We start from the raw sequence: 57,671 nt of genomic DNA, 5'->3' as shown, positions 1-57,671 counted from the left end.
ACCCGTGGATGCACGGCGCGGTCCTGGCCGCCGCGCTGCTGCTGTGCGACGACCCCGGCGACCACGGGCGCCGCGTCCGGCTGGTCTCCCTGGTCGTCGAGGGCCTGGACCACTATGTCCGTGTGCTGCCCGACGACGGCGGCATCGACGAGGGCATCTCCTACTGGTGGGCGGGCGCGTGCCGGCTCCTGGAGATCCTCGATCTGCTCGCCGAGGCCGGCGGCCCGGCGCTCGATGCCCGTGAACTACCGCTGCTGGCGGCACTGTTGAAGTACCCGCGGCGGATGCACCTCGGTTCCGACCGGTACGTGAACGTGGGGGACGCGCCCGCCCGGCTCGACACCCGTCAGCCCTGGCAGGTGCCGTTCCGCTGGGGCGGGCGGCTCGGGCAGCCGGACACCGTGGCGCACGCGCTGGCGGGAGCGCGGCAGCAGGGGTGCGCCGCTCCCCCGCGGGCGGGCCTGGGCCGGGCGCTGGCCGCGCTGGCCGACCGGGACTGGTGCCGGGCGGTGACCGGGCCCGCCCCGGAGGAGACCTGGCAGGAGCGGGAGACATGGCTGCCGCGCCTGCAGATCCTGGTGGCCCGCGAGGCGGCCGGGAGCGCCGACGGGCTCACGCTCGCCGTGAAGGCCGGCCACAACGGCGAGCACCACAACCACCTGGACGTCGGCTCGTACTGGCTGGCGGTGGACGGCCGGCCGCTGGTGGTCGACGTCGGCCGGCCCACGTACACGGCGCAGACCTTCGGCCCGGACCGCTATGCGGCCTGGCCGTTCACCAGCGCCTGGCACAACGTGCCGGAGCCGGGCGCCGGGCAGTGTCCGGGCGCCGCGTACCGGGCGCGCGAGGTCGATGTCGAACTCCGCGCGGAAGCAACCGCGTTGACGGCGGAGCTGAGCGGCGCCTATCCGGCGGGCGCGGTCGCCCGCTGGGACCGCACGGTGCGCCTGACCCGGGCCGCGCCCGAGGCCGCGGCGGCGTACGTGAGCGTCGAGGACCGCTGGCGCGACGGGCCGCCCGAGGTCGCGCTGCGGCACGTCCTGGCCGGGCACGTCGAGCACGGGGACGGCTGGGCCAGGGTCACCCCGCCGGACGGCGGCCGCGGGCTGGAGATGCGCTGGGAGCCCGGGGCGGCCACCGTCGCCGTCGAGCCCAGAGAGCTCGACGATCCGCTGCTGACCAGGAGTTGGGGCGAGGTTCTGACCCGGCTGACGCTCACCGTGCGCGGCCCGGAACCCCAAGGTGGTCTCTGCGTACGGTGGTTGGTTGCTGCAGCACCCTTGAACTACCGAAGTGGCCGTCCTAGCATCAGCAATCGATAGACGATAGTCGCTGAGACGCGGGCACCGACACCGCCCCTGTCTCCCCCCACCCTCGGGCCACCTCCCCTTCACTGCTCCACCGGGAAGCCTGCGACTGAACACCACCTATCGATTATTCACGACTACGCAACGGAGCGTGTCCCGATGAGAACAATGTGGCGCCGTGCCTGCGGTCTGACCGTGGCTCCCCTGGTGATGGCCTCCGCCGTCGCCTGCGGCGGCGGATCCGACCAGGCCGCGGGGGGCACGACCCTCCGCGTCATCGTGAACATCACGCCGAACCTGACGGAGAAGTACTGGAACGACCTCTTCGCCGGGTACGAGAAGGCCCATCCCGGGGTGACGGTCAAGCTGGAGCTGACCGGCACCATCTCGGCCGACGCGAAGCTGCGGCAGGACCTCGCGGCGGGCGACCCGCCGGACATCGCCCAGCAGATCGTGCCGACCGCCGAGACCGCCTCGCTCTTCGCCGATCTGAGCGACGAGGCCTGGACGGCCAAGACGCCGCTCGCCGACCAGTACGCCGTGGACGGCAAGCGGTACGTGGTCGGCGTCGGCGAGCAGATCCAGTCGCTCGTCTTCTACGACAAGGCCGCCTTCGAGAAGGCCGGCCTCGACGCGACGAAGATCCGCACCATGGACGAGTTCACGGCGGCCATGGGCAAGCTGAAGGGCTCGGGCTACAAGCCGCTCCAGACCGCCGGCCAGTGGGTGACCGGCTCGCAGTTCTCGATGATGGCCGACGCGGGCGTCCTCACCGAGAACCCCAAGTGGACCGCCCAGCGCACCGCGGGCAAGGCCTCCTTCGCGGACAGCGGCTATGTGGACTACCTCAAGCAGTACAAGGGCTGGATCGACAAGGGCTACCTGGAGAAGAGCGCCCTCGGTGTCACCTACGCGGACGGCCAGACGGCGTTCCTGAACGGCAAGTCGGCGATGTACATCATGGGTTCGTACTTCGTGCCCGCCGCCGACGCCGCGAAGAAGAGCGACAACATCGGGGTGTTCTCCATGCCGACCGACGGGGCGTACCCGTCCGGCCAGTTCGGCAACATCTCCAACCCGTACGTCGTGGTGAACAAGTCGCCGCACAAGGCCGAGGCCATCGACTTCGTGAAGTGGGCGACGACGAACCCGAAGGCCATCAAGAGCCAGCTGGCATCGGACGGCAATCTGCGCTCCGGCTTCTCGTACCCCATGTCGAGCCTCGGCACCTCCGTGCAGAAGATCCTCGACAAGACGCCGTCGGTGATCGTGAAGTCGGGGGCCAACCAGCCGATCGCCGGGTACAGCGACGAGCTGAACAAGCAGATCCAGTCCCTGTACACGGGCGCGTCCCCCAAGGACGTCGCCGACGGATTGGACAAGTGGTGGAACTCGCAGGGCTGACCGACACGCAGCGGCGCGTCCGCCGCCGGGCCCGGCTGCGCGAGTCGGCGCTCTCCTTCGGGATGATGGGCCCGGCGGTCCTGCTCTACACGGTGATGACGGTCGTACCGGTCGGCGTGGCGGTGTATCTGAGCCTCACCGACTGGGACGGCTTCTCGACCGCCGCGTTCATCGGGCTCGACAACTACAAGCACCTCTTCGACGACCCGAGTTCGTCGGACGCCTGGTACGTGACCGGCCTGATCGCCGTGGCCGGCACCGTGCTGATGGTGGGCCTCGGGCTTGTCTACGCGCTCGCGCTCAAGGGGCGTTCACGCGCCAACTCCTTCTTCCGGGCCGTCGCCTACTTCCCGCACGTAATCAGCGCGCTGATCCTCGGCTATCTGTGGGCGGCGATCCTCGGGACGAACGGGGCGATCAACAACACCCTCGCCAAGTTCGGCATCGAGCCGGTCGGCTTCCTCTTCGACGAGAAGTTCGCGGTGATCTCCCTGATCGGGGTCATCGTGTGGGCGGGCTTCGGCTTCAACGTGGTGCTGTTCGTGGCGGCCCTGCAGACCGTCCCGGCCGAACTGCTCGAGGCCGCCGCGATCGACGGCGCCGGCAAGCGGCAGATCAACACGCGGATCGTGATCCCCATGATCGCGCCCGTGGTGACGGTGGCGACGGTGCTGAATCTGGTGGGACTGATCCGGGCCTACGACATCGTCGTCAGCCTCACCGGCGGCGGTCCCGCGGGATCGACGCAGACGTTCACGTATCTCATTCTCGCCCGGTCCTTCGAGGGCACCAAGGTCGGTTACGCGACCGCACAGGCCGTGTTCCTGATGGTGGTGTCCGCCGTGCTCGCCCTCTTCGTGACGGCGCTGCGCAACCGCCAGGACCAGGCAGCGACAGGTCGGTGAGGAGCCGGTGGTGGTGGTACTAGAGGCAGAACCCGAGACGGCGGCCCGCAAGCGGCCGAAGGCGGCCCGGTCCGCCGGCCGGGACGACGGCGGGAGCGCCGCCGAGCGCGAGGAGTCCCGGTCGCCGGTGCGCTGGGCGCTGCTCGGCGTGCTGTTCGTCGTGATGGTCGTGCCGATCTACCTGCTCGTCGTCAACGCGTTCAAGTCGCAAGCGGAGATCCTCGACAACCCGTTCTCGATCCCGCTCGGCGGGCTCACCTTCGAGCACATGGGCGCGGCGATCAGCAGCCCGCAGTTCAACGTGATCGGCGGCTACGGCTTCACGCTGTTCCTCGTCGTCATGGTGGACGTGCTGTGCATCCTGCTGGCGGGACCGGCCGCGTACGCGATCGCGCGCAGCCTCAAGAAGCGCACGCAGCTGGTGCTGCTGTACTTCCTCGCGGGCACGTTCATCCCCGGCGCGGCCGTGATCATCCCGGTGATCTACGTGCTGCGGGAGATCGGCCTCGCCAACACGGTGACGGGTCTGGTGGCGCACGACGTGGCGTCGACGCTGCCGGTGAGCATCTTCCTGTTCGTCGGGTTCATCCGCACGATCCCGGTGGACATCGACCACGCGGCGACGATCGACGGCGCGGGCCGCTACCGCACCTTCTGGACCATCATCTTCCCGCTGATGCGTCCGGCGGTGGTCACGGTGCTGATCCTCAACTCCATCGGGATCTGGAACGACTTCATCTCCCCGCAGATCCTGCTCAGCCCGTCCTCCGGGCACTACACGGTGACGACGGCGATCTACGCCGGCATCAGCCAGTACTCGACGGACCTGACGAAGGTGTTCCCGAACCTGCTGCTCGCCGTCGCGCCGGTCGTCATCTTCTTCATCTACATGCAGCGCCACATCATCAGCGGGCTCACGGTCGGTGCCGTGAAGGGCTGACCTCCCCGCCGACCCCCACGAGAAAGGATCACGCTGTGCCCAGGAGATGGCGACATCTGCCCGCAGCCGCCCTGCTCACCGCGGTGACGGTGATCGCGGCCGGCCATCCGGCCGCGGCCGCCCCGGCCGGAGCGCAGGCGGCCACGACCTACTACGTCGGCCCCTACGGCGACGACGGCAACGCCGGTACGAACGCCACGTCCCCCTTCCGGCACATCCAGAAGTGCGCGGACGTGATGGTGCCGGGCGACACCTGCGAGATCGTGTCGGGCAACTACGAGGAGACGGTGGTCCCGGCCCGCTCCGGCACCGCCGCGCAGCCGATCACCTACAAGGCGGCGGCGGGCGCGGACGTGACGGTGAACGGCGCCTCGAAGGTCTCCGGTTTCGACCCGGTCACCGCCGCCGACGTCACGGCGATCGCCCAGAAGGACCCGTACGCGGCGGACTCGCAGTTCAGCGACGCGGTGGCGGCGGGCCACATCTACAGCACCGATGTCGACCTGGGCTCCGACGTGTCCACGGTGCAGGTGTTCACCGACAAGAAGATGGACGTCGAGGCCCAATGGCCTTATCCCGGACCGGACTTGCTCGACCCCTCGCTCCAGTACGCCGGTGAGGGCAGCGCGGACGCCACGATCGCCGACGCGGACCTGACCCGCCCGGCGGGGTACTGGGACGGCGCGCGGGCCCTCACCGGCTACTGGTACGTCTCCGCGACCGGCACGGTGAAGAGTTCGGCGGTCGGCTCGGTGACCCTCGACGTGGCGCCGCCGTGCGTGCACAAGGTCGTCCCCAAGGAGACCCGGTACGCGTTGTCCGGGAAGATCGGCGAACTCGCCCACCCCGGCGAGTGGTTCTACGACCCGACGGCCAAGCGCCTGTACGTGTACGGGGACGACGACCCCGACACCCACACGGTGCAGGTCAAGCGGCGCACCCTGGGCTTCGACCTGACGGGCGCGAGCCACGTGAACGTCAAGGGCGTGAAGCTGTTCGCCACGACGATCAGGACCGGCGCCTCCAGCACGGGCGTGACCCTCGACGGCATCACCGGCACCTACCTCTCGCACTACACCGACATCACGCAGGGCGCGACGGACTGCGGCTCGACGGTGACACGGGGCGTCGGTGATACGGGGATCGTCCTCGACGGCACGTACAACAAGATCGTGAACAGCGATCTGTCGCTGAGCGCGGGGAACGGGGTGGCGCTGCGCGGCCAGAACAACACGGCCACCGACAACGTCATCCACGACGTCGACTACATGGGCACCTACGCGGCCGGCGTCGCCGTGCAGGGCAACAGCCAGACGGTCACCCACAACACGATCTCCCGGGTCGGCCGCAGCGGCATCAACCTGCAGTGGAACACCGTGGACGGCCTGGACCCGGGCAAGGACACGATCGCGTACAACGACATCTCCGGGTACGCGCGGCTCAGCCTGGACGTCGCCGCGATCTACACCTGCTGCAGCGCGTACATGATGGGCTCGTCCATCGACCACAACGTGCTGCACGATCCGTCGCCGACCACGACGTCCACGACGTTCGGCATCTCCGGGGTGTACGCCGACAACGGGCAGAGCGATCTCGTCATCGCGAACAACGTCGGCTGGGGCAACCGCGAGGGCACGGTGATGCTGAACGGTCTGGGCACCGGCTCGCACGACAACGGCGTGTACAACAACACCGGCGGGATGACGCTCTTCTACGTCAAGGAGGCGGGCCAGTCCACGGGCACGCACATCGCCAACAACATCGGCCCGATCAAGGGACTGGACGGTGCCTCGGCCGGCGGGCTCGTGGCCGATCACAACATGCTGGAGGACGTCGACCCGCGCTTCGTGGACGCCGCCGGGCACGACTACCGGCTGGCGGCCGACTCGCCGGCCCGCAATGTGGGCCTCGCGGTGCCGGGCGTCAACGACGGGTCCACGGACCCGGCGCCGAGCCTGGGCGCGTACCAGTACGGTGCGCCCAAGTGGACGGCGGGCGCCCGCCGTTGACCTAGGGGTGACACACGGAGGGCCCGAGCCGGATGTCCGGCTCGGGCCCTCTGGGCGTTCGGCTCAGCCGCGCTTGGCCGCGGCCGCCTTCTTGCGGGGCTTCTTCGTCTCCCGCGCGTCCGGCACCGGTCCGCGGCCCGCGGCGTGGTCGGCGAACGCCGCGGCCGCCTTGTCGGCCTCCCCGTCCCGCAACAGGTCGACCAGGCGCCCGTGTTCGTGCGCCATGGCCTGCCAGTCGCCGTCGAAGAGCGGGTCGGAGATGGCCCGCAGGGTGCGCAGGCTCGGCTCGATGACCTCCCACATGCGGGCCAGGAACGGATTGCCCGCGCACTGACTGACCACGGTGTGGAACTCGATGTCGGCGGTGCGGAAGCTGCTGACGTCGCTCGCGGCGACCGCCTCGTGCATCCGCTCCACCAGGGCGTCGAGCTCGGCGAGCTGCTCGTCGGTGATGTGCTCGGCGGCGAGCTGCGCGGCCAGCCGCTCCAGCGGCTCGCGCACCTGGCGGGCGTACTCGGCGTCCTCCGAGGAGATCTCGACGACGAAGTGACCGCGCCGCGGGACATGCATGAGCAGCCCCTCGCGGGCGAGCCGCTTGACCGCCTCGCGCACCGGGGCCTGGCTCACGCCGAGCCGGCGGGCGATCTCCGACTCCACGACCCGGTCGCCCGGTCCGAGGTCACCGTCCACGACCGCCTGGCGGAGCAGTTCGTACACCTGGTCGGAGATCAGGGTCTTGCGGAACCGGTCCTTGTTGGTGGCCAGCGTGGAGACGAAGCCACCCGACGCGTTAGATGCCATGAATTCCCAATCCTGCGCTGGGGCACGTCAGTTGGTCCATATGCGGCTGTGCGGGTATCCGGGTATGGGGACCATCGTACGCGCCCATCGTCTATCGATGGAGTCACATCGAGCTTTCCAACTGCTTGGCCAGCCAGGCCAGTTTGACGACCTCGTGGTCGGGGCCGCCGCCCTCGTGGTCGTTGAAGGGGTAGACCTCGATCCGCTTGTCGGCCTGGTCCACGCCCCGCTCGGCACCGTAGTGGTTGAACGCCGCGTACACGGTGGAGGGCGGGCATATGTGGTCCATCAGGCCGACCGAGAACAGTGTCGGCGCACTCGCCCGGCGGGCCAGTGAGGCGCCGTCGAAGTAGGACAGGGTACGGGCGACGGTGGCGGCGTGCTCGCGGTGCAGTTTCACGAACTTGGCGACCTCGACGTACGGGACCGCGTCGGTGATCGTCGTGGCCCGCGGGAAGTGGCACAGGAACGGCACGTCCGGCATCACCGCCACCAGATCGGGGACGAGGCCGGCCGCGGCGAGCGCGATGCCGCCGCCCTGGCTGGTGCCGGTGACCACGGTGCGGGCCGGGTCGACGGCCGGGTGCGAGCGGGCGGCGGCGACGGCGCGCACGGCGTCCGTGTACAGCCGCCGGTAGAAGTAGCGCCGCGGGTCGAGGACGCCGCGGGTGAGGAAGCCGGGCGCGGCGGTGTCGCCGGTGGCCGGGTCGGGGTCGGGGGTGTCGGCGCCCTGGCCGCGGGTGTCCATGACGAAGTGCGCGTACCCGGCGTCGGCCCACAGCCGCTTCTCGTGCGGGGCGCCCCGGCCGCTGCCGTAGCCCAGGTACTCGACGACGACCGGGAGCGGCCCCGTGCGGGTGACCGGCAGCTGGAACCAGCCGCGCACGGGGTGCCCGCCGTAGCCTGCGAAGGTCACGTCGAAGGTGTCGATCGTCGCGAGCCCGTTGTGGACCGGCGTGAACGTCGCGTCGATGCCGAACGGCTCCTGCTCGGCGAGCGTCTCCCGCCAGAAGGCGTCGAGGTCGGCCGGCTCGGGCAGCTCGGGGCGGTATCTCTCCAACTCGTCCAGGGGCAGGTCGAACTGGGCCATGGGGCATCTCCGCTGAGGTCGGGGCCGGATCGTGGATCGGTCATCGCCTATCGATCATCGAGAGAATCGAATCAGGGGCGTTCGAGCACTGTCAACAGCTCAGCCGGTACGCCCGGACGGCGTTGCCGTGCAGCACGCGCTCGCGCTCTTCGGCCGTCAGGCGGTCAAGTCCCGCGCGGGACAGGGCCAGTGATCCGGCGCGGGAGCCGCGTGGCAGGCAGATCGGCCAGTCGGAGCCGACGAGACAGCGGTCGGGGCCCAGCGCGTCGACCACCCGCCGCACGAGGTCGGCGACGCGCTCGGGGGCGACGCCGTGCTGCTGGGTCAGCAGGCCGGAGATCTTCACCAGCACGTTCGGCACGGCCGCCGCCCGCTCCAGGTCGCGGCGCCACTCCCCCGGGTCGCCGTCGACCAGGTTCGGCGGGTTGCCGAGGTGGTCGACGACGAGGGTGAGCCCGGGGTGCCGCTCCGCGATCCCGGCGGCGGAGGCCAGTGCCCCGTGGTGCAGATTCACTTCGAGGACCAGGCCGGACGCGTCCAGGACGGGGATCAGCGCCCGGGCGGTCTCGGGGACGTCCGACAGTGAACCGCCGCCCAGCCGCATGCCGTTGGGCGCCGTGCCGCCCCACTCCGTCAGCAGCTCCCGGAAGCGGTCCGGGCCCTCCTCGCCGTGCGCGTGGAGATTGCCCACGTATCCCGCGACCAGGTCCGGGCGGCGCAGCCGCAGCGCGCGCAGGGCGCCCGTCTCGCCCGTGTCGCCGCGCGCGGCCTCGACGAGGACCGTGCCGGTCAGCCCGTCGGCCCCGGTGCCGGAGCGGGCCAAGTCCGCCTCGTCGTAGGCCCGGTGGTGCGGGCTGTCGGGCCGGATCCAGCCGAACCCCCGGTCCGGGTCCCACAGATGGGCATGGCAGTCGATCACGGTCCGCTCCCGAGTATTGACACGTCGGCTCCCCGCCGGTGACTCTAACCATCGGCTATCGATGGGCGATTGTTCAATACGGCAATCCGCATGCGACGAAGGAGCGGGTGTTCCCCATGCTCAGGTCTGAGCCGACCGGCGGCACACGGGCAGGCGGCGAGGCCCACGGGCCTTCGCTGAACGCCCGCCTGCCCCTCACCGAGACGCCCCGATGGGCGCTGCTGGAGAGGGAGTTGTTCGCGACACAGGAGAAGGCGTGGCGGCTCTTCGCCGACCGCTACACCGAAGCAGACGGACGACTCGTCTTCCGCGGCAGGCTCGGCGAGGGCATGGACGGCCGGGACGGCGTCGACGACTTCTACGAGCCGTTCTTCAACTGGCCGACGCTGTACGTGCTGGGCGGCAGCGCCGAACTGCTGACCGCGGCGCGCCGGCACTGGCAGGGGGTGAGCGCGCAGCTCACCGAGATGGGCATGCTCGTCGACGGCCTGGAGCGCGGTTACGACTGGTTCCACCAGGGCGAGGGCCTGCTGCTCTTCTACGGTCTGTGCCTGGCGGACCCGGACGACGCCGAACTGCGCTCGCTGGCACGGCGGTTCGCCGACGTCTACCTTCCGGGAGGCCCGAACTACGACCCGGAGCACCGGGTGCTGCGCGCCCCGCACAACGGCGCGGCAGGACCCCGGTTCGGGTTCAGCGACGAGGAGCCGTACTTCCCGTGGAGCCTGGCCCTGCACCCGTACGGGCTGCCGCTGGACGGGTTCGACGGCGTCTCCTCCTTCGAGCAGCTGGCCGGGTCCCCGGAGCTGGCCCGCGCCTACGGCCGGGCGATGTGGGACCGGATGGGGCGCGGCGACACCCTGGTGAACCTGGGGGCGACGGGTCTCGCGACGAACGCGTATCTGCTCAGCGGTGAGCAGGCCTACGCGGACTGGGTCGCCGAGTACGTCGGCGTCTGGCAGGAGCGCCTCGCGGGACGCGAGGTCGTCCCCGACAACGCGGGGCTCGACGGCGAGGTGGGCGCTTATCTGGACGGCCGCTGGTACGGCGGGCACTACGGCTGGTCGTGGCCGCACGGCCTGTCCCCCGTGGGCAGTTCGTCCATCATCGGCGCCGCCAACGCCACGCTGCTGACCGGCGACCGCGGCTATCTGGAGCTCGCCCGCAACCCCCTCGACGCGGTGCTGCGGCACGCGGAACGGCGTGGCGCGGACGGGATGGGCACCCTCGGGGAGCGCTGGGAACCGCATCTGCGGGCGATGGACGCCGAGCGGACGCTGATGGTGCCGCAGCGGCACAACGACTCCGGCTGGTTCGACTTCACCGTCATGCCGGGCCAACTCCCGCTCACGCTCTGGCACTTCAGCCGCGAGCAGGCCGATCAGGACCGGATCGAGGAGCTGCGCGCCGGGGCCGCGTGGGACTGGACGGCCGTGCACACCCAGCGGATCAAGGACGAGGCCGGGCACGAGGAGCCCTGGTACGAGTTCCTGCACGGGCGCAATCCGGACTTCCCCGAGCGGATGCTCAACAGCGCGCTCGCGAGCTGCGCGGAGCGGGTCTCCGCGATCGAGGGCGACACCGTGGACCCGGCGGTCGGCCCGGACGTCCTGGACATCCACCACTGGCAGCACCTCAACCCGGTGGTCACGGAGGCCCTGCTGCAGCTGACGACCGGCTCCCCGCAGGTCCTCTACAACGGCGGCCTCGCCCAGCTGCACGTCCGCTACCACGACGCCGAGGCCCGGCGCCCCGGCCTCCCGCGCGACGTGGCGGCCCTCGTGTCCGACATCCGTCCGGAGCACACGGTGGTGGAGCTGGTGAACCTCGGCGACGCGGCGCGCTCGCTCCTGGTGCAGGCGGGCTCGTTCGCCGAGCACCGGATCACCGCCGTCCGCGCGGACGACGGCCCCGAGCAGCCGGCCGACGGACCGTACGTCCGCGTCGCCCTGCACGGCCGCACCCGGCTGCGGCTGACCCTGACCATGACGCTGCGCGCCCGGCGCGCGGCGATCGCCTCGCCCTGGGGGACCGCATGACAGACCGACTGCCGTTCGCGCTGCCCCGCCTCGGGATCGGCACCGCGCCCCTCGGCGGGCTCTTCGAGGAGGTCTCCGCGGAGGCCACCGTCGAGGCCGCGGCCGAGGCCGGGATCAGGTACTTCGACACGGCGCCCCGCTACGGCCACGGCCAGGCCGAGCGCCGCCTCGGCCGGCTGCTCGGTCCGGCCGGGATCGACGACCCGGTGATCTCGACGAAGACCGGCTGGCTGCTGCGCCCGAAGCCGGACGGCTCGCCGGGCGAGGTGGTCACGGACTGGACGGAGCGCGGCATCCGGGAGTCCCTGGAGTCGAGCCTGACCCGACTGGGCCGGGACAGCGTCGACATCCTCTATCTCCACGACCCCGACCACTATCCGGACGAGATCCGGCGCACCGCCTATCCCGCGGTGCGCCGGCTGCGGGACGAGGGACTGATCCGCGCGATCGGCTTCGGCATGAACCACAGCAAGCAACTCGCCGCTTATGTCGACGAGTTCGAGGTCGACGTCGTGCTGATCGCGGGCCGCTTCTCGCTCCTGGACCACGAGGCGCTGGACACGCTGCTGCCGCTGTGCGCCAGGACCGGTACGGCGGTGGTGGTCGGCGGCGTCTTCAACACCGGCCTGCTGGCCGACCCGTCACCCGACGCCATGTTCAACTACCGTCCGGTGCCTGCGGAAACGCTGGACAGGGCCCGGCGGTGCCGGGCCCTGTGCGCGGAGTTCGGCGTGCCGCTGCCCGCGGCCGCGATCCAGTTCCCGTATCTGCATCCGGCCGTCGGCTCCGTCGTCGTCGGCTGCCGTTCGGCGGCCGAGGTGACGGCGAACGCCGCGGCGGCCCGCTTCCCGGTCCCCGACGCGCTGTGGCGGCGGCTCGCGGACGAGGGCTTCGTACCGCGGCAGTTGCTCAGCCGGTGACGGTCTGCCGGGCACGGTCGGGCAGGGCGCGGACGGCGTCGGCCGCGTCCCGCACCGTGTGCGTGGTCTCGCGCCGGGCCTTCGCCGCCTGCTTGCGGCCGGTGGTCGCGGCGCCGCGGGCGCGGTAGGCCATGGACGGTTTGCCGTGGGTGTCGGCCGCCGTGATCAGCAGCCCGCCGATGAGCGACACGTTCTTCACGAAGTGGGTGCGCTGCTGCCGCCGCCGCTCGGGGTCCTTCTCCTTCCACCAGGCGTGCCCGGCCAGGGTCGTCGGGACGAGCGAGCCCGCGAGGGCGAGCGCGGCGACACGCGGCGCGATCCCGGTGGCGAGCAGCAGTCCCGCGCCGATGTGCACCGCACCGTTCAGCCGGACGAGCTGCTCCGGGTCGTCCGGCAGTCGCGGCACCCGGGAGGCCACGGGTGTGGCGACCGGTTCGGCGGCCGGGGCCACGCGCCCGGGGTCGCGGACGGTGGAGAGCCCTCCGGTGATGAAGACGGAGGCGAGCATCGGACGGGCGAATTTCCTGAGTACAGCCATGGAGTCCGCGTTCCCGGGTGCGGGCAGGACACGCATGACGATCGCCGGGCGGGGCACTCGGCGGCCATGAGAACCGTGACGGCAGTGGCGTCCGGAGCCGCCGGGCTCGCGCTGGCCTCCGTGCTCGTGGGGTGCGGCGGCGACTCCCCCTCGTCCGACTCCTCCCCCGCGGCGGGTGCCGCGGCGCTCGCGTCGTCCGGTGACCGCCTCGTGGTCACCACGGAGAACGGGCTGCGGCTGCGTCCCACAGACGGCGACCGGGTCACGGTCGACGACGGTGTCGACCACCGCTGGTCGCACCGCGACCACACCTGGGTCCTGGACCTGACCTGCAAGGGCACGGGGCAGTGCCCCCGGATGCCGCGGGTCGCCGTACCGGACGACACGGCGGTCACCGTCGTCGCCCGCAACGCCGGCATCGACGCCGCGGGCGTCCCCGGCGCCCTGGACCTGACGACCGTCAACGGCGATGTGACCGTGGCCGACGCGGGCGCCGACGGCGCGGCGGTACGCCTCACCACCCGCAACGGCTCCGTCCGCGCGACCGGCGTACGGGCCCGCTCCCTGGCCGCCGAGACGGTGAACGGCGACGTCGTCCTCGGCTGCGCCGACGCGCCCCGGCGTCTGTCGGCCACCACGGTCAACGGCACGGCGTCCGCGGTCCTGCCGCACGACGCCCCCGCCTACCGGACCACCGCCACGACGGACAACGGGCGTCCCTTCGTCTCCGTGCCCGCCGAAGGCGCCGCCGCCGACCGGACGTTGACCCTGTCCACCGTGAACGGGGACGTGCGGGCCCGGCGCGACTGACGTCTCGCACCCCGGCTGTCCGTGCCCTGTGCAATCATGCGCCGACAACGAGCGGGGCCACCCTGGGGAGGGGCAGGTCCCGCGCCGCGACGGTCAGGAGCACGGAACGTGATCACGGGTGGGGAACAGGGCGGTTCGTCCGTCTCGGACGAGGAATGGGAGCGATTCCAGCGGGAGTCGGCGGAGGGGGTGCCGGACGCGCCCAAGGAACCGTCGGCGCGGGCCCGCATGGTGACGCGTCGGCTGCGGGAGGAGCCGGGCCCGCCCGCGGGCTGGCGGGAGCACCGGCCGCCGCGGCGGCGCAAGCACTGGTACGTGATCGGGCTGCTGGCCGCGCTCGCGCTGGTCGTCGTCGCGGTGGTCCGCCCGGGTCCGGTCAGCGGCTGGTTCGGCGGCGAAGACGATCCGACCGCCCCCACCCGCGCCACCCCGGCGGAGCCGTTCCGGGGGTCGCCCGCCGCCACCTGGGCGGACGGCGCGGCCGGGCTCGACCTGCCCGAGGCGGCCGCCACCGGCGGGATGAGCAGGACCCAGGTGGCGCGGGCGCTGGAGCGGACGCGGGACTTCTTCGTCGCGGCCAACCTCGCCCCGGACGTGCTGCGCGGTGCGCACCCCGCGAAGGCGATCGCGTACATCGATCCGCGCCAGGACGACATGCGGACGTTTCTGGCGAAGGCGTTCACGGACCCCGGGGCGAAGAACGACCCGACGCTGCTGTTCAGCCGCTTCGACCCGGACAAGGCGCGGCTCGTCGGCGACGTCGTCAAGGTCCGGGGCACGATGACGTACGAGGCGGCCGAGGGCGGCGGCCTGGAGGTGCACACCGACGTCACGTTCGTGTACCCGGTGACCAGTGCGGACGGGAACGGCCAGGACGTGACGCGCACCATCGTGCGCCGCGACGTCACGGTCGCCTGGGAGCGCCCGGCGCGCGGCTCGGGCCCGGAGACCTTCTCGCTGCGCAGCTTCTTCGAGTACGCGACCAACGCCGGCTGCGACACGAACACGGGCTATCTCGACCCCGACTTCGAAGCCCACTCGGCCGGTGGCGGCGAGTCCGTCGACCCCTACGACCGCAGCGAGCCGCTGGACGGTTCCGAGGGCGGGGACGGGACCTGCGACACCGCGACCCGGTCCTGAACCCGCTCAGCCGCTGAAGGCCCCGAAGTCGTCGCGGTCCTCGTCGTCGACGAGGTCGTCGGAGTCCTCGGGGTCCTCGGCCTCGGCGGCGTCGTCCTCGAAGTCGTCGCCGTCGTCCGCGTAGTCGGAATCGTCGGGGTCCTCGGAGTCGTCGGGGTCCCGCGCCCAGAGGGGCACGGTCGGGGCTGCCATCAGGGCCACCACGGCCACCTCGTCCCTGTACGTGTCGGTACGGCGGGCCCGTGTCCGTGTCCTGAGGGCGGCCGCCTCCAGCAGTAGACCCGGGGCGGCGCCGACCGGCAGGGCCACGGCGGCCGCTCGGGTGAATGGAGCGCTCGGGGCCGCCCGCTCAGTTCCAGATCGCCTGGGCCAGGGTCGCGCCGACGAGCGCGGAGCCGAGGCCGCCCAGGACGCTGCCGACCACGTTGGCCAGCGCGTAGAAGCGCATGCCCGTCTCCGCGAGCCGCAAAGTCTCGTAGGAGAACGTGGAGTACGTCGTCAGCGCGCCGCAGAAGCCCGTGCCGATGAGGAGCTGGAGGTGCGCGGAGGCCGCGCCGGCCATGACCGCGCCGGTGAGCAGGCCGAGGACGAGCGAGCCGACGACGTTCACGGCGAACGTGCCCCAGGGGAACACCGTGTCGTGCCGGGCCTGCACCGTGCGGTCGGTGAGATAGCGCAGCGGGGCGCCGACCACGGCGCCCGCGATCACCAGGAGCCAGTTCACGCCGCTCCCCCGTCCTCGCGCCCGCCGGTCCGCCGGACGCCGGCGACGACGCGGCGGGTCAGGTGCGTCGTCGTCCAGACCGCCGCGAGGGCGATGCACAGGGTCAGGGCCAGATAGCCGAGCGCGGTGCGCGCCTCGTCGCCGTCGGTCAGGGTCCTGATGTCCACGGCGTACGTCGAGAAGGTGGTGAAGCCGCCGAGGACGCCGGTGCCGAAGAACGGGCGGACCAGGCGGTGCACGGGCCGCACCTCCGTGACGAGGACCATGAGGATCCCCATCACGGCGCAGCCGATCACGTTCACCCACAGGGTCGTCCACGGGAAGGCGCCGCTCGCCGTGGGCCACAGGAGCGCGGCGCCGTACCGGGCGCAGGCGCCGATGGCGCCGCCGGCCGCCACCACCCCGATCACCGGTGCCTGTTCCCGCCAGGGCGCGGCGGGCCGGACGGCGGGTCCGGCGGGGGCGGCCTGGGCCGTCTCTACGGGCTCGTTCGGCATGGAGGTGCGGGCCTTCTTCACGGGCTGGGGACGTCCGAGCCTATCCCGGCGATCTCCCCGGTGCTCCTCCGGCCCGGCGTACCGCCCGCCGTCACAGACCTTGGCCCAGCCCCCCGCCGCCCACCACGTAACTGCACTGGGTGTAGGTGTATCCGGGTGCGATGGTGCCGCCCGCGGCGCGGCTGTTCGCCGTGCGGGAGGCGCCGCCGGGCTTGTGCAGGAAGTGGTACGAGCCCGCGGGCAGCCGGAGCGTGGTGTGCGGGTAGGACTTGCCGCTCGCGTGGCACGCCTTGCTGCGCCCGGCCGTCTCGGTGGCGTACGTCCGGCAGGAGCCGCAGCCGGCGATGGTGACGCGCCCGGTGACCGGGCCGGTGTACAGGACCTCGACGGGGTCCGGGCCGTCGTTGCTGATCACCAGCTCCATGCGGGAGCCGCCCGGGGAGTGCGCGGGCGGCAGCCGGAGCCCCGCCGAGGGCCGCTCCTCCGCGATCTCGGCGGCGATCGCGACCTGCTGGGCCCGACCGCGCCGCTTGTCGCTCTTGTAGGTGCCCGCGAAGTCGCTCAGCGTCGTGCGCGCCGAACCGAACTTCTTGTCCGCGAACTGGTCGATGCCGCAGGCGTACTCACCGTCGCGCACCGCCCTGTCGACGTCGCCGCGCAGATGGGCGGGGGCGGGCGCGGGCAGTTCCTTCGCGGTGTCGCCGATCCGGCGCAGCGCGTCGGTGGCGCGACAGGGTTCGGCGCCGTCGAGTTGCCCGGCGCGCCGCTCGACGGCGTCGTGCAGAGCGGGTTCGACCCCGGCGGCCTGCTTCGACTCCGGGAACGTGCGCAGGAGTTGGCCGAGTTCGCCGCCCTGCCCGTCGCTCTCGCCCGAGCCCAGCTTGCCGGTGCCGCAGGCGAGCAGCGAGGCGGCCAGCCGCGTGTCGGGCCAGCCGGCCAGGTCGCCGAGGACGGAGCGGTCGATGGACCGGGGCACGTCCCGCAGATAGGCGAGCGGCGCGACGGCCGCGCAGTGGTCGTGGTCGGCGTAGGGCGCGGCGACCGTGCGGTAGTACACGACGAGGCTGTCGTGGACCTGCTTCGCGGCCCGGGAGCCGGGGTGGTTCTCGGCGAGGTCGTGGTAGCGGCCGAGGGCGGTGCGGTAGTCGGGGCGGGCCTGCGCGAAGTCCTCGCCGGCGGTCCGCTCGACGAGGGCGTCGGTCCGCTCCAGCCGGTCGAGCAGCATGGCCTCCACGGCGTCGTCGCGCAGCGCCCCGTACCCGACCGCGCCGCCCGCGGGCACGGCGAGCAGCAGCACACCGAGCACGAGAGCCGCGACGGGTCTGACCCGTACGGCGGTCGACGGCGCGCGCAGGCCTCTTCGGGCACCGTCCGCCGCCGCTGCCAGCAGCAGGACGAGGTATCCGGCGACCGCCCAGGCGGGCACGCCGTCGGGGTCCGCGGGCAGCGCGACGACCAGCAGCGCGGCGGTCGCCGCGAGGCAGAGCGCGGTGAGCGCCCAGTGCCGCAGCAGCGCGTAACCGAGGCCGAGCCCCGAGAGGTTGAGCAGCCCGGCGGCGACGGCGCGGACGGGATCGGCGGGCCCCGGCGGCGCCTCGGGCGGAGGCGGCGGCCCGAACCGCAGCACCTGCGTGGGCCCGAAGTCCGGCGGCACCGGCTGACCCGGCAGCCCAGGCGGACCCGGCGGACCCGGCGGACCCGGCGGCATGGGCGGCACCGATGCGGGCGCGGGCGCACCCGGTGGCGGCATCTGCGGCGGCGGCCCGAACCCGCCGCCTCCCCCGCTCCCGCCGCCGCCCGTTCCGCTCTCGCGCTCCGCATTCCCGGACATGTCCCCCGGCCACCTCATCGCGGTCCCCCAACCGTCAGGTGTCACAGCCCCGCTGCAACGATCCGGGGCGATGCCGGGCCTGTCAATCGGGTTCGGGGGGCCGATCGTTCCCAACTGCCTTTACTTTCCGACGGCTTGACGCCCTCACGCCGCCCCCATTAACTCAACTCTTGAATTAAGACGCTCGGGCACACAGCGACGCACCAGGCACGCCAGACGCACCAGACGCACCACCAGCACCCGTATCGGGACCATTGGGAGGGAATCTTGCGTCACGTCACACCCCTGCACCGGAACAGCAGAAGAAGACAGGCGGTTCTGCTGGCCGTCTCCGCGCTCGCCGCGGGACTGCTGCCCCTGACCACCGCGGGACCGGCCGCGTCCGCGGACGATCCGGCCCCCGTGCCGGTCGACCGCTTCGAGGGCGAGGTGCCCTTCGCCGGCCAGCCCGCCGAGGGCATCTTCACCTGGGGCGGCGATTCGGACGATCCGCCGAAGCTGGAGCTGAAGGAGCGCGCGGACGCACCCGAGGGCGCCAAGGTGCTCGAGGGGTCGTACGACATCAGCGGCTACGGCGGGTTCAGCCATGACTTCGCCGCCGATCAGCCCGCCCACGACTGGTCGGCGCACCGCGGCATCCGCTTCTGGTGGTACGGGGACGACTCCGGCCGCAAACTCACCTTCGAGATCAAGGACGGCGGCGCGCACGGCGAGGCGTCCGAACTGTGGAACACGCAGTTCACCGACGACTTCTCCGGGTGGAAGCAGGTCGAGCTGCCGTTCACGCAGTTCGCGTACCGCACCGACTACCAGCCGGTCGGCGGCATCGACCAGGTCCTGGGCCTCGACAAGATGTGGGGCTACTCGGTCACGCTGCCCACCGGCTCGAAGTCGCAGTTCGCCATGGACGACGTGGAGTTGTACGGCGCGGCCGATCCGGCGCTGCGGGCGGCGGTGACCACGGACGCCGCCGTGTACCCGGTGAAGGAGGGCGGCTCGGCGAAGGTGAAGCTGTCCGTGACGACCACGGGCAACGTCCCGGTCGCGGACGAGGTCACCGTCGCGTACGCCACCGACGGCGGCACCGCGACGGCGGGCAAGGACTACACCCCGGTCAGCGGCAAGGTCACCTTCCCCGCGGGCACCGCCTCCGGCGCGACGCGCACCGTCACGGTCGCCACGGCGAAGGACCGGGACAAGGCGGAGAACGCCGAGACGATCCCGCTGAAGCTCACCGTGACCGGCGCCAAGGCGCCCGCCGAGACACCGCAGGTGGTCGTCGACGCGCACGGTCTGCCCTACCTCGACGCCAAGCTGCCGATCAAGAAGCGGGTCGCCGACCTCGTCTCCCGGATGTCCCTCGCGGAGAAGGCCGGCCAGATGACGCAGGCCGAGCGCGGCGGTGTGGGCAGCGGCGGCGACGTGTCCGCGTACGACCTGGGTTCGCTGCTCTCCGGCGGCGGTTCGACGCCGACGCCGAACACGGCGGCCGCCTGGGCGAAGATGATCGACGGCTTCCAGCTGCGGGCGCAGGCGACCCGGTTCCAGATCCCGCTGATCTACGGCGTGGACGCGGTGCACGGGCACAACAACCTGACCGGCGCCACGGTCATGCCGCACAACATCGGCATCGGCGCGTCGCGCGACGCCGCGCTCGCCGAGAGGACCGGCGCGGTGACCGCGTCCGAGGTGCGCGCGACCGGTGTCCCGTGGGACTTCGCGCCCTGCCTGTGCGTCACGCGCGACGAGCGCTGGGGCCGCTCCTACGAGTCGTTCGGCGAGGACCCTGCGCTCGTGAAGAAGATGGAGACGATGATCCAGGGCTTCCAGGGCCGCGCCGACGGCGGCGACCTGGACCGCGACGACAAGGTCCTGGCCACCGCCAAGCACTTCGTCGGCGACGGCGGCACCGCGTACGGCTCGTCGACCACGGGCTCGTACACGATCGACCAGGGCGTCACGACCGTGACCCGGCAGGAGCTGGAGGCGGTGCATCTCGCGCCGTTCGGCGACGCCGTGAAGCGCGGTGTCGGCACGGTGATGCCGTCGTACTCGTCGCTCGACGTCATCGGCGACGGCGAGGGCCCGGTCAAGATGCACGCCGACGCCAAGATGATCAATGGCGAGCTGAAGGACAAGCTGGGCTTCGAGGGCTTCGTCATCAGCGACTACAACGGCATCGACCAGATCCCGGGCGACTACAAGAGCGACGTGCGGACGTCGGTCAACGCGGGCGTCGACATGGTCATGGCGCCGTACTCCTACAAGGAGTTCCGTGACGACCTGGTCGGCGAGGTCGAGGCGGGCAACGTCACCGGGAAGCGGATCGACGACGCGGTCTCGCGCATCCTGACCCAGAAGTTCAAGCTCGGCCTGTTCGAGCACCCGTACGCCGACACGTCGAACGCCGACCGGATCGGCAGCGCCGCGCACCGCGCCGTCGCCCGGCAGGCGGCGGCCGAGTCGCAGGTGCTCCTGAAGAACGACGGGAACGTGCTGCCGCTGAAGAAGTCGCAGAAGGTGTACGTCGCCGGGTCCAACGCCGACGACATCGGCAACCAGACCGGCGGCTGGACCATCACCTGGCAGGGCTCGTCCGGGAAGATCACCGACGGGACGACCGTTCTCCAGGCGATGCGGAAGGCCGCTCCGGGCGCGACCGTCTCGTACTCGAAGGACGCCTCGGCGCCGACGGACGGCTACGACGTGGGCGTGGTCGTGGTCGGCGAGACCCCGTACGCGGAGGGCATGGGCGATGTCGGCAACGGCAACGACCTGGAGCTGACCGCCGCCGACAAGGCAGCCGTCGACACGGTGTGCGGCGCGATGAAGTGCGTGGTGCTCGTGGTCTCCGGACGGCCGCAGCTCATCGGCGACCGGCTCGGCGAGATCGACGGGCTCGTGGCGTCCTGGCTGCCCGGCACGGAGGGCGACGGCGTCGCCGACGTGCTCTACGGCAGGAAGCCCTTCACCGGTCAGCTCCCGGTCACCTGGCCGAAGTCGGAGTCCCAGCTGCCGATCAACGTGGGCGACGCCTCGTACGATCCGCAGTTCCCCTACGGCTACGGGCTGACCACGCACGCCACGGCGCGGGCCGGGGGCGAGCGCACCCTCAAGGCGCTCGCGGGCACGGCGCGGCACGTGCGCGACGCGAAGGCCGGACGGACGCTCGTGACCGCGGCGCGGCTGATCGTCCAGGAGAAGGCGGGCGGCTCGGTGCGGGAGGCGTGGGCCAAGCCGTTCGCGGACGCCGACCATCTGTCGCTGAGCGGTGACTACGCGGGCGCGCTGGCCAAGCTGATCACCGCCTACAAGGCGACATGAGGCAGGTCACCTGACGATAAAACAGCAGCTCAAACAGCTATACACCGAGTGTACAACCTGTGTGTATAGTGCACGCCATGCCTGCTGCACATGAAAAGATGATGAAAATACGGAAAGGGTTCCGTGCGGCGGCGGCCATCGCCGCCGCCGGAGCCCTTTCCCTCGGCCTGAGCGGCTGCACGAAGTACGACACGTCCAAGCCGAGCGCCGCCCGTGCCCAGGACGCGAAGCCGGCGTCGGCGTTCGGCACGGTCGACTGCCGCCGGGCCAAGTGCGTCGCGCTCACCTTCGACGCGGGCCCGAGCGAGAACAGCCCCCGGCTGCTGGACATCCTCAAGGAGAAGCGGGTCCCGGCCACCTTCTTCCTGCTCGGCAAGAACCACATCGCCAAGCACCCCGAGCTGGTCGAGCGGATGGCGCGCGAGGGACACGAACTCGCCAGCCACACCTGGGACCACAAGATCCTCACGGACCTCGACGACGCCGCGATCCGCGCCGAGTTCAAGCGCACCGACGACGCGGTGGAGAAGATCACCGGCAAGCGCCCCACGCTGATGCGCCCGCCGCAGGGCCGCACCAACGACCATGTGAGCGAGCTGGCCAAGGAGGAGGGGCTGGCGCAGGTCCTGTGGGACGTGACCACGAAGGACTACACGCTGCCGCCGTCGAAGACGATCACCGAGCGGGCCGTGACGCAGACGCACCGGGACTCGATCATCCTGCTGCACGACATCTACAAGAACACCGTGCCCGCGGTGCCCGCCATCATCGACCGGCTCAAGGCGAAGGGCTACGTCTTCGTGACGGTCCCCCAGCTGCTGGCACCGGGCAAGGCCGAACCGGGCAAGATCTACAAGCCCTGACGCCCCGCACGCCCTAGCATCGCGGCATGACCGCCCAGATCAGGATCGTCCGCGAGACCCCGCTCAGCCCCGCCGAGGCCTGGCTCCGGCTGACCGACTGGGAGCGGCACGGCGACGTCGTGCCCCTGACCCGGGTCACCGTGAGCACCCCGCCGCCGACGGGCGCGGGCACCGTGTTCACCGCCCGCACCGGCGCCGCCCGCCGGCTCGGCTTCGACGACCCGATGGAGGTCGTCGACTGGCAGCCCCCGCACCGCTGCCGCCTGGAGAAACGCGGCCGCGTCGTCACCGGCTGGGCCGAGTTCGAGGTCCGGGCGCTCGACGGGGGCGGGTCCCGGGTGGAGTGGCGCGAGGAACTGGCGGTGTGGGGGCTCCCGAGCCTGGCGGATCCGGTGCTGAGGACCGCGGGGCGGTGGATGTTCGGGCGGGCAGTGGACGGGCTGCTGCGGCACGGCGGCTGACCGCGCGGGCCGCAGCCCCGCCGTCCCTCACAGCAGCGGCGGCCGGGCGTTCCGTACGAGTTCCAGGGCCTGCTGCGGGAACCAGTCCCCCGCGTCCGGGTCGACCGTGCCGCGCTCGGGGTCCTCGGGGCCGTCCGTGCCGCGCAGGCACAGCCCGTCGGACTCGCCCGGCGTCTTGATCCACAGACGGGCGTCCTGAAGCGGATCACCGGTCCGCAGGGTCGGCCGGGCGCCCAGGCCGCGGCCGGGCGGGTTGCACCACTCCTGCGCGTCGGCGTACTTGCCCGCCGGTGCGGTCCACGGCCCCTGCCCGTTGCGGCTGGAGTCGGTCACGAAGTGCGCCATCCGCGACGCCGGGACGTGCACGTGGGCGTCGAGCCAGCTCTGCGCGTCGGCCCGCGGCCACCACTGGTCCGGACACTCGGCGGCGTCCCCGCCCCCGTCGACGTAGGCGAGGCACGACGAGATCAGCTTCCCGTACCAGGAGTTGGCGTCGTCCGTGTGGTAGTTCGAGACGTTGGTGAAGAAGCCGGAGGCGCGGGTGACTCCGCCCTTGACGAGCCTCGGCACGATGGAGCCGACGGAGTGCCAGCCCGGGTGCCCGGTGTCGAGATAGACGCGGGTCCCGCGCAGCGGCTCCAACGTGTCGACGGCGTAGCCGACTTCGGCGTACCGTGCGGCGGTCAGGGTGCCCTCGGCGTCGTCCTGGCCGCAGTCGGCGGGCAGCAGGGCGAGCGAGTCGGGTTCTAGGACCACCATGGCGTCCCGGGAGCCGATGCCGCGCGCGACGGCGTCGATCCAGGCCCGGTACTCGGCGGTGTTCGCCGCGCCGCCCGCCGAGTAGTTGGCGCAGTCCCGGCCCGGGACGTCGTACAGCGCGAGGACCGGGACGGCCCCGGCGCGGGCGGCGTCCTTCGTCACGTCCCGGACGAGCCGTTCCACCTCGGCCGGGCTGCGGCCGTCCAGCCAGACCGCCTGCGGGGTGGCGAGCATGGCCGCGAGGCCGGCGGCGTCCTTGTACTGCCCGGCCCTGACCAGGTCGCGGGCCTGGCGCACGGCGTCGGGGTTGGGTTCGGGGGTGTAGAGACGGGCGCCGGGCCGCGCCGTGTCGGCGGCGACGGCGGGGCCGCCGGCCAGCAGCCCGGACAGCACGACGGAGAGGGCCGCCACGGCCGTCGCGCCACGGTGGAGGGCGCGTCTGAAGGGTTCTCGCACGGGTTGACTCCTGGGTCCTCAGCGGTCACGGAAAGACGTTCGGGGGGACGTGCGGGAGCGCTCCCACACGAGGGTCCTGGGCGTGCCGGGCGGCGTCAAGTACGCTGCACGAGGCTCTTGTTGTCACATGCCGCTCCTCTTTCACGGCAGGCTCCGGATACGATCACCCGGGAGGGCCGGAGCGGTCGCCCGGACCAGATCCGCCAGGTCTCAAGGAGGAGCCGTGGACGAACTCCGGTTGCGCGTCGACGTCGAGGGCGGGCTGCCCGCGGCTCAGCTGGACCGGCACGTACGGTCCCTCTTCCAGGATCTGCGGGGCCTCGGTGTGCTGCGCGTCGAGCGCGCGTCGGCCGCGGCTCCGGCTGGCTCGATGGCGGGCGTGGGACACGATCTCGCGGTCCTGGTGCTCAGCGGGGCCTTCTCGGCGGCGGCCCTCAAGGCCGTCAGCACCGTCGTGGTGGCGTATGTGAACCGCGGCAAGGCCCGTGCCGTGGAATGGGAGTTCGGCGGCGACAAGGGCACCTTCACCGCCCTGTCCGCGAAGGATCAGCACGCCCTGGTGGAGGCGGTCACGGCGCGGATCGCGGCCGGGGCGGCGGGCGGCGCACCGAGCGGTACGGACCCCGCCGGGTCCGGCGCGCCGGACAGCACGGACTAGGCGACGGACCGGGCGGGGGACTTCGATGGCGGGGCGCCGCATCGCGCTGCTGATCGCGACGGACGGGTACGACGACCCCGGACTCAGCCGGCTGCGGGCCCCGGCGCGGGGTGCCACCGATCTGCAGGCGCTGCTCCAGGACCCGGCGATCGGCCGCTACGACCACGTACGCACGCTCCTGAACCGGCCGAAGGCGGAGATCGAGGCCGCCGTCGAGGAGTTGCTCGCGGACCGGTCGCCGGACGATCTGGTCCTGCTCTATCTGTCCTGCCACGGTGTCCGCACCGAGATGGACCGCCTGTACTTCGCGACGCTCGGCACCCGCCTCGCCCGCCCGGGCACCACCGCGATCCCGGCCCGCTTCCTGCACGAACACCTCGACGACTGCCAGGCCGGGACCAAGGTCGTCCTGCTCGACTGCTGCTACAGCGGCCTCTTCCACCGGGGCGCGCCGATGTCGCACGCGCCGGTCGACGTGGGCGCGGCGCTCGGCGGCCGAGGCACCTTCGTGATCACGGCGTCGACGGCCCTGGAGTACGCGTACGACGGTGACCAGCAGCTGACCCTCGACAACTCCACGTCGGCGACGCGCTTCACGGCCGCCGTGATCGAGGCGCTGAGCACGGGACTGGCCGACCAGGACCACGACGGGATCATCACGCCCGACGAGCTGTACCAGTACGTCCACGACACGGTGGTCAACCAGGCGGGCCCAGAGCAGACCCCGACCAAGTCGGGTCAGTACGAGGGCACGGTCCCCCTCGCCTACGCACCGGACAAGGACATCTCGGCCGGCCCCGCGGGCCGGGCCGCCGCCGCTCACGAACTGCTGCTGGGCGAGCTGCTCCCCCCGCCGGTCGAGACCACGGACCGGGGTTTCGTCTGCGACGCCTGGGAGGGCTCGTCCCGGCTGATGGTGCCCGTGGGCCGGCTGGAGCACGCGGCGGGCGGGGAGGCGATGTGCCTCGACCTGGCGGGCCGCGAGGGCAATCTGGCCGCGGTCGGCAAGCTGGGCAGCGGCAAGACGACCCTGTTGCGCTCGCTCGTGCTGTCCCTCGCGCTGACGCACAGTCCGGACGAAGTGGAGTTCGTGCTGTTCGAGGGGGCCGTCAATCGGTTGGGGGTGCTGCGGGGGCTGCCGCATGTGCGAACAGTCGTCTCACCGGACGAACGGGATGGCCTGGAGAAGGCGTTGGGCGGAGTGCTCGACGTCATCACCACACGGCGCAGGCTGTTCCTCGACCATGACATCGACTCGGTGGAGGCGTTCCGCACGCTGCGGGCCGAGGGTGAGCTGGCGGGTGACGGTCACGGTGATCTGTTCGTGGTGGTCGACGGCTGGATGGACTTCTGCTGGGAGTTGAGCTGGTTCAACGACCGGTTGCACCGGCTCGCCAACACCGGCCTGAACTACGGCATCCACCTGGTCGCCGCCACCCGCCGCTGGAGCGACTTCTCGCCCGATCTGCTCGGCCTGCTCGGCACCCGGGTGGAACTGGCCCTCGACGACCCGCTGGAGTCGTCCGTCGACCCCACGCTCGCGGCGAGCGTGGGCACCGGCTGGGCGCTGGCGCGGCGCCGCCGCTTCCGGGTGGCGGTGCCGCGGCTCGACGAGGTCACCGGTGACGTGGCGGCTCGTCGTTCCCTCGCCGACACCACGCAGCGGGTGCGCACCGCGTGGCAGACACTGCCGACCGGTTCCCCGCGCAGCCGTCGGCGCCCTTGGGTGTCGTTCGCGCAGGTGCTCGGCCTGGACGAGGATCTGCGCGGCCTGGACCTGGACACCCTGCGCGCCGGCGTCCAGGGACTCGACGCGCCGCTGGGCCGCTTCTACGACACTGACAAGCCGCTCACGCTGTCCGTGGGCGACCCGGGTGCCGGCGGCATGGGGCAGCACGGTCTGATCGTCGGCGGGGCGGGCTCCGGCAAGTCCGAGCTGCTGCGGACGCTCGTCCTGTCGTTCGCGCTGCACCACACGCCCGGGGAGCTCAACTTCCTCCTGGTGGCGGCCGGTGGTAGCCACACGTTCGACGGACTGACCACGTTGCCGCACGTCTCCGCCACGGTCGACGTCGACCCGGGGCCGGCGGGCCCCGGACAGCTGGACCGCCTCATCCAGGCCGTGACCGGGGAGATCCGGCGGCGTCAAGATCTGTTGCGCTCGGGCCGCCACACGTTCGCGTACGCGCACCACGAAGCTGACGCGGCCGATCCCTGGGTCGCGCCGGTGCCGAACCTGTTCGTCGTCGTCGAGGACTTCGTCACGCTCCTGGAGGCGAAGCCGGACCTCATGGAGGTGTTCGTCCAGATCGGCCGCCTGGGGCGCGCCCTCGGAGTGCATCTGCTGCTCGGCGCGCGCCGTCTGCCGGACGGAGTGCTACGCGGCCTCACCACGCACCTGGCGTTCAGGATCGCACTGCGCACCGCCACGCCCGAGGAGTCGCGGATCGCGATCGGCGTGACCGACGCGCACCGGCTGCCCCGCGACCCGGGTGTCGGCTATCTCCAGTGGGGCACCGACTTCCTACGGCGCTTCCAGGCGGCCTACGCCTCGGCTCCGCACGAGCCGGGACCCGACTCGGTTCTCGACGTGGTGGCCCACCGCCTCGCCGACGAACGTCCGTCCGCGTATCAGGTGATTCTTCCGCCGCTGCACGAACCCCCCACGCTCGAAAGCCTGTTGACGGCTCAGGGCCACTCGTTCGCCGACACCCTGAAGGTCCCGGTCGGGCTGGCCGACAAGCCGTTGGAGCACCGCCGCGATGTGTGGACTCTCGACTTCTCGGGGGAGGGCGGGCACCTTCTGGTCGCCGGACGTCCCGGATCGGGGAAGACCACCCTGTTGACGACACTCGTCTGTGGTTTCGCCCTCCTACACCCGCCGAGCACCGTCCAGTTCTACCTCCTCGATCTGGACGGCGGGCTGGCGGACCTGGACCGACTGCCGCACGTCGGCGGCGTCGCGGCGCGCACCGACGGGGACCGGGTGCAGCGCACTGTCGCCGAGGTCAGCGGGATCATGCGGCGGCGCGAGGAATGGGCCCGCAGGCACGCGACGGACCCGGATCCGGACGACAGGTGGGGGGACGTCTTCCTCGTCGTCGACGGGATCAGCACCCTGCGCGCCGAGTACGAGTCGCTGGAGCCGACTCTGGAGAGCATCGCACGTCACGGCCGTCGCTCCGGCGTGCATCTCGTCGTGACCACGAGCCGCCACACCAACGTACGGCTGGGCCTGCACGAACAGTTCGACCAGGTCGTCGAATTGCGCCTGACCGATCCCGTCGACTCGTATCTGGACCGCAGGCGCGCCTCGCTCGTCCCCGAGCAGGCCCCGGGACACGGGCTGTCGTCGGACCGGTACCACGTGCTCACCGCGCTGCCGCGTCTCGACAGGGTCGGCCGGACGGCCGGTTCGGGCGAGGCCCTGGACGACCTGACGGCCGAGGTGATCCGCCGGTGGGGAGACGTACCTCCCGCTCCCCCGGTCCGCATGCTCCCCTCGCTGCTCTCCCCTGCCGAACTGCCGCCGCTCGGCGAGGCGCCCGGCGAAGTGCTGCGGATCGGTCTCGACGAGTCCAGCCTCGACCCGGTGGACGTCGACTTCGAGAAGAGCCCGCTGTTCCTCGCCTTCGGCGAACCGGGTTCCGGGAAGACTTCGTTGCTGCGGATGATCGGACGGCAGGTCACAGGGCGGTTCACACCCAAGGAAGCGCAGTTGGTGGTCGTCGACTACCGACGTACTCTGCTCGACGCGTTCCCCGACGAGAGTGTGCTGGGCTACGGGCTGTCGATGCCCCACATGGCCAAATTGGCCAAGGATCTGACCGTCAATCTCACCATGCGTGTGCCGGGACCTGACGTGCCGACAGCGGAGATGCGCAAGCGCAACTGGTACAAGGGGCCGCTCGTGTACCTGCTGGTGGACAACTACGACCTGGTCGCCACCGCGTCGGGCAACCCGCTGACGCCCCTGCTCGAACTCCTCCCCTACGCACGGGAGGTGGGCCTGCGAGTGATCCTGACCCGGCGTACCGGGGGCGCCGCACAGGCCCTCTACGAGCCCTTCCTGCGACAGGTGAGGGACCTGGACGCACAGGGCGTCGTCCTCTCCGGGGACCGGGCGGAGGGCGATGTGCTCGGCTCGATCAAACCCCGCCAGGAACCCCCCGGCCGTGGCACCCTGTTCTCCTCCCGGCACACCCACCGCCGCGTCCAACTGGCCTACGACCCGCCCGAACCCCCTCAGGCCACCGACCCGATCCGCACCGTCGCCCCCGCCTCGTGATGGATCGGCGTGTGCGCCCCGGTCAGGGAGACGCCGCTGCCGCCGCGTCGGCCGGCCACGATCTCCGAGGCGATGGAGACCGCCACCTCCTCCGGGGTGCGGGCGCCGAGGTCGAGGCCGATGGGTGAGCGCAGGCGGGCCAGTTCGAGTTCGCCGACGCCGACGTCGCGCAGGCGCTCGTTGCGGGCCAGGTGGGTGCGGCGGGAGCCCATCGCCCCGACGTAGGCGACGGGGAGCCGCAGCGCGAGTTGCAGCAGCGGGACGTCGAACTTGGCGTCGTGGGTGAGGACGCACAGCACGGTGCGGCCGTCGACCTCGGTCCGTGCCAGGTATTTGTGCGGCCACTCGACGACGATCTCGTCGGCGTCGGGGAACCGCGCGGCCGTCGCGAAGACGGGCCGGGCGTCGCACACGGTGACGCGGTAGCCGAGGAACTTGCCCATCCGTACCAGCGCCGACGCGAAGTCGATCGCGCCGAACACGATCATGCGGGGTGCGGGGACGGACGACTCGATGAGCAGGGTGAGCGGTGCTCCGCAGCGCGAGCCCTGCTCACCGATCTCCAGGGTGGCGGTGCGCCCGGCGTCGAGCTGCGCGGCCGCCTCCGCCGCCACGGTGCGGTCGAGCTCGGGGTGGGCCCCGAACCCGCCCTCGTACGAGCCGTCGGGCCGCACGAGCAGCGCCCGGCCCATCAGCTCGGCGGGGCCCGACACGATCCGGGCGAGCGCCGCCGCCGTCCCCCGTGCGGCGGCGGCGAGCGCGGACCCGAGCACCTCGCGCAGGGCCCGGTCACAGGCGCGTACCGGGGTGACGAGGATGTCGATCACGCCGCCGCAGGTGAGCCCCACGGCGAACGCGTCGTCGTCGCTGTAGCCGAAGCGTTCGAGGACGGGTTCGCCGTCCTCCAGCGCCTGTCGGCACAGTTCGTAGACCGCTCCTTCCACGCAGCCGCCGGAGACCGAGCCGATCGCGGTGCCCTCGCTGTCGACGGCGAGCGCCGCTCCCGGTTGCCGGGGCGCGCTGCCGCCGACGGCCACCACGGTGGCCACGGCGAAGTCGCGTCCCTGCTCGACCCACCGGTCGAGCTCTTCGGCGATGTCCAGCATGTCTCGGTCTCCTCACGGATACGCAATGGGTGGAGGGCGGGCGCTACTTGACGCCCAGCCAGCTCTCGATGGGGTGCAGGCCGAAGTAGACGAGGAAGACGAGGGTCAGCACCCACATGAAGGCGCCGATCTCGCGGAACTTCCCCTGCGCGGCCTTGATCGCGGTGTACGAGATGACGCCCGCGCCGACGCCCGCCGTGATCGAGTAGGTGAACGGCATCAGGGCGACGGTGAGGAACACCGGCACCGCCACGGCCCGGTCGGACCAGTCCACGTGCCGGGCGTTCTGCATCATCATCGCGCCGATGACGACGAGCGCGGCGGCGGCCACCTGGCCGGGCACGATCTGCGCGAGCGGCGTGAAGAACAGGCCGAGGGCGAAGAACAGGCCGGTGACCACCGAGGACAGGCCCGTGCGGGCGCCCTCGCCGACGCCGGTCGCGGACTCGATGAAGACGGTCTGGCCGGAGGCGCCGGCGACACCGCCGATCGCGCCGCCCGCGCCGTCGATGAACAGCGCCTTGGACAGGCCCGGCATCCGGCCCTTGTCGTCGGCCAGCCCCGCCTCGGTGCCGACGCCGATGATGGTGGCCATCGCGTCGAAGAAGCCGGCGAGCACGAGGGTGAAGACGATCATGCCGACGGTCATGCCGCCGATGGAGCCCCAGCCGCCGAACTCGACGTGGCCGAAGAGCCCGAAGTCGGGCATGGAGACGGCGCTGCCGGACAGGGCGGGCGGGCTGCCGCCCCAGACCTTGGGGCTGAGGTCGAAGACCGCGTTGACGATGACGGCGAGGATGGTGCCGACGACGATGCCGATCAGGATCGCGCCGGGGATGTTGCGCGCCTGGAGCATGAAGATGAGCAGCAGGGTGACGCTGAAGAGCAGCACGGGCCAGCCGGAGAGCTGACCGCCGGTGCCCAGGGTGACGGGGTTGCCCTTGCCGACGAACCCGGCGTTGACCAGGCCGATCAGGGCGATGAACATGCCGATGCCGATGGTGATGCCGTGCTTGAGCGCCAGCGGTATCGCGTTCATGATGATCTCGCGGAGCCCGGTGACGACGAGCAGCACGATCACGACGCCGTACAGCACGCACATGCCCATGGCCTGCGGCCACGTCATGTTGGGTGCCACCTGCGTGGCGAGGACGCCGGAGACGGACAGGCCCGCGGCGAGGGCGAGCGGGACCTTGCCGACGAAGCCCATCAGGAGGGTGCAGACGGCGGCGGCGAGCGCGGTGGCCGTGATCAGTCCGGCGTGGCTGAGCTTGTTGCCGTCCACGTCGGGGCCGCCGAGCAGCAGCGGGTTGAGCAGCAGGATGTAACACATCGCCATGAAGGTGGTGATGCCGCCGCGCACTTCGCGCGCGAACGTCGATCCTCGCTCGGAGATGTGGAAGTAACGGTCGAGCCAAGACCGGCCGGCGGGCGGACGCGAACCCGCGCCCGCGTCCTCCGCGGCGGTCTTCGGCTCCACGGACTGCTGGGTCATGGTGCCTCGTTTCCCAAGGTTCAAAGGGGCACCCGCGAACATCACGACGGAGCGCGGGTTTTGGGATGGCTGCACGACCCGGGGGACGGCCCGAGGCGCAAGGTGGGGGGGGGACGGGGTGCCGGTGCCTGGACCGGCACCCCGTGAGGGACGGGGCTAGGCCGTGGCCGTGCCCGTCAGGTGCTCGGGCCGGACCGGAGTCCGGTCGAGTTGCAGGCCCGTCGCGTTCCGGATCGCCGCGAGGACGGCCGGGGTGGACGACAGGGTCGGTGCCTCGCCGATGCCGCGCAGCCCGTACGGGGCGTGCTCGTCGGCGAGTTCGAGCACGTCGACCGGGATGGTCGGCGTGTCGAGGATCGTGGGGAGCAGGTAGTCCGTGAAGGACGGGTTGCGCACCTTCGCGGTCTTGGGGTCGACGACGATCTCCTCCATCACCGCGATGCCCATGCCCTGGAGGGTGCCGCCCTGGATCTGGCCGACGACGGACAGCGGGTTGAGCGCCTTGCCGACGTCCTGGGCGCAGGCCAGTTCGATGACCTTGACCAGGCCGAGCTCGGTGTCGACCTCGACGACGGCGCGGTGCGCGGCGAACGAGTACTGCACGTGCCCGTTGCCCTGGCCGGTGCGCAGGTCGAAGGCCTCGGTGGGCCGGTGGCGCCACTCCTCCTCGACCTCGACGGCCTCGCCCTCCAGTACGTCGGTCAGGTCGGCCAGGACCTCGCCGCCGTCGGTGACGACCTTGCCGCCCTCCAGGAGGAGTTCGGCCGTCGCCCACGCCGGGTGGTAGGTGCCCAGCTTGCGGCGGCCGATCTCCAGGACCTTCTCGCGCACCAGCTCGCAGGCGTTCTTGACGGCGCCGCCGGTGACGTACGTCTGCCGGGAGGCGGACGTCGAGCCGGCCGAGCCGACCTGGGTGTCGGCGGGGTGGATGGTGACCTGGGCGACGCCCAGCTCGGTGCGGGCGATCTGCGCGTGGACGGTGATGCCGCCCTGGCCGACCTCCGCCATGGCGGTGTGGACGGTGGCGACGGCCTCGCCGCCGACCACCTCCATGCGCACCTTGGCGGTGGAGTAGTCGTCGAAGCCCTCGGAGAAGCCGACGTTCTTGATGCCGACCGCGTAGCCGATGCCGCGGACGACGCCCTCGCCGTGCGTGGTGTTGGACAGGCCGCCCGGCAGCTGACGCACGTCGGCGCCCTCGCTGGACTCCCACTGGCGCTCCATGGGCAGCGGCATCGCCTTGACGCGGCGCAGCAGTTCGGCGACCGGCGCGGGCGAGTCGACCGGCTGCCCGGTCGGCATGATGGTGCCCTGCTCCATGGCGTTGAGCTGGCGGAACGCGACCCGGTCCATGCCGATGACGTCGGCGAGCTTGTCCATCTGCGCCTCGTACGCGAAGCACGCCTGGACCGCGCCGAAGCCGCGCATGGCGCCGCAGGGCGGGTTGTTGGAGTAGAGCGCGATCGCCTCGATGTCGACGTCGTCGATGACGTACGGGCCGACGCTCAGCGACGACGCGTTGCCGACGACCGCCGGGGAGGCCGAGGCGTAGGCGCCGCCGTCGAGCACGATCCGGCACTTCATGTGCGTGATCCTGCCGTCCTTCGTCACACCGTGCTCGTAGTGGAGCTTGGCGGGGTGGCGGTGGACGTGCCCGAAGAAGGACTCGAACCGGTTGTAGACGATCTTGACGGGCTTGTTGGTGCGCAGGGCGAGCAGGCAGGCGTGGATCTGCATCGACAGGTCCTCGCGGCCGCCGAACGCGCCGCCGACGCCGGCCAGCGTCATGCGCACCTTGTCCTCGGGCAGGCCGAGCACGGGCGCGATCTGCCCGAGGTCGGAGTGCAGCCACTGGGTGGCCACGTACAGGTCGACGCCGCCGTCCTCGGACGGCACGGCGAGGCCCGACTCGGGGCCGAGGAACGCCTGGTCCTGCATGCCGAAGTAGTAGTCGCCCGTGACGATGTGGTCGGCGCGGAGCGCGGCCTTGTCGGCGTCTCCGCGGACGATCGGCTGGCGGTGCACGATGTTCTGGTGCGGGACGTGCCCGGCGTGGTGGTCGTCGCGGCCCTCGTGGACGAGGATCGCGTCCGGCGCGGTCGCGGACGCCTCGTCGGTGATGACGGGCAGTTCGCGGTAGTCGACCTTGATCTTGGCGGCGGCCCGGCGGGCCGTCTCCGGGTGGTCGGCGGCGACGAGGGCGACGGGCTCGCCGTGGTGGCGGACCTTGCCGTGCGCGAGGACGGGGGTGTCCTTGAACTCCAGGCCGTACGTCTTCACGTCGGTCGGCAGGTCGTCGTAGGTGAGGACCGCGTAGACGCCGGGGGTCGCGAGCGCCTCGCCGGTGTCGATGGAGACGATCTCGGCGTGCGCGACCGGGGAGCGCAGGATCTGGCCCCACAGCATGTCCTCGTGCCACATGTCGGACGAGTACGCGAACTCGCCGGTGACCTTGAGGGTGCCGTCGGGGCGGAGCGTGGACTCGCCGATGCCGCCCTTGGTGGGGGCGCCCTGCGTGACGTCGAAGGGGATACCGGTGGTGCGGGTGTCAGCCATGTCCTCAGACCTCCTCGGACTGGCGCGCGGCGGCGAGCCGTACCGCGTCCATGATCTTCTCGTAGCCGGTGCAGCGGCACAGGTTGCCCGACAGCGCCTCGCGGATGTCCGCGTCCGACGGGTTCGGGGTGCGCTCCAGCATCTCGTCGGCGGCGACCAGCAGGCCCGGCGTGCAGAAGCCGCACTGGACGGCACCCGCGTCGATGAACGCCTGCTGGATCGGGGCGAGTTCCGCGCCCTCGCCGGTCTGCGAGTCGGTGCCCTTGGCGGACCAGCCCTGGGCCTCCTGGAGCGAGGTGCCGCAGGAACCGCCCGCGCACGAGCGCTGGTTGGCGAAGTCGGCGAGCCCCTCGACGGTGACGACCTCGCGGCCCTCGACCTGTCCGGCGGCGACCAGACACGAACAGACCGGCACCCCGTCGAGCCGGACGGTGCAGGAACCGCACTCGCCCTGCTCGCAGGCGTTCTTGGAACCAGGCAGGCCCATCCGCTCGCGCAGCACGTACAGCAGGGACTCGCCCTCCCACACGTCGTCGGCTTCCTGCCGGCGGCCGTTGACCGTGAAATTGACGCGCATTACGCGACTCCCTCCGTGCTGGCCGCGGTACCGCGGTAGGACTCCCAGGCCCAGGTGAGCGTGCGCCGGGCCATGACGCCGACGGCGTGCCGGCGGTACGAGGCGGTGCCGCGTACGTCGTCGATCGGGTTGCAGGCCGCGGCGCACAGGTCCGCGAACTGCTTGGCGACCGACGGGGTGATGATCTTGCCGTTGTCCCAGAAGCCGCCCTCGTCGAGCGCGGCGTTCAGGAACTGCTCGGCCTCCTTGGCGCGGACCGGGGTGGGGGCGGCGGAGCCGATGCCGGTGCGCACGGTCCGCGTCTCGGGGTGCACGGCGAGCCCGAAGGCGCACACGGCGATGACCATGGCGTTGCGGGTGCCGACCTTGGAGTACTGCTGCGGGCCCTGCGCCTTGGGCAGGTGCACGGCGCGGATCAGCTCGTCGGGCGCCAGGGCGTTGCGCTTCACGCCCGTGTAGAACTCGTCGATGGGGATCATGCGGGTGCCGCGAACCGATTCGGCCTCGACCTCGCAGCCGCCGGCGAGCAGCGCGGGGTGGGCGTCACCGGCCGGGGAGGCGGTGCCGAGGTTGCCGCCGACGCCGCCGCGGTTGCGGATCTGCGGCGAGGCGACGGTGTGCGAGGCGAGCGCCAGACCGGGCAGCTCGGTCCGCAGCTCTTCCATGATCTTGGTGTACGGGACGGAGGCGCCGAGCCGGACGGTGCCGTCGGCTCCCTCTCCCACCTCCCACTGGCTCAGCTCGCTGATGCGGTTGAGGTCGAGCAGGTACTCGGGCCGCCGGTGGTCGAAGTTGATCTCGACCATCACATCGGTGCCACCCGCAATCGGCACAGCCGTGGGGTGCTCGGCCTTGGCGGCGAGCGCCTCCTCCCAGCTGGCGGGGCGAAGGAAGTCCATGAGCGGCTCTCTTCTTCGTAATCGTTCGGCGTCGTGCGTGGATCGTTCGGTGATCGTCTGGCGATGCGATCGAGCCACGGATGTGCGGATCGCAGAGGCTCGTTCATGTGCTGTTCACGCGGAGTGGGCCCAGTACACAGGGGTGTACCGCACGGGGGTCAGTCACGGAAACCATGAAGGAGTTGGCTGACCAAGACGGGTGTCTTGTAGATTCGTATGAACGGAGGGCATCAGTAACCTCTCCGTTTCCCATGGGAAACGGACGACGCACTCCCCCACGCACACTTCGAGACAGATCGGCGGCGACGAAGACATGCGGCTGCGCGCATTGCTGGACACGGACGCGCTGGGCCTCAGGCTCCTCGGCGGCGAAGAAGAGCTCGACCGTACCGTCCGTGGCGTGATGACCACGGACCTGCGGGACCCGAGCCGCTACCTGTCCGGCGGCGAGCTGGTCCTCACGGGCCTGGCCTGGCGCCGGGACGCGGAGGACTCGGAACCCTTCGTACGGATCCTCAACGCGGCCGGGGTCACCGCCCTCGCCGCCGGTGAGGCCGAGCTGGGCGCGATCCCCGACGATCTCGTCCAGGCCTGCGTCCGGCACCGCCTGCCGCTCTTCGCAGTGAACGAGTCGGTGGCGTTCGCGACCATCACGGAGCACGTCGTGCGCCAGGTCTCCGGGGAGCGCGCGGGGGACCTCGCGGCGGTCGTGGACCGGCACCGGCGACTGATGACGTCCGGGCCCACGGGCGGCGGCCCCGACGTCGTCCTCGACCTGCTCGGCAGCGACCTGGACCTGCGGGCCTGGGTGCTCTCCCCGGCGGGCCGGGCGATAGCGGGCTCCGGCGTCAGCGGGCCCGAGCTGCCCGCCGAGGTCTGCGCCCGGCTGGCCGCCGAGCACCTGTCGGCGACCCGCACGGGCCGCCGCGCCCCGCACCGGGTCACCGTCGACGGCAGCACCTACTCGCTCTTCCCGATCCGCTCCGGCGCCCGCGGCGCGGCCCTCGCGGGCTCGCGCGACGTGCGCGAGACGGTCCTCTCGGACTGGCTGCTCGCGGTCGAGGCGGACGCCGGCGACTGGCCCGAGGAGCGGCTCGACCTGCTCCAGGGCGTCACCCAGCTGATCTCGGTCGAGCGCGACCGGCGCGACGCGGCCCGTACGGTACGCCGCCGGCTCGCCCAGGAAGTCCTCGAACTGGTCCAGTCGGGCGCCGCCCCGGCCGAGATCGCCGCCCGCCTGCGGGTCGCCGCCCCGGTGCTGCTGCCCGGCCTGGGCGCGGCCCCGCACTGGCAGGTCGTCGTGGCGAAGGTCGAGTGGGAGGGCGGTGACATCGAGGGCGGCCCCGTCGCCCAGTCCCTCCTGGAGGAGATCCTGGTCGACCCGCTGTCGTCCGGCCCGGAGCCGTCGGACCGGATCGCCGTGGCGCACACCGGCGACGAGGCGATCGCGCTGGTCCCGCTGCCCGCGGTGCCCACCGAGGAGAACGGGGCGGAGCAGGGCCTGATCGCCGACGCGCTGCTGACCTCCGTACGGGATCCGCTGTCGGCGGGGCTCGCCGACGACGGACGGCTGACCATCGGCGTGAGCGCCGCCGTGCACTCGGCGGAGGGGCTGCGCGGCGCCCTGGAGGAGGCCCGGCACGCCCGCCGGGTCGCCGGGGCCCGCACCGGCCTGGTCTGCGCGGCGGGCCACCAGGAACTGGCCTCGCACGTACTCCTGCTGCCCTTCGTCCCGGACGACGTGCGCCGCGCGTTCACCGCCCGGCTCCTGGACCCCCTGCGCGACTACGACCGCAAGCACCGCGCGGAGCTGATCCCGACCCTGGAGGCGTTCCTCGACTGCGACGGCTCGTGGACCCGCTGCGCCTCGCGGCTCCACCTGCACGTCAACACGCTGCGCTACCGCGTCGGCCGGATCGAGCAGCTGACGAACCGTGATCTCTCGCGCCTGGAGGACAAGTTGGACTTCTTCCTGGCCCTGCGGATGAGCTGACGCGCATCCCCGCACGTTTGTGAATTCTTTCACCCATCCCCTTGGCCGGGTGCCGTGATCCGTGCTGAGATGCCCCTCATCAACTCGGCTCGATGGCGTGCTCGGGGAGGGCAACGTGGCGCATTCCGCCATGTCCGGTACCGGAACGAACGCAGGGGACGATCCACTCCAGACAGCGGTGTGGCGGCTGCGCTCGCGCGGCTGCTGGGCCGACGCGGCGGCGCTTCTCGACCGGCACGCGGTCGCCGATCCGGCCGCCGCGCTCCAGCGGGCGGCGCTGCTCGGGGAGCGCTGCCTGTACACGGAGCAGGGCTGGGCCGAGGCCGAGGACGCCCTGCGGGCCGCCGAGGCGCTGGCCCACACCGATGAGGAGCGGGGGGCCGCGGCCTGCGAGCGGGGGCAGCTCGCCTATGCCGCTACGTTGCTGAAGGTCCGGGACCGGGTCGACGAGGCCCGCTCCGCGTTCGGGCGGGCGGCGGCGCTGATCGCGCCCGGTGCGGCGGGGCGGGCGCTGCTCGATTTCCGGCGGGGGCTGATGGCGGAGAACCTCTCCGACGCGCCGCAGGCCGCGCGCGCCGCGTACCGTCGCGCCCACGCCGGGGCCACCGCCCACGGCGACCCCCTCCTCCTCTCCTTCACCTGGCGGCATCTGGCCGGGCTCGCGCTGCGGGAGGGGGAGCTGGCCGAGGCCCGCCGGGGGTTCTCGGAGTCGCTGCGGCTGCGCGAGGAACTGGGCTATCTGGTGGGTACCGCTCCCGCCCTGGTCTCCCTGGCCGAGGCCGAGCCCGAGCCGGAGACCAAGGCCCGCCTCACCGCCGAGGCCACCCGCCTCTTCCGCCTCCTGGGCGGCGTCCCGACCTGGCTGGCGGGGGTCCTGCCGACGGCGGCCTAGCCGACAGCGCCCTGCAATCACGGGCCGCTGTCGGCCCCGCCAGGGGCGCCCTGTGATCGCAGGTCACTAACCGCCCCGCCAGGGGCACCCTGTGATCACAGGTCACCACCCGCCCCGCCAGGGGCGCGGGGAACTGCGCGACCAGCCCCCACCGGAGCCGCACCCGCGAACGGCGCTGCACTCACCACCCCCTGAAGCGCTCACCCGCGACGGGGTGCCGCCTTGCCCACCCTGCCGCCCAAGGCGGGGTGGGGCGCGAGCCGGAGGCGGGGGCTAGGTGTCGTAGTGGGAGTCCAGGACGTGGTGGAGGGATGCCGCGTCCTGGGACTCCAGGGCGTCGAGCAGCGACACATGCTCCCCGGCATCGACCGCGAGGTCACACGCGGACCACACAATGCGCCGCCGCAGATCATCGGCGACCCGCACCAGCTCCTCGTTCCCCCCGAGCCCCAGCAAGGCCCGATGAAACGCCCGGTCCACCTCGGCGTACCGCGCGACGTCCCCACAGGCGGCCGCCGCCACGGTCTCCTCGGCGGCACCCCGCAGCGAGGCCCAGCGCCCGACCGGCACCGCACGGGCGAGCCGCAGCACCACGGGCACCTCGATGAGCGCCCGCACCTCGGCCAGCTCGGCCAGCTCACGGGCCGACCGCTCGGCGACCCGGAACCCCCGGTTCGGCACGACCTCGACGGCGCCCTCGCGGGCCAGCAGCTGCATGGCCTCGCGCACGGGCGTGGCCGAGACCCCGAACCGCTCACCGAGCACCGGCGCCGAGTACACCTCGCCGGGCGCCAGCTCACCGGAGAGCAGCGCGGCCCGCAGGGCCTCCAGGACCTGCCCGCGCACCGACGTCCGCGCGACGGGAACCCGCGGCGCGGGCGGCTCGCTGTGCGTGTGCTCACCACGGCTGCGCTCGGGGCGGCCGGGAGACGCGGCACCGCGCTGCTCCGGCACCGCGAAGGGCGCCACGCGCGGTCTGGCCTGCTCCACCCCGGTCATCCGCATCGCCGCCGTTCCTAGCCGTTCGTCGGTCTTTGTCCCCATCCCAACCCAGAACCATAGGGGGCCCGGCCCGCAGTTCAAACCCCGAAAACGTCGGGTAAGGTAAGGCTTACCTGCAAACGATCGCGATTCGGTGGTCCCTGCATGACTCTCCTCACCCCGGCGCTCGCCGCGACGGACAGCGCGGTGTCGCCCGCGTACGCCCGCCTCACCGAGGTGTTCCCGAGCCTGCGCATCATCGAGCTGGGCCCGGACGAGCCCCTGCCGCACGGCGCCGGCTGGGTCCGCACCGAGGACCTGGCGCAGCAGGGCCCGGCCCTCGACGCCTTCCTGGCCTGGGACAACGCACAGGTCCTGAAGGACTACGGACAGCAGGCCCGCCCCGACGTCATCGCCAGCTTCGGCCTGCACCGCTACGCCTGGCCCGCCTGCCTGCTGATCACGGCCCCCTGGTTCCTGCACCGCCGGGTCCCGCGCTTCCCCGCCGCCCACGTCTCCTTCCAGCGGGCGCTCGGCCGGATGGCCGTACGGGTCACCGATTTCGCCTGCCTGCCCGACGACCCGGCGGCCGCTCTGCCCGGCGCCCATGTCGTCCCCGACGAGGAGGCGCTGCGCGCGGAGGTCCGCGCGGCCGTCGCCGACCACCTCCAGCCCGTCCTGAGCGGCTTCGGACCGCGGATGCGGCGCGGCCCGCGCGCCCTGTGGGGCATGGCGACGGACGAGATCGTCGAGAGCCTCTGGTACGTCGGCCATCTGCTCGGCGAGGAGCGGCGCGCGATGGCCGAGCTGGAGGAGCTGCTGCCCGGCACCACGAAGCCGTACGTCGGCCGCGCCGCCTTCCGGGAGCTGACCGGACCCGGGGGCGAGGCCCTGCCCACGCGGGACCGCGCGAGCTGCTGCCTCTTCTACACCCTGCGCCCCGAGGACACCTGCGTGACCTGCCCGCGCACCTGCGACGCGGACCGCATCGCACGCCTCACGGCTACCACAGCAGCCTGAACCACTCGTACGAGTGACGTAAATCGAACTCAACTGCCCTTTCTACGGCGGGAGTTCGAGCGTACGACCGCTTTACGCGCCCCCTTGCACTCCAATGGCGTTCTCTTGTCCCGAAACCCCCTGCGGGCCCGGACGGCTGGGCCACTATGGCGCCCGAAAGCCCTACCGCAACGCAAGGGACCCCAGATGAGACTGACCGACATATCGCTGGACTGGCTGCTTCCGGGCGCCGTGCTGCTCCTGGGCGGACTGGCGGCGGTTGCGGTCCTCGCGCGCGGCAGGCGCTCGGGGGACGGCAAGAAGGGCGGGTCGTCGCTGGACGAGTCGTGGGAACGCAGCGAGGAGCGCCGCAGGCGCAAGGAGGCCGTCTACGGCACCGCCTCGTACGTGCTGCTGTTCTGCTGCGCCGCCGTCGCCGCCGCGCTCTCCTTCCACGGTCTGGTCGGCTTCGGCCGGCAGAACCTGAGCCTGTCCGGGGGCTGGGAGTACCTGGTCCCCTTCGGCCTCGACGGCGCCGCGATGTTCTGCTCGGTGCTCGCGGTGCGCGAGGCCAGCCACGGCGACGCCGCGCTCGGCTCGCGGATACTCGTATGGACCTTCGCCGGTGCCGCCGCCTGGTTCAACTGGGTGCACGCGCCGCGCGGGCTCGACCACGCGGGCGCCCCGCACTTCTTCGCGGGGATGTCCCTGTCGGCGGCGGTCCTCTTCGACCGCGCCCTGAAGCAGACGCGCCGCGCGGCGCTGCGCGAACAGGGTCTGGTGCCGAGGCCGTTGCCGCAGATCCGGATCGTCCGGTGGTTGCGCGCGCCCCGGGAGACGTACAGCGCCTGGTCGCTGATGCTCCTGGAGAACGTACGGACGCTGGACGAGGCCGTCGACGAGGTCCGCGAGGACAAGCGGCAGAAGGTGCAGAACCGAATGCGGCAGCGCGAGCACCAGAAGCTGGAGCGGGCACAGCTGCGGGCCCTCAGCCGGGGGCACCGCGGCCTGACCGGGCGCGGCGGCCGCCAGGTCGAGGTGCCGGCCGTCGCCGCGTCGGCAGGCTCCGCCCAAGGTGGCTCGGAGCCTGCCATATCCGCGGGAACCCAGCCCTCGCAGGACCAGCTGCCGCTGCGCGCCCGGCCCTCGCTCCAGGCCGTCAAGAACGGCACTGAGCAGACGCCGGTGACCGTCGATCTGACGGCCGAGGACGACACTCAGGCACTGCCCCGGCTCGACACCCTGGAGCGCAAGCTCAAGGATCTGGAGCAGCAGTTCGGCTGACGCGCCGTCATCCGGTGGGCGGGCGGTGTCACAGGACGCCGCCCGCCCCCGTGTGCAGTTCGAACCACACCACCTTCCCCGATCCTCCGGCGCCGAGCGCCGCGACGCCCCAGGCGTCCGCGAGCGACTGGACCAGGAGCAGGCCCCGGCCGTGCGTGCTGTGCGTACCGTCGTCGGCGTTCGGTACCCGTAGCTTCGGCCGGTGTGCCGCTCTGTCCCTCACCTCCACCCGCAGGCCCCCGGGACCCACGGTCGCGACGAGTTCCGCGTCCCGGTCCGTGTGCACCAGCGCGTTGGTGACCAGCTCGCTGGTGAGCAGCTCGGCTATCTCCGTTCTTCCCGGCCTGCCCCAGTGGCGGAGCAGCTCGCGCAGTGCGCGCCTGGTCTCCGGTACCGCTCGCAGGTCCGCGCGGCCCAGCTTCCGCTTGAGCTGTCGCGGCACCCCCTCCGCGGTCGGGGCCACCCTGTCCTTGGTGTCGTGCACCTGCCGTTTCATTACCCCCGCCCACACGCCGATCGTTGCCTCTCTCGTTCTGGACTCGTCTCTCCTCGGCCTGTCTGTCGAACGCGTACACGGGCATGCATTCCCCGCTGCTCTGTCCGCACTCCTGTTGATTCGTCCATCACCGGCGGGGTGTCCACCGGCGGTGCGGGGAAGGGAAGCGGGGGATCCACCCGATCCCCCGATCCACCCGATCACCCCCCGATCCAACGGAGGAGGAGCCGCCGTGCACGACGACCGACAGCTCGTGGAGGGCCGACTTGAGCGGGCGATGCGTCAGTTCGTCCGGCCCGCGCAGTACGCGCAGCGCACACCGCTCGCCCTGAGCGTGTGGCACGCGCCGGGCGAGCCGGTGCCCGTGGCCGAGGCGCTGACCGGCGACTACGAGCCCTTCGAGATCGGCACCCGCTGGGGAAAGCCCTGGTCGACGAGTTGGTTCCGGCTGGAGGGGACGGTGCCCGAGGAGTGGGCCGGGCTCCGTGTCGAGGCCGTCGTCGACCCCGGGTTCACCGGCCAGGGCCCCGGCTTCCAGGCCGAGGGGCTGCTCCACGACGCCTCGGGCGTCCCCCTCAAGGGCATCCACCCGCGCAACCGGCATCTCACCGTGGCGGAGCGCGCGGCGGGCGGCGAACCGGTGCGGCTCCTGCTGGAGGCGGCGGCCAACCCGACGGTCATCCGGGACTTCACCCCGACCCCGCTCGGCGACGTGCTGACGGCCGGGGACCGGCCCGTCTACCGCTTCCGCGCCGCCGACCTCGCCGTACTGGACGAGACCGTCTGGCACCTCGTGCTCGATGTCGAGGTGCTCTCCGAGCTGATGCACGAGCTGGACGCGGACCGGGGCCGACGCCACGACATCCTGCGCGCCCTGGAGCGGATGCTCGACGCCCTCGACCTGCACGACGTGTCCGGCACGGCGGCCGCGGCCCGCGCCGAGCTGGCCGAGGTACTGGCGCGTCCCGCGCACGCCAGCGCCCACCGGATCTCGGCGGCCGGGCACGCACACATCGACTCGGCGTGGCTGTGGCCGCTGCGCGAGACGGTCCGCAAGGCCTCCCGGACGTTCGCGAACGTCACGGCGCTGGCCCGCGACTACCCCGAGCTGGTCTTCGCGTGCTCTCAGGCGCAGCAGTACGCGTGGGTGAAGGAGCACCAGCCGCACATCTGGGAGCGCATCAAGAAGGCCGTCGCGGACGGCAATTGGGCGCCGGTCGGCTCGATGTGGGTGGAGTCGGACGCCAACATGCCGGGCGGCGAGGCGCTGGCCCGGCAACTGGTCCACGGCAAGCGGTTCTTCCGGGACGAGCTGGGCGTGGAGACGGAGGAGGTCTGGCTGCCCGACTCCTTCGGCTACACCGCGGCCTTCCCGCAGCTGGCGAAGCTGGCGGGCGCCAAGTGGTTCCTGACGCAGAAGCTGAGCTGGAACCAGACCAACAAGATGCCGCACCACACGTTCTGGTGGGAGGGCATCGACGGCACCCGCGTCTTCACCCACTTTCCGCCCGTGGACACGTACAACGCCCAGTTCCACGCCCGTGAACTGGCGCACGCGGAGCGGAACTTCGCGGAGAAGGGCGGCGCCTCGCGCTCCCTCGTGCCGTTCGGCTGGGGCGACGGCGGCGGCGGTCCGACCAGGGAGATGCTGGAGAAGGCGCGCCGGCTGCGCTCCCTGGAGGGCTCGCCGACGGTGGAGATCGAGAAGCCCTCGGCGTTCTTCGAGGCCGCGCATCAGGAGTACGGGGAGCGGGCGCCGGTCTGGTCCGGCGAGCTGTACCTGGAGATGCACCGGGCCACCTACACCACACAGGCCAAGACGAAGCAGGGCAACCGGCGCAGTGAACACGCGCTGCGGGAGGCGGAGTTGTGGTGCACGGCCGCCGCGCTGCGCGACCCTTCGTACGCGTATCCGTACGACGATCTGGACCGGATCTGGAAGACGGTGCTCCTGCACCAGTTCCACGACATCCTGCCGGGTTCGTCGATCGCCTGGGTCCATCGGGAGGCCCGGGAGACCTACGCCGCCGTTCTCGCCGAGCTGGACGCGCTCACGGCCGGGGCGGTGGGCCGGCTCGGCGGCGGGGAGGCGTCGGCGCTCAACGCCTCGCCCTATCCGCGCAGTGAAGTCGTCGCACACGAGGGGCAGTTGGTGCACGTGCACGTCGACGGGCTGGGCGGCACCCCGCTGGCCGAGGCCGCCGCGCGGACCCGTGGACCCGGCGCGCACGCGGCGGCGACCCGCGAGGCGGACGAGAAGATCGTCCTGGCGAACGAGTACCTGACCGTGTCCGTCGACGCCGACGGCCTCCTGGCCTCGGTGCGGGACCTGGAGCACGGCGGCCGCGAGGTCCTCGCCCCGGGCGCCCGGGGGAACCTGCTCCAGCTGCACCCCGACCACCCGACCCAGTACGACGCCTGGGACCTGGACGCCCACTACCGGCACACCCGCACCGACCTGACCGACGCCGAGTCGGTGGAGCTGGTGGAGGAGGGGCCGCTGCGGGTCTCGGTCCGCGTCACCCGCTCGTTCGGCAGCTCGCGGATCACCCAGGAGTACCGGCTCGCGGCGGGGAGCCGGCGCCTCGACATCGTCACGGACGTCGAATGGCAGGAGTCGGAGAAGGTCCTGAAGGCGGCGTTCCCGCTGGACGTGCACGCCGAACGGTCCACGTCCGAGATCCAGTTCGGGCACGTGCACCGGCCCACGCACGCCAACACCGGCTGGGACGCGGCCCGTTACGAGATCTGCGCGCACCGCTGGCTGCGGGTGGCCGAGGAGGCGTACGGGGTCGCGCTGCTCAACGACTCGACGTACGGGCACGACGTGACCCGCACGCGGCACGGTGATGTCCTGGGCACCACGGTCCGGCTGACGCTGCTGCGGGCCCCGCACTCTCCCGACCCGGAGACCGATCTGGGCACGCACCGGTTCACGTACGCGCTGCGGCCGGGCGCCACGACGGGCGACGCGGTGGCCGACGGGCTCGCGCTGAACCTGCCGCTGCGGATCGCCGCGGCCCCGGCGACGGCGCCGCTGGTCACGGTCGACGATCCGGCGGTGACGGTGGAGTCGGTGAAGCTCGCCGAGGACCGCAGCGGCGATGTCGTGGTCCGGCTCTACGAGTCGCGGGGCGGGCGCGCCGAGGCGACGCTCACGGCGGGGTTCCCGGTGGCGGGCGCCGACGAGACGGACCTCCTGGAGCGTCCGCTGCGGCCCGCCGCCACCTCGGACAGCGGACTCGCGCTCGCGCTGCGCCCGTTCCAGATCCTGACGCTGCGGCTGCGGCCCGCCTGAGCCGCGGCCGTGGGTGCCGCGTCCGGTGACGGCCCGTCAGGGGCGCGGCACGTTGCGCAGGTTGGAGCGGGCCATCTGCACCATGCGGCCCACCCCGCCGTCGAGCACGATCTTGGAGGCGGAGAGCGCGAAGCCCGTCACCATCTCGGCGCTGATCTTCGGCGGGATGGACAGCGCGTTCGGGTCGGTGACGATGTCGATGAGCGCCGGGCCCTTGTGCTTGAAGGCGTCCTTCAGCGCGCCGGCGAGCTGCTTGGGCTTCTCGACGCGGACGCCGTAGGCACCGGCGGCGCGGGCGACGGCGGCGAAGTCGGGGTTCTTGTTGGTGGTCCCGTAGGAGGGCAGGCCCGCCACCAGCATCTCCAGCTCCACCATGCCCAGGGAGGAGTTGTTGAAGAGGACGACCTTGACCGGCAGGTCGTACTGGACCAGCGTCAGGAAGTCGCCCATGAGCATCGAGAAGCCGCCGTCGCCCGACATGGAGATCACCTGCCGGTTCCGGTCGGTGAACTGGGCGCCGATCGCCATCGGCAGCGCGTTCGCCATCGAGCCGTGCGAGAAGGAGCCGATGACGCGGCGCCGTCCGTTGGGCGAGATGTAGCGGGCCGCCCAGACGTTGCACATCCCGGTGTCGACGGTGAACACGGCGTCCTCGGAGGCGAGTTCGTCGACGACGGAGGCGACGTACTCGGGGTGGATCGGGACGTGCTTCTCGACCTTGCGGGTGTAGGCCTTGACGACGCCCTCGAGGTGGTCGGCGTGCTTCTTCAGCATCTTGTCGAGGAAGCGCCGGTTGCTCTTCGGCTTCACGCGCGGGGTCAGACAGCGGAGCGTCTCGCGGACGTCGCCCCACACCGCGAGGTCCAGCTTGGAGCGGCGGCCGAGGTGCTCGGGCCGCACGTCGACCTGGACGATCTTGACGTCCTTCTGCGGCAGGAACGCGTTGTACGGGAAGTCGGTGCCGAGCAGGATCAGCAGGTCGCACTCGTGGGTGGCCTCGTAGGCGGCGCCGTAGCCGAGCAGCCCGCTCATGCCGACGTCGAAGGGGTTGTCGTACTGGATCCACTCCTTGCCGCGCAGCGCGTGCCCGACCGGCGACTTGATCTTCTCGGCGAACTCCATGACCTCGGCGTGCGCGCCGGCGGTGCCGCTGCCGCAGAAGAGGGTGACCTTGTCGGCCTCGTCGATCATCTCGACCAGCTTGTCGATCTCGGCGTCGCCGGGCCGGATCGTGGGCCGCGAGGTGACGATCGCGGTCTCGGTGCCGCCGTCGGGTGCGGCCTCGTCGGCGACGTCGCCGGGCAGCGAGACGACACTGACACCCGATCGGCCCACCGCGTGCTGGATCGCGGTCTGCAGCACGCGCGGCATCTGCTTCGGGCTGGAGATCATCTCGCTGTAGTGCGAGCACTCCGTGAAGAGCCGGTCGGGGTGGGTCTCCTGGAAGTAGCCGAGGCCGATCTCGCTGGACGGGATGTGCGAGGCCAGGGCGAGCACCGGCGCCATGGAGCGGTGGGCGTCGTACAGGCCGTTGATGAGGTGCAGGTTGCCGGGGCCGCAGGAGCCCGCGCAGGCGGTCAGCTGCCCGGTGATCTGCGCCTCCGCGCCCGCGGCGAAGGCCGCGGTCTCCTCGTGGCGTACGTGGATCCAGTCGATGGCGCTGTTGCGGCGGATGGCGTCGACGACCGGGTTGAGACTGTCGCCGACGACGCCGTACATGCGCTTGACGCCCGCCCGGACGAGGATGTCGACGAACTGTTCCGCGACGTTCTGCTTGGCCATGACGTGTGTGCCCCTTCGGAACCCGGTTTCGGTCTCGGTCGCGTGCCGATCACTGCTTCCGGGTTCCATGAATTCACACGGGGCGGCGTTACGCCTCCCAAACGGCGGCGGCGGTGCGGTCGTCCGCGTACCCCTTGACCCTGACCTGGGTGTCCGCGAGGAACGCGGCCAGGCCCGGCGGCTCGGCCTCCGCCCAGCGCTGCGCGAGATGGCGGGCCAGGTCGGGCTCGCCGCGCAGCGGCTCGGCGAGGCCCGCCGTGCACAGCAGCAGGGTGTCCCCCGGGCGGGCGACGGAGGCGCGGAACCGGAACGGGTCGCGGGGCGGCTGCGGCGCCGGTTCGTAGGGGCTGGGCGGTGTCGTGATGCCCAGGTCCATGGTGAGCCGGTCGCCCTCGGAGGTCTCGGCGGGCGGCGAGGAGCCGTATCCGACCACGGGGGCGCCGGTGCGCTGCTCGACGATGCTCGGCTCGATGTCCTGCCAGGCGCCGTCCCGCAGGCGGAACAGGCCGCCGCCGCCGACGCCGAAGTAGACGCGGGTGCGGCAGTCGGGATCGGCGGGGAGCAGCAGACAGCGCAGGGTGGCGCTGTACTCGTCGGGGTCGAGGCCCTGCTCGGCGGCGGCGGCCCGCAGTTTGCCGAGGCTGCGGTCGGTGAGCCGGTGCAGCCCCGATTTGAGGTCGCCGCGCCGGCCCGCCCTGATGTCCTCGGCCAGCCGGGTGTGGCTGAGGCCGACGGCGCGGCCGATCCAGTCGCACGCCTCGGCGGCGGCGCGGTGGGCGCCCGGGGTGGCGCGGGCGCCGGTCGCCAGCGCGACGAGGATCAGCGCGCCGGGCCCGCTGCCGAAGCGGGCGGTCAGCAGGGAGTCGCGGCGGGGCTCGCCCCGGTAGCGCGCGGAGTCGCCGCGCACGGAGGCCGCCCGGAGCACGCAGGAGCCGTACCGGGCCCCGTCGAGCACGGTGTCGGCCACGAGGTCGTCCAGGTCGTCGGGGTCGGCGACGGGGAGCGCGGTGGGTTCGGCCTCGTAGGTGGGCGGGCCGTCTCCGACGTACGGGACCGTGGGCGGGGCGGGCGGCTCCGGCGGGAGGGGCGGTTCCGGCGGGTCGGGCGGCGGGTCGGCCGGGCCGGTGCGCGGGTCCGGCAGCGGCGGGGGCGGGGCGGCGGGCGGCGGTGGTCCTGCGGGTGCGGGAACGGACACGGCGGGCTCGACGGTGGGTGCCGCGGCGGGGCGCGGCGGCGCCTCCGGGACGGGCGGGCCGGTCGGTCCGGCCGTGTCGGGCCGCAGCGAGGGCAGTCCGGCGGGTGCGGGCGGATCGGGTGGCGGCGGGTCCCACGGCGGCGGGGCCGGGCTGGCCGTGCCGTCCGGCGGCGGGGTCGTCACGGAGCCGACCGAGGCGAAGCGGTCGTCCAGCGTGTCCGCGGCCGGGGCCGGACCGGTGTCGGCGGCGGCGCCTTCGTCCTCGTACAACTGACCCCACCAGTCGTCCTCGTGGGACTCCCGAGACTCCTGGAACGCGTGGGACTCCCGGGACCGGTGGCCGGTTGGCCTCTCCCCCTGCTGGCTCATGCCCTTATTGTCCACGTCACGGGCCGTACGAAAACGGGGCATCGAGAAAAACCCCCGTACAAAAGGTCCGCCGGGCGGCCCCACCCCCCACAGGGTGGCCGCCCGGCGGACCGGTTCGTGTGACGGCTCGAACTAGCGCACGTCGTACGCGCGGGTCACGGTCTGGGTGACCGAGGCGCCCTTCGCGTCGGTGAGCCGCACCTTCAGCGTGACCTGCTCGTCGGAGGCGCCGGCGTGGTCCACGGTCGCGGTCCAACGGCCGTCGTGCCGGGCGGTCCTGGCCTCCGTCCAGGTCTCGCCGCCGTCGTACGAGTACGAGAGCGCGGCGTCCGTGAGCCGGCCGGGGGTGTAGCCCGCGTGGCCGGTCGCCGTCAGGTCGATCCGTTGGCCGTCACGTGCGGCGAGGGTCTTGAGTCCGTCCTCGGGCAGCGTCAGGTGCGGGAAGAGCAGCGGGATGCCTTGCGAGTAGGCGTTCTGGTCGAGGTGGGAGCGGAACGACCAGGTGGTGCTGGTCTGCGTCGAGCGGTTCCAGACCCGGGAGCCGATCTTGGCGGTGCCCAGGGTGAGTTCGTACGCGGCGTCGTCGGCCGGTACCTCGAACACCCCGTACGGCCAGCCGCTCTGGCCGACCTCCTCACCGTCACGGGTCAGCCGGACGCTGCCGATGTCGCCGAACGAGCCCTGGAATCCCTGGTGTTCACTGTCGCCCCAGAAGCCGGGCGCGACCCCGATCAGATTGCCCTGCCGTTCGGCGGCGAGGGCCTGTTCGCCGGTGGACGTCAGGGGCGTGGTGGGGGCGAGGACGCCGCCGTACCACTCCTCGGTGCGCCGCTCCCCCTTCTTGTAGGTGCGCGCGGTGTCGCTCATGAACTCGCCGAACGGGAAGGCGCTGGACACCTCGTGCCCGAAGGCGGTGCCGCCCGTGGAGTACAGCTCGGTGCGGGTGGACGGCGCGGCGATCGTGAGGAGGTCGCCGAAGCCGCTGGTCAGGCCGTTCGGGCGGGACACCGACGGGAAGTCGAGGTAGTCGGCGGCGGTGCCCATCGCGCGGTAGGTCGCCTTGTTCACGGCGAGGTCGCGGTCGGCGACGCGGTAGGTGCGGTCGCCGCGGAGTCGGCCGTCCTCCGGGAACGCCAGGGTGTAGCTGTACGGGCTCGTGGCGGTGGCCTTCCAGTGGAGCGTCGTGGTCCCGGCTGCGATGCGGGCGGCGAGCGCGGTGCCCTCGGCGGTCTCCAGGGCGAGCGTCGGCAGCGGGCCGCCGGTGAACCCGGTCGCCGGGTACCAGCGGCCGGCGGCCTCGCGGTGGAGGACGACGCCCTTGGCGCCGGCCTTGGCCGCGGCCTGGGCGACGGCGGACGCGGAGCCGCCCTCGGGGAGCTTCACCAGGGCCAGCTTGCCGATGGACGCGGCCAGTTCGGCGGCCGTGCCGGAGCCGCCGTCGACGATCTCGGCGCTGCCGGTGCCGTCGAGGTTGGCGGAGTTGGTGGAGCCGGTCACCGGGTGCAGGGCGGGTCCGCCGGTCACACCGAACGCGCTGATCTGCGGGGCGGCGGTGCGCCAGAAGCTGTCGAACTCGAAGGTGCCGTTCGTGGCGCGGCCCTGGACGTCGGCGTAGTAGGCGCGCACGGTGCGCGAGCCCTGGATGGTCGCGGAGTGCAGCCAGTTGTCGGTGCCGAAGGTGCGGGCGAAGCCGAGGGAGGCTCCGCGCACCTCGCTGTCCCGGTCGGTCCTGACGCTCAGCCGGTGGGCCTCGCGGGCGTCGAGGACGACGGTGGTGTCCTTGGTGAGGGTCAGCTGGGGGCGGCCGAGGAAGGTCGCCGAGTCGACGAGCGTGCCCGCGGTGGCGGGGGTCGCGACGAAACTCGACAGGAAGTAGGCGCCGGGGCGCAGTCGGTACGTCTGGTCGGTGGCGCCGTCGTTCACGCGCCGCTCGCCGGAGGCCTCGTCGAGCCCGATGACGTCGAGGGAGGAGGCGCCGGCCGCGGGATCGCCGTGGCGGTCGACGACCTTGACGCGCAGGGTGACCGTCTCGGGCTGCACGTACAGGGAGAACGGCGTGCTCAGGTGGGTGCCGCCCGGTCCGGTGGCGAGGACGCGGCCGGTGACGTCGCCGTACTGGGCGGCCTTGAGGGATGCCGCCGGGTCCAGCCTCAGCGGGACCCGCACGGTGCCGCCCGCGGGGACGGTGACCGTGCGGGCGCCGAGCGCGGCGACGTCCGAGCGGACCGTGGAGCCGTCGTTGCCGGTGACGCGGGCGACGGAGAGCCTCAACTGCACCGACTTGCCGGTGGTGTTGGTGTACGGGACCTGGACGGTGGTGCGGTCGCTCCTGTCCTGCGGCCAGTTGAAGGAGCCGCCCTGGACGGCGTCGGCGCCGAGGACCGTCTGGTCGATCGCGGCCTTCACGTCGAGGCGGCCGCCGCCGGTCTCGCGCACGTCGCCGGGGATGCCGGAGTCCGCGGAGGAGACGAGGGCCTGCTTGATGCGGGCCGCGCTCCAGTCGGGGTGGCGCTGCCTGACGAGGGCTGCGGCGCCCGCGACGTGCGGGGTGGCCATCGACGTACCGCTCATGGACTGGTACGCGTACACGCCCCGGCCGCCCGCGGCGGCGGCCTTGATGGCGACGCCCGGCGCGGCGATCTCCGGCTTCAGGGTGTGGGTGCGCTGCACGGGGCTGCGGCTGGAGAAGCTCGCGGTGGCGTCGTCGCCGTCGACGGCGCCGACGGTCAGCACCTCGGGCACGCAGCCGGGCGAGGAGACCGAGTTGAGGGTGGGGCCCGAGTTGCCCGCGGCGATCACGAAGAGGGTGTTCTTCGCGGACCGCGCGAGTTCCTGGGTGGCCTGCGCCATCGGGTCGGAGCAGTCGAGCTCGGAGGGGTTGCCGAGGCTCAGGGAGACGACGTCGGCGCCCTCGTCGACGGCCCACTGCATTCCGGCGATGATCCACGACGTCGCGCCGGAGCCACTGTCGTCGAGGACCTTGCCGTTGAGCAGGGTGGCCGCGGGGGCGACGCCCTTCTCCTTGCCGCCGCTCGCGGCGCCGGTGCCGCCGACGGTGGACGTGGTGTGGGTCCCGTGACCCTGGTGGTCGTCGGCGTCGGCGGAGTCGGTGAAGTTCTTCGACTCGGCGACGCGCCCCTTGAGGTCGGGGTGCTCGGTGTCGACGCCGGTGTCGAGGACGGCGACCTTGGTGCCCTTGCCGTCGTAGCCCGCGGCCCACGCCTCGTCGGCGTGCACCTGCTGCGTCGAATCGGCGAGCAGCGACCGGGCCTTGGCGTCGAGCCAGAGCTTCTTCAGGTCACCGGCCGCGCGGGAGCGGGGCGTGGCGATGTCGGCCCAGAAGGCGGTGGCCTTCTTCTTGTCGGCCTTGAGGGCGACGCCGTCGACGGCGTCGAGGACGAGGCCGCGCTGCGCGCCGCGCGGGGTGGCGGGCACGCCGCGGGCGACGTCGACGGACGGGTCGTAGGTGGCGATGAGCGGGAGCGTCGCGCTGTGCTGGTCGTCGTAGCCCTGCCGGATCAGCCCGGTGACGTTGAACAGCTCCTCGTCGACCCGGCCCGCGGCGAGCGCCCGTGCGGCGCCGTCCGGGTAGACGTACAGGTCGGTGCCGGAGCGGCGGGTCTGCAGCAGTGGCGTGGAGCCGTCCTCGGCGGGCAGGGCCGTCGCGGAGCTGTCACCGTCGGCGTCGGTGGTGACCAGGACGCGGTCCCCGGTCACCAGGGTCACCGTCGCGGTCGTGGACGTCGCGGCCGCGGCGGCGCTGCCGACGAGTGGACGGCCGTGGTCCGGGGCGGTCCCCTCCACTGCCCCGGACGGCACGGCCACCGTGACGGCCAGGACGGCGGCGGTCGCCGCCACCAGGGCCGTACGCGCTATCGGGCGCATCGCTCTCCCCAGGTGAATGCGCAGGTGAATTCCGGGCAAAGCCCGTATTCCCGGCGGGTGTTGGTGCTGCGGTGGCGCCACATTGGCAGAGTGGCGGCAGGTGCAGGGAAGATGAGCGCGGCGGGAATGTGCCGTGGCTGTTTCCCGCCACGGGGGTGACGGAATGCGAGCTCAGGGAGGGGCGTCACCGCATGCTGGGTGCGATAGGTCTGGACGAGGCGCACGAGACGGCGTACCGCGCGCTGGTGGCGGTGGGGGCCGCCGACGTACCGGATCTCGCGCTGCGGCTCGCGCACGCCGAGTACGAGACCGAGCGCATCCTGCGCCGCCTGGAACGGCACGGTCTCGCCGCCCAGTCCTCCGCGCGCCCCGGCCGCTGGGTGGCGGCGCCGCCCGGGATCGCGCTCGGCGCCCTGCTCGCCCAGCAGCGGCACGAGCTGGAGAAGGCGGAGCTGACGGCGGCGCGGCTCGTCGAGGAGTACCGGGCGCAGGCCGTCGAGACGGCCGTGCACGATCTGGTGGAGGTGGTCACCGGGGCGGCCGCCGTCACCCAGCGCTTCCTGCAGATCCAGCTCGGCGCGACCGAGGAGGTCTGCGCCCTGGTCACCGACAACCCGGTCGCGGTGACCGGCACGGACAACGAGGCGGAGCCGCAGGCCGTCAGCCGAGGCGTGGGCTACCGGGTCGTCATCGAGCGCGAGGTGCTGTCCCTGCCCCGGGGCCTCACCGAGCTGTCGGCGGCGATCGGCAGGGACGAGCAGGTGCGGCTCGTGGACCGGGTGCCGACGAAGCTGGTGATCGCCGACCGGTCGCTCGCGATGGTGCCGCTGACCTCCCGGTCGGCCGAGCCCGCGGCGCTCGTGGTGCACGCGAGCGGGCTGCTCGAATCGCTGAGCGGGCTCTTCGAGGCGGTGTGGCGGCAGTCGCTGCCGCTGCGGCTCGGCGAGGACGGCAAGGTGACCGAGGACGGCCCGGACGGCCCCGACGCCGTCGATCTGGGGATCCTCTCGCTGCTGCTCGCCGGGCTGACCGACGCGAGCGTCGCCAAACAGCTCGATCTCGGGCTGCGGACGGTGCAGCGTCGGGTGAAACGGCTGATGGAGCTGGCCGGGGTGACGACGCGGCTGCAACTGGGCTGGCACGCCTTCGAGCGGGGCTGGGTCTCCCGGTGACGCGCTGCTGGCCGTGCCGGAGCGGCATGGCCATGGCACGCTTCCCGCATGGGAACGTGGGAACTCCTGCTGGTCGGGGCGGTGCTCGTCCTCGGTCTGTGCGGGGTCTTGGTGCCGGGAGTGCCCGGGTCGTGGCTGGTGTGGGCCGCGGTCGCGGTCTGGGCCCTGCGTGAGCCGAGCGCCCTCGCCTGGGGGATTCTCGTCGGCGCCACCGTCGTCCTGCTCGCCGCGCAGGTGCTGCGCTGGCAGTTGCCGCCGCGCCGGCTGCGGCAGGCCGGGGCGACCTGGCGGCTCGCGGTGTGGGCGGGACTCGGGGCGCTCGCCGGGTTCTGCGTGCTGCCGGTGATCGGCGCCATCCCCGGGTACGTCGGCGGGATCTACGTCTCGGAGCGGCTGCGGCTGGGCAGCCACGGCGACGCGGTCGCCTCCACCCGGACGGCCATGCGGGCAGGGGGCTCCAGCGTCCTCGCCGAGCTGTTCGCGTGTCTGCTGATCGTGGGGGCCTGGATCGGCGCGCTGATCTGGGGCTGAGGCGACGGATCCGCCGGGCCGGGAACTCCTGACTTTGCCAAGCGTTTACCTTCGTGGTGGCGCCGGGCCGCCGCTTCCCCCCGCCTGGAGACCCCGTATGCATCTCGTGCCCCTGGCCGCCGCCCCCGATTCCGGCGAGCCGACCTCCGGAATCGCGGGGTGGGCGGCCCGTCTCGTCGAGACGGCGGGCGGTCCCGGCGCGGGCCTCGCCATCGCGCTGGAGAACCTGTTCCCGCCGCTGCCCAGCGAGATCATCCTGCCGCTGACCGGTTTCGCGGCGGGCCGGGGCGCGATCGGTCTCGCCTCGGCGCTGTTCTGGACGACGCTCGGTTCGGTGGTGGGCGCGGCGGCCCTGTACGGCATCGGCCGTGCGATCGGCCGCGACCGGATGTACGCGCTGTGGGCCCGGCTGCCCCTGGTGAAGGTCTCCGACCTGGAAAAGACGGAGGCCTGGTTCCGGCGGCACGGCACGAAGGCGGTGCTGTTCGGCCGGATGGTGCCCGTCTTCCGCAGCCTGATCTCGGTCCCTGCGGGCGTGGAACGGATGCGGCTGCCGGTCTTCCTCTCCCTCACCGCGGTCGGCTCGCTCGCCTGGAACACGGTGCTCGTGCTCGCGGGCTACTGGCTGGGCGACCGGTGGGAGCTGGTCGAGCGGTACGTGGGCGTCCTCTCGAAGGTGGTGCTCGGCGCGGCCCTCGTCGCGGTGATCGCCTACGTCGTCGTACGGGTGCGCGGGCCCCGGCAGAAGGGCCGCCACCGGGCCGGACAGGGCCGGTAGGCTCGCTCTCCGTGGGGGTGACATGGACGATGTGAGGGAGCTGCCGCCGCAGGGCCCGGCCCGGCTGTGGCTGGCGCGGACGGACGGCGCCACCGAGGACTCCGGGACCGGGGTGCTCGACGCGGGAGAGATGCGGCGCGCCGCCGGTTTCCGCTTCGCCCGGCACCGGGTGCGGTACGTCGCGGCGCATCTGGCGCTGCGCGGCGTCCTCGGCGAGCGGCTGGGGTGCGCTCCCGGTGCGGTGCGGTTCGTGCGCGAGCCCTGCCCGGGGTGCGGTGAGCCGCACGGCCGACCGGCCCTCGCGGATGCGCGGGACGTGCACTTCTCGCTCTCGCACAGCGGCGACCTGGCGCTGATCGCGCTCGCGTCCGCGCCGGTCGGCGCCGATGTGGAGGAGCTGCCGTCGGCCGACGCGACCCGGGACCTGGCGGCGGTCCTGCACCCGCGCGAGCGGGCCGAACTCGACGCGCTCGGCTCGCTGCCGGAGCGCCGCGTCGCGCTCGGCCGCGCCTGGGTCCGCAAGGAGGCCTATCTGAAGGGCCTCGGCACCGGCCTGGCCCGCGCCGCCGACCTCGACTACGTCGGTACGCTGCCGGCCGCCCCCGGGGCGCCGGGCGGCTGGACGGTACGGGACGTGCCGGTGCCGCACGACTGCCTCGCGGCGGTCGCGGTCGCCCCCGGCTAGACCTGGGTTCCCTCCAGGGTCAGCAGCCGTACCTTGCGGTCCAGGCCGCCCGCGTACCCGGTGAGGGAGCCGTCGGCGCCGATGACGCGGTGGCAGGGACGCAGGATCAGCAGCGGGTTGGCGCCGATCGCGCCGCCGACGGCCCGCACGGCGGCGCGGGAGGCGCCGATCCGGGCGGCGACCTCTCCGTACGTGGTGGTGGAACCGTAGGGGACGGTGTCGAGCGCGTCCCACACGCGGCGCCGGAACTCCGTGCCCTGCGGGCTCAACTCCAGCTCGAACTCCTTGAGTTCACCGGCGAAGTAGGCGGCGAGCTGCCGTGCGGCCTCGGCGAACGGCGCCGGGTCGCGCACCCAGTCGTCCTGGACCGTGCGGCCGCCCTTCTGGCCGGGGACGGACAGCGAGGTCAGGGCGCCGGATGCGTCGGCGGTGAGCAGCAGCTCGCCGAGCGGGCTGTCGAGGGTGGTGTGGCGGATGGTGTTCACGGCTGTCACAACTGTCCTTCTGCGTAGAGGTGTTGGCGTGCGTACGACCGCCAGGGCCGCCACGCCGTGCTGTCGCCGTCCGGCAGCCCCACGTCCGGGTCGCCGAGCGCCCGCATGCGGATCAGGGCGGCGGTGCGGGCGTCCAGGCCGGGCAGGGCGCGCAGCGCGGCCTCGGCGTCGTCGCGGTCGGCGCCCGCGTCGAGCCGCAGGGTGCCGTCGGCGAGGGCACGGGCCAGGGCGCCGAGCGTGCCGGGTTCGTCGGCGAGGGTCTCGGGCGCGGGGAAGAGCCGGTCGAGGGCGCCGCAGGGCGCGTCCAGCCGCTTGCCGTACCGCTCGACGAGCCGGGCCGACGCGGCGGTCCCGGCGACGATGCGCAGGGCGAGTTCGGCGGGGTCGGCGGCGCCGGGCGAGCGCAGCCCGGGGCGGGCGGCGACGAGCGGGGCGAGCCGCGGGTCGGCGCCGAGCCGTTCGTCGATCGCGAACGGGTCGGCGTCGAGGTCGAACAGGCGGCGCAGCCGGCCCACCGCGGTGGTCAGGTCCCGCAGGTCGGTGAGGTGGATGCGGGCGTCGAGCCAGCCGCCGCGGTGCTCGGCCCGGGCGCCGGGCTGCTCGTGCCGGGCCTCGTCGACGGAGACGACGCCGGTGCCGTGGGGCAGCCGCAGCGTGCGCCGGAAGATCCGGGACCCGGGCTCGTCGCCGGTCAGTTCCTCGACGCCGGGGACGCGTTCGCGGGCGAACAGGTCGAAGACGGGCCGCGCCTGGTACGCGCCCCGGTGGGCGAGGCGCAGCGGGATGCCGGCGCTGGACGCGATGGCCCGGTGCCGGTCGGGCGCGTCGGCCCGGAGCTGGGTGGGGGTGCGGGCGTACACCTCGCGCATGGTGTCGTTGAACTGCCGCACGCTCGCGAACCCGGCCGCGAACGCGATCTCGGTGACCCGCAGCGGGGTCGTCTGCAGCAGCACCCGGGCGGTGTGCGCGCGCTGGGCGCGGGCGAGCGCGACGGGTCCCGCGCCCACCTCGGCGGTGAGCTGGCGCTGCACCTGGCGGGGGCTGTAACCGAGCCGGCCGGCGAGCCCGCCGACGCCCTCCCGGTCGACGATCCCGTCGCCGATCAGCCGCATGGCGCGTCCGACGACGTCCGCCCGTACGTTCCACTCCGCGGAGCCCGGTACGGCGTCCGGCCGGCAGCGGCGGCAGGCCCGGAAGCCGGAGCCCTGGGCGGCGGCGGCCGTCGTGTAGTAGCGGACGTTCTGCCGCTTCGGGGTGACCGCGGGGCAGCTCGGGCGGCAGTAGATCCCGGTGGTCTCGACGGCGAAGAAGAACTCCCCGTCGAACCGGGCGTCCCGGCTGCGCACGGCCTCGTAGCGCGTGTCCTCGTCGATCATCACGCTTCCAGTGTCGCCGCTCCACGACGCTCCGGCTGGCGGAAATCGGACACGACGTTGCCGGTTGGTCGCGCAGTTCCCCGCGCCCCTGGGGAAGCTGCGCGCAGCGCATGCTTCAGGGGCGCGGGGAACTGCGCGACCAGCC

At 72.5% G+C, this 57,671-nt stretch carries 44 protein-coding genes (1 of these 44 running past the window's edge); 23 read left to right on the top strand and 21 right to left on the bottom strand.

The window, feature by feature from the left end:
• The 5 genes from ABZ930_RS16745 to ABZ930_RS16725 form a co-directional block, all read left to right on the top strand.
• Window positions 1-1,322, top strand: the 3' portion of a protein-coding gene (locus ABZ930_RS16745) for a heparinase II/III family protein (RefSeq protein WP_361548101.1). Its footprint begins 658 nt before the window's first position; the window shows 1,322 of its 1,980 coding nt (coding positions 659-1,980); its start codon lies off the left edge, out of view; it ends in the stop codon at window positions 1,320-1,322.
• A gap of 144 nt (window positions 1,323-1,466) precedes the next feature.
• The gene (locus ABZ930_RS16740) at window positions 1,467-2,711 is read left to right on the top strand and encodes an extracellular solute-binding protein (protein ID WP_361548098.1); all 1,245 of its coding nucleotides are present in this window, start codon (window positions 1,467-1,469) and stop codon (window positions 2,709-2,711) included.
• The gene (locus ABZ930_RS16735) at window positions 2,690-3,616 is read left to right on the top strand and encodes a sugar ABC transporter permease (RefSeq protein ID WP_361548095.1); all 927 of its coding nucleotides are present in this window, start codon (window positions 2,690-2,692) and stop codon (window positions 3,614-3,616) included. Before ABZ930_RS16740 ends, ABZ930_RS16735 begins: the two co-directional genes overlap by 22 nt.
• A 10-nt stretch (window positions 3,617-3,626) precedes the next feature.
• On the top strand, window positions 3,627-4,556 hold the full coding sequence (locus tag ABZ930_RS16730) for a carbohydrate ABC transporter permease (protein ID WP_361548092.1): 930 nt from the start codon (window positions 3,627-3,629) through the stop codon (window positions 4,554-4,556).
• A gap of 35 nt (window positions 4,557-4,591) precedes the next feature.
• Window positions 4,592-6,565 carry a right-handed parallel beta-helix repeat-containing protein gene (locus ABZ930_RS16725; protein ID WP_361548089.1) on the top strand — a complete coding sequence of 658 codons (1,974 nt, stop codon included), beginning with the start codon at window positions 4,592-4,594 and terminating at the stop codon, window positions 6,563-6,565.
• A 63-nt stretch (window positions 6,566-6,628) separates the two neighbouring features.
• On the opposite strand, the gene ABZ930_RS16720 is transcribed toward ABZ930_RS16725, so the two are convergent.
• From ABZ930_RS16720 to ABZ930_RS16710, 3 genes are all read right to left on the bottom strand, one after another.
• Complete coding sequence (locus tag ABZ930_RS16720) at window positions 6,629-7,366, bottom strand: GntR family transcriptional regulator (RefSeq protein ID WP_361548086.1); 738 nt, start codon at window positions 7,364-7,366, stop codon at window positions 6,629-6,631.
• 103 nt (window positions 7,367-7,469) lie between these two features.
• Window positions 7,470-8,456, bottom strand: a complete 987-nt coding sequence (locus ABZ930_RS16715; protein ID WP_361548083.1) for an acetylxylan esterase — start codon at window positions 8,454-8,456, stop codon at window positions 7,470-7,472.
• Window positions 8,457-8,547: 91 nt separating this feature from the next.
• Window positions 8,548-9,375, bottom strand: a complete 828-nt coding sequence (locus tag ABZ930_RS16710) for an amidohydrolase family protein (protein WP_361548080.1) — start codon at window positions 9,373-9,375, stop codon at window positions 8,548-8,550.
• Window positions 9,376-9,491: 116 nt separating this feature from the next.
• On the opposite strand from ABZ930_RS16710, the gene ABZ930_RS16705 reads away from it, so the two are divergent.
• Together ABZ930_RS16705 and ABZ930_RS16700 are read left to right on the top strand one after the other, a co-directional pair.
• On the top strand, window positions 9,492-11,414 hold the full coding sequence (locus tag ABZ930_RS16705; RefSeq protein WP_361548077.1) for a hypothetical protein: 1,923 nt from the start codon (window positions 9,492-9,494) through the stop codon (window positions 11,412-11,414).
• On the top strand, window positions 11,411-12,334 hold the full coding sequence (locus ABZ930_RS16700) for an aldo/keto reductase (protein WP_361548074.1): 924 nt from the start codon (window positions 11,411-11,413) through the stop codon (window positions 12,332-12,334). The genes ABZ930_RS16705 and ABZ930_RS16700 overlap by 4 nt, the downstream gene beginning before the upstream one ends.
• Here ABZ930_RS16700 and ABZ930_RS16695 read toward each other — a convergent pair.
• Window positions 12,324-12,872 (bottom strand): DoxX family protein, encoded by a 549-nt coding sequence (locus ABZ930_RS16695; protein WP_361548071.1) that lies wholly within the window; start codon window positions 12,870-12,872, stop codon window positions 12,324-12,326. The two genes, ABZ930_RS16700 and ABZ930_RS16695, sit on opposite strands and share 11 nt — an antisense overlap.
• Before the next feature lie 66 nt (window positions 12,873-12,938).
• Between ABZ930_RS16695 and ABZ930_RS16690 the strand changes: the two genes are divergently transcribed.
• A complete protein-coding gene (locus tag ABZ930_RS16690; RefSeq protein ID WP_361548068.1) occupies window positions 12,939-13,682 on the top strand; it encodes a DUF4097 family beta strand repeat-containing protein in 744 nt (247 codons plus the stop codon).
• 108 nt (window positions 13,683-13,790) lie between these two features.
• On the top strand, window positions 13,791-14,822 hold the full coding sequence (locus ABZ930_RS16685) for a hypothetical protein (protein WP_361548065.1): 1,032 nt from the start codon (window positions 13,791-13,793) through the stop codon (window positions 14,820-14,822).
• Between the two features lie 6 nt (window positions 14,823-14,828).
• Here the strand turns inward: ABZ930_RS16685 and ABZ930_RS16680 are convergent, their stop codons facing one another.
• The 4 genes from ABZ930_RS16680 to ABZ930_RS16665 all read right to left on the bottom strand — a co-directional run bounded on the left by ABZ930_RS16680 (window position 14,829) and on the right by ABZ930_RS16665 (window position 17,874).
• On the bottom strand, window positions 14,829-15,014 hold the full coding sequence (locus tag ABZ930_RS16680; protein WP_361548062.1) for a hypothetical protein: 186 nt from the start codon (window positions 15,012-15,014) through the stop codon (window positions 14,829-14,831).
• A gap of 157 nt (window positions 15,015-15,171) precedes the next feature.
• Window positions 15,172-15,546 (bottom strand): fluoride efflux transporter CrcB, encoded by a 375-nt coding sequence (gene crcB, locus ABZ930_RS16675; RefSeq protein ID WP_361548059.1) that lies wholly within the window; start codon window positions 15,544-15,546, stop codon window positions 15,172-15,174.
• On the bottom strand, window positions 15,543-16,043 hold the full coding sequence (gene crcB, locus ABZ930_RS16670) for a fluoride efflux transporter CrcB (RefSeq protein WP_361548056.1): 501 nt from the start codon (window positions 16,041-16,043) through the stop codon (window positions 15,543-15,545). Before crcB (ABZ930_RS16670) ends, crcB (ABZ930_RS16675) begins: the two co-directional genes overlap by 4 nt.
• A 91-nt stretch (window positions 16,044-16,134) precedes the next feature.
• The gene (locus ABZ930_RS16665) at window positions 16,135-17,874 is read right to left on the bottom strand and encodes a hypothetical protein (protein WP_361548053.1); all 1,740 of its coding nucleotides are present in this window, start codon (window positions 17,872-17,874) and stop codon (window positions 16,135-16,137) included.
• 267 nt (window positions 17,875-18,141) lie between these two features.
• Here ABZ930_RS16665 and ABZ930_RS16660 point away from each other — a divergent pair, with 267 nt between their 5' ends.
• The 3 genes from ABZ930_RS16660 (at window position 18,142) to ABZ930_RS16650 (ending at window position 22,522) form a co-directional block, all read left to right on the top strand.
• Window positions 18,142-21,198, top strand: a complete 3,057-nt coding sequence (locus ABZ930_RS16660; RefSeq protein ID WP_361548050.1) for a glycoside hydrolase family 3 N-terminal domain-containing protein — start codon at window positions 18,142-18,144, stop codon at window positions 21,196-21,198.
• A 98-nt stretch (window positions 21,199-21,296) separates the two neighbouring features.
• Entirely contained in the window at window positions 21,297-22,061 is a 765-nt protein-coding gene (locus ABZ930_RS16655; RefSeq protein ID WP_361548242.1) for a polysaccharide deacetylase family protein, read from the top strand.
• A 26-nt stretch (window positions 22,062-22,087) separates the two neighbouring features.
• The gene (locus ABZ930_RS16650) at window positions 22,088-22,522 is read left to right on the top strand and encodes an SRPBCC family protein (RefSeq protein ID WP_361548045.1); all 435 of its coding nucleotides are present in this window, start codon (window positions 22,088-22,090) and stop codon (window positions 22,520-22,522) included.
• A 27-nt stretch (window positions 22,523-22,549) separates the two neighbouring features.
• Here ABZ930_RS16650 and ABZ930_RS16645 read toward each other — a convergent pair whose 3' ends face one another.
• A complete protein-coding gene (locus tag ABZ930_RS16645) occupies window positions 22,550-23,737 on the bottom strand; it encodes a glycoside hydrolase family 6 protein (RefSeq protein WP_361548042.1) in 1,188 nt (395 codons plus the stop codon).
• 223 nt (window positions 23,738-23,960) lie between these two features.
• On the opposite strand from ABZ930_RS16645, the gene ABZ930_RS16640 reads away from it, so the two are divergent.
• Window positions 23,961-24,395 carry a hypothetical protein gene (locus ABZ930_RS16640; protein WP_361548039.1) on the top strand — a complete coding sequence of 145 codons (435 nt, stop codon included), beginning with the start codon at window positions 23,961-23,963 and terminating at the stop codon, window positions 24,393-24,395.
• Between the two features lie 25 nt (window positions 24,396-24,420).
• Complete coding sequence (eccCb, locus tag ABZ930_RS16635; RefSeq protein WP_361548036.1) at window positions 24,421-28,683, top strand: type VII secretion protein EccCb; 4,263 nt, start codon at window positions 24,421-24,423, stop codon at window positions 28,681-28,683.
• On the opposite strand, the gene ABZ930_RS16630 is transcribed toward eccCb, so the two are convergent.
• The 5 genes from ABZ930_RS16630 to ABZ930_RS16610 form a co-directional block, all read right to left on the bottom strand.
• Window positions 28,641-29,789 carry an XdhC/CoxI family protein gene (locus ABZ930_RS16630; protein ID WP_361548033.1) on the bottom strand — a complete coding sequence of 383 codons (1,149 nt, stop codon included), beginning with the start codon at window positions 29,787-29,789 and terminating at the stop codon, window positions 28,641-28,643. The genes eccCb and ABZ930_RS16630 overlap by 43 nt on opposite strands.
• Before the next feature lie 43 nt (window positions 29,790-29,832).
• Entirely contained in the window at window positions 29,833-31,284 is a 1,452-nt protein-coding gene (locus tag ABZ930_RS16625) for an NCS2 family permease (RefSeq protein WP_361548030.1), read from the bottom strand.
• 156 nt (window positions 31,285-31,440) lie between these two features.
• Window positions 31,441-33,840 carry a molybdopterin cofactor-binding domain-containing protein gene (locus ABZ930_RS16620; RefSeq protein ID WP_361548027.1) on the bottom strand — a complete coding sequence of 800 codons (2,400 nt, stop codon included), beginning with the start codon at window positions 33,838-33,840 and terminating at the stop codon, window positions 31,441-31,443.
• A 4-nt stretch (window positions 33,841-33,844) separates the two neighbouring features.
• Entirely contained in the window at window positions 33,845-34,417 is a 573-nt protein-coding gene (locus tag ABZ930_RS16615; protein WP_361548024.1) for a (2Fe-2S)-binding protein, read from the bottom strand.
• Window positions 34,417-35,316: a xanthine dehydrogenase family protein subunit M gene (locus ABZ930_RS16610; protein ID WP_361548021.1), complete on the bottom strand. Its 900-nt coding sequence runs from the start codon at window positions 35,314-35,316 to the stop codon at window positions 34,417-34,419. The genes ABZ930_RS16615 and ABZ930_RS16610 overlap by 1 nt, the downstream gene beginning before the upstream one ends.
• A gap of 313 nt (window positions 35,317-35,629) precedes the next feature.
• On the opposite strand from ABZ930_RS16610, the gene ABZ930_RS16605 reads away from it, so the two are divergent.
• Both ABZ930_RS16605 and ABZ930_RS16600 read left to right on the top strand, forming a co-directional pair.
• Window positions 35,630-37,309, top strand: a complete 1,680-nt coding sequence (locus ABZ930_RS16605; RefSeq protein ID WP_361548018.1) for a PucR family transcriptional regulator ligand-binding domain-containing protein — start codon at window positions 35,630-35,632, stop codon at window positions 37,307-37,309.
• A 115-nt stretch (window positions 37,310-37,424) separates the two neighbouring features.
• Entirely contained in the window at window positions 37,425-38,201 is a 777-nt protein-coding gene (locus ABZ930_RS16600; RefSeq protein WP_361548015.1) for a hypothetical protein, read from the top strand.
• 273 nt (window positions 38,202-38,474) lie between these two features.
• Here the strand turns inward: ABZ930_RS16600 and ABZ930_RS16595 are convergent, their stop codons facing one another.
• On the bottom strand, window positions 38,475-39,206 hold the full coding sequence (locus ABZ930_RS16595) for a GntR family transcriptional regulator (RefSeq protein ID WP_361548239.1): 732 nt from the start codon (window positions 39,204-39,206) through the stop codon (window positions 38,475-38,477).
• A 141-nt stretch (window positions 39,207-39,347) separates the two neighbouring features.
• Here ABZ930_RS16595 and ABZ930_RS16590 point away from each other — a divergent pair, with 141 nt between their 5' ends.
• Together ABZ930_RS16590 and ABZ930_RS16585 are read left to right on the top strand one after the other, a co-directional pair.
• Window positions 39,348-40,202 (top strand): (2Fe-2S)-binding protein, encoded by an 855-nt coding sequence (locus ABZ930_RS16590; RefSeq protein ID WP_361548012.1) that lies wholly within the window; start codon window positions 39,348-39,350, stop codon window positions 40,200-40,202.
• A gap of 186 nt (window positions 40,203-40,388) precedes the next feature.
• Window positions 40,389-41,465, top strand: coding sequence for a DUF2637 domain-containing protein (locus ABZ930_RS16585; RefSeq protein WP_361548009.1), 1,077 nt, complete (start codon window positions 40,389-40,391; stop codon window positions 41,463-41,465).
• 28 nt (window positions 41,466-41,493) lie between these two features.
• Here ABZ930_RS16585 and ABZ930_RS16580 read toward each other — a convergent pair whose 3' ends face one another.
• Entirely contained in the window at window positions 41,494-41,961 is a 468-nt protein-coding gene (locus ABZ930_RS16580) for an ATP-binding protein (RefSeq protein ID WP_361548006.1), read from the bottom strand.
• Between the two features lie 232 nt (window positions 41,962-42,193).
• On the opposite strand from ABZ930_RS16580, the gene ABZ930_RS16575 reads away from it, so the two are divergent.
• On the top strand, window positions 42,194-45,259 hold the full coding sequence (locus tag ABZ930_RS16575) for a glycoside hydrolase family 38 C-terminal domain-containing protein (RefSeq protein WP_361548003.1): 3,066 nt from the start codon (window positions 42,194-42,196) through the stop codon (window positions 45,257-45,259).
• Between the two features lie 36 nt (window positions 45,260-45,295).
• Here the strand turns inward: ABZ930_RS16575 and ABZ930_RS16570 are convergent, their stop codons facing one another.
• The 3 genes from ABZ930_RS16570 to ABZ930_RS16560 form a co-directional block, all read right to left on the bottom strand.
• Window positions 45,296-47,041, bottom strand: coding sequence for a pyruvate dehydrogenase (locus ABZ930_RS16570; protein ID WP_361548001.1), 1,746 nt, complete (start codon window positions 47,039-47,041; stop codon window positions 45,296-45,298).
• A gap of 88 nt (window positions 47,042-47,129) precedes the next feature.
• On the bottom strand, window positions 47,130-48,605 hold the full coding sequence (locus tag ABZ930_RS16565; RefSeq protein WP_361547998.1) for a protein phosphatase 2C domain-containing protein: 1,476 nt from the start codon (window positions 48,603-48,605) through the stop codon (window positions 47,130-47,132).
• A 132-nt stretch (window positions 48,606-48,737) separates the two neighbouring features.
• Entirely contained in the window at window positions 48,738-52,490 is a 3,753-nt protein-coding gene (locus ABZ930_RS16560; RefSeq protein ID WP_361547995.1) for a S8 family serine peptidase, read from the bottom strand.
• A gap of 191 nt (window positions 52,491-52,681) precedes the next feature.
• On the opposite strand from ABZ930_RS16560, the gene ABZ930_RS16555 reads away from it, so the two are divergent.
• From ABZ930_RS16555 to ABZ930_RS16540, 4 genes are all read left to right on the top strand, one after another.
• Window positions 52,682-53,662 (top strand): helix-turn-helix transcriptional regulator, encoded by a 981-nt coding sequence (locus ABZ930_RS16555; protein WP_361547992.1) that lies wholly within the window; start codon window positions 52,682-52,684, stop codon window positions 53,660-53,662.
• Window positions 53,663-53,710: 48 nt separating this feature from the next.
• Window positions 53,711-54,193, top strand: a complete 483-nt coding sequence (locus ABZ930_RS16550; RefSeq protein WP_361547989.1) for a DUF456 domain-containing protein — start codon at window positions 53,711-53,713, stop codon at window positions 54,191-54,193.
• A 97-nt stretch (window positions 54,194-54,290) separates the two neighbouring features.
• Window positions 54,291-54,971: a DedA family protein gene (locus ABZ930_RS16545; RefSeq protein WP_361547986.1), complete on the top strand. Its 681-nt coding sequence runs from the start codon at window positions 54,291-54,293 to the stop codon at window positions 54,969-54,971.
• A 22-nt stretch (window positions 54,972-54,993) separates the two neighbouring features.
• Entirely contained in the window at window positions 54,994-55,656 is a 663-nt protein-coding gene (locus tag ABZ930_RS16540; RefSeq protein WP_361547983.1) for a 4'-phosphopantetheinyl transferase superfamily protein, read from the top strand.
• Here the strand turns inward: ABZ930_RS16540 and ABZ930_RS16535 are convergent.
• Window positions 55,653-56,141: a methylated-DNA--[protein]-cysteine S-methyltransferase gene (locus ABZ930_RS16535; protein ID WP_361547980.1), complete on the bottom strand. Its 489-nt coding sequence runs from the start codon at window positions 56,139-56,141 to the stop codon at window positions 55,653-55,655. The genes ABZ930_RS16540 and ABZ930_RS16535 overlap by 4 nt on opposite strands.
• Window positions 56,142-56,146: 5 nt before the next feature.
• Window positions 56,147-57,526: an Ada metal-binding domain-containing protein gene (locus ABZ930_RS16530; RefSeq protein ID WP_361548236.1), complete on the bottom strand. Its 1,380-nt coding sequence runs from the start codon at window positions 57,524-57,526 to the stop codon at window positions 56,147-56,149.
• Between the last annotated feature and the right edge of the window lie 145 nt (window positions 57,527-57,671).

Origin of the sequence: Streptomyces sp. NPDC046716, assembly GCF_040645755.1 — a bacterium.
GTDB lineage: Bacteria > Actinomycetota > Actinomycetes > Streptomycetales > Streptomycetaceae > Streptomyces.
This window is presented reverse-complemented; position numbering and strand designations above follow the sequence as displayed.

Bases quoted from the DNA above. Each gene is read 5' to 3' on its own strand.
- ABZ930_RS16740 (WP_361548098.1), top strand. From the start codon at position 1,467: ATGAGAACAATGTGGCGCCGTGCCTGCGGTCTGACCGTGGCTCCCCTG.
- ABZ930_RS16720 (WP_361548086.1), bottom strand. From the start codon at position 7,366: ATGGCATCTAACGCGTCGGGTGGCTTCGTCTCCACGCTGGCCACCAAC.
- ABZ930_RS16715 (WP_361548083.1), bottom strand. From the start codon at position 8,456: ATGGCCCAGTTCGACCTGCCCCTGGACGAGTTGGAGAGATACCGCCCC.
- ABZ930_RS16705 (WP_361548077.1), top strand. From the start codon at position 9,492: ATGCTCAGGTCTGAGCCGACCGGCGGCACACGGGCAGGCGGCGAGGCC.
- ABZ930_RS16700 (WP_361548074.1), top strand. From the start codon at position 11,411: ATGACAGACCGACTGCCGTTCGCGCTGCCCCGCCTCGGGATCGGCACC.
- ABZ930_RS16695 (WP_361548071.1), bottom strand. From the start codon at position 12,872: ATGGCTGTACTCAGGAAATTCGCCCGTCCGATGCTCGCCTCCGTCTTC.
- ABZ930_RS16690 (WP_361548068.1), top strand. From the start codon at position 12,939: ATGAGAACCGTGACGGCAGTGGCGTCCGGAGCCGCCGGGCTCGCGCTG.
- ABZ930_RS16680 (WP_361548062.1), bottom strand. From the start codon at position 15,014: ATGGCAGCCCCGACCGTGCCCCTCTGGGCGCGGGACCCCGACGACTCC.
- crcB (WP_361548056.1), bottom strand. From the start codon at position 16,043: ATGCCGAACGAGCCCGTAGAGACGGCCCAGGCCGCCCCCGCCGGACCC.
- ABZ930_RS16665 (WP_361548053.1), bottom strand. From the start codon at position 17,874: ATGTCCGGGAATGCGGAGCGCGAGAGCGGAACGGGCGGCGGCGGGAGC.
- ABZ930_RS16655 (WP_361548242.1), top strand. From the start codon at position 21,297: ATGATGAAAATACGGAAAGGGTTCCGTGCGGCGGCGGCCATCGCCGCC.
- ABZ930_RS16650 (WP_361548045.1), top strand. From the start codon at position 22,088: ATGACCGCCCAGATCAGGATCGTCCGCGAGACCCCGCTCAGCCCCGCC.
- eccCb (WP_361548036.1), top strand. From the start codon at position 24,421: ATGGCGGGGCGCCGCATCGCGCTGCTGATCGCGACGGACGGGTACGAC.
- ABZ930_RS16630 (WP_361548033.1), bottom strand. From the start codon at position 29,789: ATGCTGGACATCGCCGAAGAGCTCGACCGGTGGGTCGAGCAGGGACGC.
- ABZ930_RS16625 (WP_361548030.1), bottom strand. From the start codon at position 31,284: ATGACCCAGCAGTCCGTGGAGCCGAAGACCGCCGCGGAGGACGCGGGC.
- ABZ930_RS16620 (WP_361548027.1), bottom strand. From the start codon at position 33,840: ATGGCTGACACCCGCACCACCGGTATCCCCTTCGACGTCACGCAGGGC.
- ABZ930_RS16615 (WP_361548024.1), bottom strand. From the start codon at position 34,417: ATGCGCGTCAATTTCACGGTCAACGGCCGCCGGCAGGAAGCCGACGAC.
- ABZ930_RS16610 (WP_361548021.1), bottom strand. From the start codon at position 35,316: ATGGACTTCCTTCGCCCCGCCAGCTGGGAGGAGGCGCTCGCCGCCAAG.
- ABZ930_RS16605 (WP_361548018.1), top strand. From the start codon at position 35,630: ATGCGGCTGCGCGCATTGCTGGACACGGACGCGCTGGGCCTCAGGCTC.
- ABZ930_RS16595 (WP_361548239.1), bottom strand. From the start codon at position 39,206: ATGCGGATGACCGGGGTGGAGCAGGCCAGACCGCGCGTGGCGCCCTTC.
- ABZ930_RS16590 (WP_361548012.1), top strand. From the start codon at position 39,348: ATGACTCTCCTCACCCCGGCGCTCGCCGCGACGGACAGCGCGGTGTCG.
- ABZ930_RS16585 (WP_361548009.1), top strand. From the start codon at position 40,389: ATGAGACTGACCGACATATCGCTGGACTGGCTGCTTCCGGGCGCCGTG.
- ABZ930_RS16580 (WP_361548006.1), bottom strand. From the start codon at position 41,961: ATGAAACGGCAGGTGCACGACACCAAGGACAGGGTGGCCCCGACCGCG.
- ABZ930_RS16570 (WP_361548001.1), bottom strand. From the start codon at position 47,041: ATGGCCAAGCAGAACGTCGCGGAACAGTTCGTCGACATCCTCGTCCGG.
- ABZ930_RS16565 (WP_361547998.1), bottom strand. From the start codon at position 48,605: ATGAGCCAGCAGGGGGAGAGGCCAACCGGCCACCGGTCCCGGGAGTCC.
- ABZ930_RS16560 (WP_361547995.1), bottom strand. From the start codon at position 52,490: ATGCGCCCGATAGCGCGTACGGCCCTGGTGGCGGCGACCGCCGCCGTC.
- ABZ930_RS16555 (WP_361547992.1), top strand. From the start codon at position 52,682: ATGCTGGGTGCGATAGGTCTGGACGAGGCGCACGAGACGGCGTACCGC.
- ABZ930_RS16550 (WP_361547989.1), top strand. From the start codon at position 53,711: ATGGGAACGTGGGAACTCCTGCTGGTCGGGGCGGTGCTCGTCCTCGGT.
- ABZ930_RS16545 (WP_361547986.1), top strand. From the start codon at position 54,291: ATGCATCTCGTGCCCCTGGCCGCCGCCCCCGATTCCGGCGAGCCGACC.
- ABZ930_RS16540 (WP_361547983.1), top strand. From the start codon at position 54,994: ATGGACGATGTGAGGGAGCTGCCGCCGCAGGGCCCGGCCCGGCTGTGG.
- ABZ930_RS16530 (WP_361548236.1), bottom strand. From the start codon at position 57,526: ATGATCGACGAGGACACGCGCTACGAGGCCGTGCGCAGCCGGGACGCC.